The organism is Oscillatoria salina IIICB1 (assembly GCF_020144665.1).
GTDB lineage: Bacteria > Cyanobacteriota > Cyanobacteriia > Cyanobacteriales > SIO1D9 > IIICB1.
In genome coordinates this window covers 57,672-107,466 of the sequence record NZ_JAAHBQ010000012.1, presented here as the reverse complement: position 1 = coordinate 107,466, position 49,795 = coordinate 57,672, and the positions used below count along the sequence as shown (strand labels likewise).

At 40.8% G+C, this 49,795-nt stretch carries 41 protein-coding genes and 1 tRNA gene (1 of these 42 running past the window's edge); 16 read left to right on the top strand and 26 right to left on the bottom strand.

Annotation, left to right across the window (positions count from 1 at the left end; genetic code table 11):
* Positions 1 to 116: 116 nt before the first annotated feature.
* Positions 117 to 188: transfer RNA gene (locus tag G3T18_RS04855), tRNA-Cys, on the top strand.
* Positions 189 to 240: 52 nt separating this feature from the next.
* Here G3T18_RS04855 and purM read toward each other — a convergent pair.
* Complete coding sequence (gene purM, locus G3T18_RS04850; RefSeq protein WP_224409406.1) at positions 241 to 1,269, bottom strand: phosphoribosylformylglycinamidine cyclo-ligase; 1,029 nt, start codon at positions 1,267 to 1,269, stop codon at positions 241 to 243.
* Between the two features lie 250 nt (positions 1,270 to 1,519).
* Between purM and G3T18_RS04845 the strand changes: the two genes are divergently transcribed.
* The 3 genes from G3T18_RS04845 (at position 1,520) to G3T18_RS04835 (ending at position 5,201) form a co-directional block, all read left to right on the top strand.
* Entirely contained in the window at positions 1,520 to 2,590 is a 1,071-nt protein-coding gene (locus G3T18_RS04845) for a septal ring lytic transglycosylase RlpA family protein (RefSeq protein WP_224409397.1), read from the top strand.
* 176 nt (positions 2,591 to 2,766) lie between these two features.
* On the top strand, positions 2,767 to 3,186 hold the full coding sequence (locus G3T18_RS04840) for a secondary thiamine-phosphate synthase enzyme YjbQ (RefSeq protein ID WP_224409396.1): 420 nt from the start codon (positions 2,767 to 2,769) through the stop codon (positions 3,184 to 3,186).
* Between the two features lie 548 nt (positions 3,187 to 3,734).
* Positions 3,735 to 5,201, top strand: coding sequence for a sugar transferase (locus G3T18_RS04835; RefSeq protein WP_224409395.1), 1,467 nt, complete (start codon positions 3,735 to 3,737; stop codon positions 5,199 to 5,201).
* 203 nt (positions 5,202 to 5,404) lie between these two features.
* Here the strand turns inward: G3T18_RS04835 and G3T18_RS04830 are convergent, their stop codons facing one another.
* The 4 genes from G3T18_RS04830 to G3T18_RS04815 are packed head-to-tail and all read right to left on the bottom strand — an operon-like array spanning position 5,405 to position 9,454.
* The gene (locus G3T18_RS04830) at positions 5,405 to 6,211 is read right to left on the bottom strand and encodes a WecB/TagA/CpsF family glycosyltransferase (protein ID WP_224409394.1); all 807 of its coding nucleotides are present in this window, start codon (positions 6,209 to 6,211) and stop codon (positions 5,405 to 5,407) included.
* The gene (locus tag G3T18_RS04825) at positions 6,211 to 7,287 is read right to left on the bottom strand and encodes an NAD-dependent epimerase/dehydratase family protein (protein ID WP_224409393.1); all 1,077 of its coding nucleotides are present in this window, start codon (positions 7,285 to 7,287) and stop codon (positions 6,211 to 6,213) included. Before G3T18_RS04825 ends, G3T18_RS04830 begins: the two co-directional genes overlap by 1 nt.
* A gap of 45 nt (positions 7,288 to 7,332) precedes the next feature.
* Positions 7,333 to 8,478, bottom strand: coding sequence for a glycosyltransferase family 4 protein (locus G3T18_RS04820; protein WP_224409392.1), 1,146 nt, complete (start codon positions 8,476 to 8,478; stop codon positions 7,333 to 7,335).
* A 40-nt stretch (positions 8,479 to 8,518) separates the two neighbouring features.
* Entirely contained in the window at positions 8,519 to 9,454 is a 936-nt protein-coding gene (locus tag G3T18_RS04815) for a glycosyltransferase family 2 protein (protein ID WP_318013929.1), read from the bottom strand.
* Between the two features lie 164 nt (positions 9,455 to 9,618).
* On the opposite strand from G3T18_RS04815, the gene G3T18_RS04810 reads away from it, so the two are divergent.
* The 3 genes from G3T18_RS04810 to G3T18_RS04800 all read left to right on the top strand — a co-directional run bounded on the left by G3T18_RS04810 (position 9,619) and on the right by G3T18_RS04800 (position 12,953).
* Positions 9,619 to 10,569, top strand: a complete 951-nt coding sequence (locus G3T18_RS04810; RefSeq protein ID WP_224409391.1) for a hypothetical protein — start codon at positions 9,619 to 9,621, stop codon at positions 10,567 to 10,569.
* Positions 10,570 to 10,622: 53 nt separating this feature from the next.
* Complete coding sequence (gene galE / locus G3T18_RS04805; protein ID WP_224409390.1) at positions 10,623 to 11,621, top strand: UDP-glucose 4-epimerase GalE; 999 nt, start codon at positions 10,623 to 10,625, stop codon at positions 11,619 to 11,621.
* Positions 11,622 to 11,720: 99 nt separating this feature from the next.
* Positions 11,721 to 12,953 carry an FGGY-family carbohydrate kinase gene (locus G3T18_RS04800; RefSeq protein ID WP_224409389.1) on the top strand — a complete coding sequence of 411 codons (1,233 nt, stop codon included), beginning with the start codon at positions 11,721 to 11,723 and terminating at the stop codon, positions 12,951 to 12,953.
* Here the strand turns inward: G3T18_RS04800 and G3T18_RS04795 are convergent.
* Positions 12,950 to 13,546 carry a response regulator transcription factor gene (locus G3T18_RS04795; RefSeq protein ID WP_318013928.1) on the bottom strand — a complete coding sequence of 199 codons (597 nt, stop codon included), beginning with the start codon at positions 13,544 to 13,546 and terminating at the stop codon, positions 12,950 to 12,952. The genes G3T18_RS04800 and G3T18_RS04795 overlap by 4 nt on opposite strands.
* 118 nt (positions 13,547 to 13,664) lie before the next feature.
* Between G3T18_RS04795 and G3T18_RS04790 the strand changes: the two genes are divergently transcribed.
* Together G3T18_RS04790 and G3T18_RS04785 are read left to right on the top strand one after the other, a co-directional pair.
* Positions 13,665 to 13,967, top strand: a complete 303-nt coding sequence (locus G3T18_RS04790; protein ID WP_224409388.1) for a bL12 family ribosomal protein — start codon at positions 13,665 to 13,667, stop codon at positions 13,965 to 13,967.
* A 152-nt stretch (positions 13,968 to 14,119) separates the two neighbouring features.
* Positions 14,120 to 15,067 (top strand): polyphosphate kinase 2 family protein, encoded by a 948-nt coding sequence (locus G3T18_RS04785; RefSeq protein WP_224409387.1) that lies wholly within the window; start codon positions 14,120 to 14,122, stop codon positions 15,065 to 15,067.
* 386 nt (positions 15,068 to 15,453) lie between these two features.
* Here G3T18_RS04785 and pcrA read toward each other — a convergent pair whose 3' ends face one another.
* A complete protein-coding gene (gene pcrA / locus G3T18_RS04780; RefSeq protein ID WP_224409386.1) occupies positions 15,454 to 17,784 on the bottom strand; it encodes a DNA helicase PcrA in 2,331 nt (776 codons plus the stop codon).
* 128 nt (positions 17,785 to 17,912) lie between these two features.
* Between pcrA and G3T18_RS04775 the strand changes: the two genes are divergently transcribed.
* The gene (locus G3T18_RS04775) at positions 17,913 to 18,761 is read left to right on the top strand and encodes a Uma2 family endonuclease (RefSeq protein WP_224409385.1); all 849 of its coding nucleotides are present in this window, start codon (positions 17,913 to 17,915) and stop codon (positions 18,759 to 18,761) included.
* Positions 18,762 to 19,176: 415 nt separating this feature from the next.
* Here the strand turns inward: G3T18_RS04775 and G3T18_RS04770 are convergent, their stop codons facing one another.
* On the bottom strand, positions 19,177 to 20,433 hold the full coding sequence (locus tag G3T18_RS04770; RefSeq protein WP_224409384.1) for an SDR family NAD(P)-dependent oxidoreductase: 1,257 nt from the start codon (positions 20,431 to 20,433) through the stop codon (positions 19,177 to 19,179).
* A gap of 272 nt (positions 20,434 to 20,705) precedes the next feature.
* On the opposite strand from G3T18_RS04770, the gene G3T18_RS04765 reads away from it, so the two are divergent.
* The gene (locus G3T18_RS04765) at positions 20,706 to 21,458 is read left to right on the top strand and encodes a response regulator transcription factor (protein WP_224409383.1); all 753 of its coding nucleotides are present in this window, start codon (positions 20,706 to 20,708) and stop codon (positions 21,456 to 21,458) included.
* Between the two features lie 214 nt (positions 21,459 to 21,672).
* Here G3T18_RS04765 and G3T18_RS04760 read toward each other — a convergent pair whose 3' ends face one another.
* Positions 21,673 to 22,347, bottom strand: coding sequence for a hypothetical protein (locus G3T18_RS04760; RefSeq protein ID WP_224409382.1), 675 nt, complete (start codon positions 22,345 to 22,347; stop codon positions 21,673 to 21,675).
* A gap of 220 nt (positions 22,348 to 22,567) precedes the next feature.
* Between G3T18_RS04760 and G3T18_RS04755 the strand changes: the two genes are divergently transcribed.
* Positions 22,568 to 23,317 (top strand): SIMPL domain-containing protein, encoded by a 750-nt coding sequence (locus G3T18_RS04755; protein ID WP_224409381.1) that lies wholly within the window; start codon positions 22,568 to 22,570, stop codon positions 23,315 to 23,317.
* Positions 23,318 to 23,346: 29 nt separating this feature from the next.
* On the opposite strand, the gene metK is transcribed toward G3T18_RS04755, so the two are convergent.
* The 10 genes from metK to G3T18_RS04705 form a co-directional block, all read right to left on the bottom strand.
* The gene (metK, locus tag G3T18_RS04750; RefSeq protein WP_224409380.1) at positions 23,347 to 24,609 is read right to left on the bottom strand and encodes a methionine adenosyltransferase; all 1,263 of its coding nucleotides are present in this window, start codon (positions 24,607 to 24,609) and stop codon (positions 23,347 to 23,349) included.
* A gap of 159 nt (positions 24,610 to 24,768) precedes the next feature.
* Positions 24,769 to 25,515, bottom strand: coding sequence for an HAD family hydrolase (locus tag G3T18_RS04745; protein WP_224409379.1), 747 nt, complete (start codon positions 25,513 to 25,515; stop codon positions 24,769 to 24,771).
* 186 nt (positions 25,516 to 25,701) lie between these two features.
* Positions 25,702 to 26,676 carry a 30S ribosomal protein S1 gene (locus G3T18_RS04740; RefSeq protein WP_224409378.1) on the bottom strand — a complete coding sequence of 325 codons (975 nt, stop codon included), beginning with the start codon at positions 26,674 to 26,676 and terminating at the stop codon, positions 25,702 to 25,704.
* Between the two features lie 650 nt (positions 26,677 to 27,326).
* Positions 27,327 to 27,872, bottom strand: coding sequence for a transcriptional regulator NrdR (nrdR, locus tag G3T18_RS04735; RefSeq protein WP_224409377.1), 546 nt, complete (start codon positions 27,870 to 27,872; stop codon positions 27,327 to 27,329).
* Between the two features lie 290 nt (positions 27,873 to 28,162).
* Positions 28,163 to 28,258, bottom strand: coding sequence for a photosystem II reaction center protein T (locus G3T18_RS04730; RefSeq protein ID WP_224409376.1), 96 nt, complete (start codon positions 28,256 to 28,258; stop codon positions 28,163 to 28,165).
* A 135-nt stretch (positions 28,259 to 28,393) separates the two neighbouring features.
* Entirely contained in the window at positions 28,394 to 29,920 is a 1,527-nt protein-coding gene (gene psbB, locus G3T18_RS04725; RefSeq protein WP_224409375.1) for a photosystem II chlorophyll-binding protein CP47, read from the bottom strand.
* Between the two features lie 275 nt (positions 29,921 to 30,195).
* Complete coding sequence (locus G3T18_RS04720; RefSeq protein ID WP_224409403.1) at positions 30,196 to 30,495, bottom strand: hypothetical protein; 300 nt, start codon at positions 30,493 to 30,495, stop codon at positions 30,196 to 30,198.
* A gap of 245 nt (positions 30,496 to 30,740) precedes the next feature.
* Positions 30,741 to 30,944 carry a hypothetical protein gene (locus G3T18_RS04715; protein WP_224409374.1) on the bottom strand — a complete coding sequence of 68 codons (204 nt, stop codon included), beginning with the start codon at positions 30,942 to 30,944 and terminating at the stop codon, positions 30,741 to 30,743.
* 83 nt (positions 30,945 to 31,027) lie between these two features.
* Entirely contained in the window at positions 31,028 to 32,122 is a 1,095-nt protein-coding gene (locus G3T18_RS04710) for an AI-2E family transporter (protein ID WP_224409373.1), read from the bottom strand.
* A 151-nt stretch (positions 32,123 to 32,273) separates the two neighbouring features.
* Positions 32,274 to 32,858, bottom strand: coding sequence for an SH3 domain-containing protein (locus G3T18_RS04705; RefSeq protein WP_224409372.1), 585 nt, complete (start codon positions 32,856 to 32,858; stop codon positions 32,274 to 32,276).
* Between the two features lie 456 nt (positions 32,859 to 33,314).
* Here G3T18_RS04705 and mnmG point away from each other — a divergent pair, with 456 nt between their 5' ends.
* Positions 33,315 to 35,225 carry a tRNA uridine-5-carboxymethylaminomethyl(34) synthesis enzyme MnmG gene (gene mnmG / locus G3T18_RS04700; protein ID WP_224409371.1) on the top strand — a complete coding sequence of 637 codons (1,911 nt, stop codon included), beginning with the start codon at positions 33,315 to 33,317 and terminating at the stop codon, positions 35,223 to 35,225.
* An 82-nt stretch (positions 35,226 to 35,307) separates the two neighbouring features.
* Here mnmG and G3T18_RS04695 read toward each other — a convergent pair whose 3' ends face one another.
* Complete coding sequence (locus G3T18_RS04695; RefSeq protein WP_224409370.1) at positions 35,308 to 36,225, bottom strand: sulfotransferase family protein; 918 nt, start codon at positions 36,223 to 36,225, stop codon at positions 35,308 to 35,310.
* Between the two features lie 168 nt (positions 36,226 to 36,393).
* On the opposite strand from G3T18_RS04695, the gene G3T18_RS04690 reads away from it, so the two are divergent.
* Positions 36,394 to 37,950 carry a metallophosphoesterase family protein gene (locus tag G3T18_RS04690; RefSeq protein WP_224409369.1) on the top strand — a complete coding sequence of 519 codons (1,557 nt, stop codon included), beginning with the start codon at positions 36,394 to 36,396 and terminating at the stop codon, positions 37,948 to 37,950.
* Between the two features lie 70 nt (positions 37,951 to 38,020).
* Here G3T18_RS04690 and mltA read toward each other — a convergent pair whose 3' ends face one another.
* Both mltA and G3T18_RS04680 read right to left on the bottom strand, forming a co-directional pair.
* Positions 38,021 to 39,271, bottom strand: a complete 1,251-nt coding sequence (gene mltA / locus G3T18_RS04685; RefSeq protein WP_224409368.1) for a murein transglycosylase A — start codon at positions 39,269 to 39,271, stop codon at positions 38,021 to 38,023.
* 37 nt (positions 39,272 to 39,308) lie between these two features.
* Positions 39,309 to 41,306 carry an adenylate/guanylate cyclase domain-containing protein gene (locus G3T18_RS04680; protein WP_224409367.1) on the bottom strand — a complete coding sequence of 666 codons (1,998 nt, stop codon included), beginning with the start codon at positions 41,304 to 41,306 and terminating at the stop codon, positions 39,309 to 39,311.
* Between the two features lie 272 nt (positions 41,307 to 41,578).
* On the opposite strand from G3T18_RS04680, the gene G3T18_RS04675 reads away from it, so the two are divergent.
* Positions 41,579 to 43,558, top strand: a complete 1,980-nt coding sequence (locus G3T18_RS04675) for a response regulator (protein WP_224409366.1) — start codon at positions 41,579 to 41,581, stop codon at positions 43,556 to 43,558.
* Between the two features lie 63 nt (positions 43,559 to 43,621).
* Here G3T18_RS04675 and G3T18_RS04670 read toward each other — a convergent pair whose 3' ends face one another.
* Positions 43,622 to 43,933 carry a hypothetical protein gene (locus G3T18_RS04670; protein WP_224409365.1) on the bottom strand — a complete coding sequence of 104 codons (312 nt, stop codon included), beginning with the start codon at positions 43,931 to 43,933 and terminating at the stop codon, positions 43,622 to 43,624.
* A gap of 322 nt (positions 43,934 to 44,255) precedes the next feature.
* A complete protein-coding gene (locus G3T18_RS04665; RefSeq protein WP_224409364.1) occupies positions 44,256 to 44,444 on the bottom strand; it encodes a hypothetical protein in 189 nt (62 codons plus the stop codon).
* A gap of 115 nt (positions 44,445 to 44,559) precedes the next feature.
* Between G3T18_RS04665 and glyS the strand changes: the two genes are divergently transcribed.
* Positions 44,560 to 46,704 carry a glycine--tRNA ligase subunit beta gene (glyS, locus tag G3T18_RS04660; RefSeq protein WP_224409363.1) on the top strand — a complete coding sequence of 715 codons (2,145 nt, stop codon included), beginning with the start codon at positions 44,560 to 44,562 and terminating at the stop codon, positions 46,702 to 46,704.
* Between the two features lie 160 nt (positions 46,705 to 46,864).
* Here the strand turns inward: glyS and ftsH2 are convergent, their stop codons facing one another.
* Both ftsH2 and petH read right to left on the bottom strand, forming a co-directional pair.
* Positions 46,865 to 48,751, bottom strand: coding sequence for an ATP-dependent zinc metalloprotease FtsH2 (gene ftsH2 / locus G3T18_RS04655; protein WP_224409362.1), 1,887 nt, complete (start codon positions 48,749 to 48,751; stop codon positions 46,865 to 46,867).
* Positions 48,752 to 49,220: 469 nt separating this feature from the next.
* Positions 49,221 to 49,795, bottom strand: partial view of a ferredoxin--NADP reductase gene (petH, locus tag G3T18_RS04650; RefSeq protein ID WP_224409361.1) — the final stretch only. Its footprint extends 625 nt past the window's final position; the window shows 575 of its 1,200 coding nt (coding positions 626-1,200); its start codon lies beyond the right edge, outside the window; the stop codon is at positions 49,221 to 49,223.

Below are 49,795 nucleotides of genomic sequence, written 5' to 3'. Positions count from 1 at the left end.
AGGCTATGGTGTCTAGTTAGGAGATTGAAGCGCTAGGAGTGGCGATCGCCGATTTCTACCCAGCGAGCAACTACAAATGTTCTTTCTTTTGGTATACTAAAAAACTGAAGCAACTAGGCGGCATAGCCAAGTGGTAAGGCCGAGGACTGCAAATCCTTTATCCCCCAGTTCGAATCTGGGTGCCGCCTTGAGAAAGAAAATCAAGTCCCTTCAGCTTTTAGGGTTGGCGGGATTTTTGTTTTATTCAGGAAGTCCTAACACAGTGCCATTTCCTGCTACTACCTTGCCAATTTGATAAGCTAAAACATTCTGAGAAAGCATCCAACTTAAGGTAGATTTTGCTTGCTCTGGTGGCACGATCGCCACAAAACCGATTCCCATGTTAAATGTTTCAAACATCGCCGCTTCCCTGACTTTCCCAACTTCCGCTAACCACTGAAAAATACCTGGAATCTCCCAACTACCTAAATCAATCTCGACAGATTGATTTTCATTCAAACAGCGAGGGAGATTTTCTGGTAAACCACCACCAGTAATATGTGCCATCCCGCGAATGTCAATTCCTGAACGAATTGCTGCTAAAATTTCCTTGACATAAATGCGAGTTGGTGTTAGGAGAGTTTCGCCTAAAGTTTGACCTTGGAGAAATTCCGGGCGATCGCCCCAATCAACACCAGCGTCAGCAATAATTTTTCTGACCAAGGAAAAACCGTTACTATGAACGCCCGAACTAGCTAAAGCGATCGCTACATCTCCTACTTGTACCTGAGAACCAGCGAGTAACCTACTTCTTTCGACAATTCCCACACAAAAACCCGCAATGTCGTATTCGCCCAAACCGTAAAAACCAGGCATTTCTGCCGTTTCTCCACCCAAAAGAGCGCAACCGCTAATTTGACAACCTCGAGCGATTCCCGTCACCACCTCAGTCAACTGCTGAGAATTCAGCTTACCTGTAGCTAAATAATCCAAAAAAAAGAGCGGTTCTGCCCCTGAAGTCAGAATATCATTCACGCACATTGCTACCAGGTCAATCCCCACTGTATCGTGACGACCGAGAGCTTGAGCAACTTTTAACTTCGTCCCGACACCATCACAACCTGAAACTAAAACTGGTTCTGTGTAACCTAGAGGAAGTTGAAAAAAACCGCTAAAGCCTCCTAATTTGCCTAAAACCTCACTTCTGTGGGTACTTTCAACCAAACTGCGGATTTTGCCGACAAAAGATCGTCCCGCCTCAATGTCTACTCCGGCTTCGCGATAATCCATAACCATTAAACTCAATCTCTAATTGTTTGTAAATTTTTGTAAATTTTTTTATTAATTTTTTTTAAGAGAGAAAAAGCCATAAATACCATTATAGCGTTATTTGAGAGCAGACTGCATCTGTAAATTGATAGATGAGAATGTAATTACCCCGATCCCAAATCTCAAACTTCATGATAATCTGTTGCAGTTAAATAATTTCTCAACCAACCAAATAACTAAACTATTCCCAAAGATTTTGAATAAGGGACGTATGAATCAAAAAATTTGGAGTAGCCTGACGGCTGCCTTGCTAACAACCGCCTTTGGTATAACTTTACCCGGTCATACTGCACCAGTGCAGCCAGGAGCAGATCCAGATTTAGAGGAGCAGTCTTTACTAGCAACAAAGTTACCATTGGAAGTTGTTAACTCAACTCCTCAATCGAGCTCAGATGTGCTAGTTACCGAGTATCAATCCAGAAGAATAGCTGACGAAAACGAAAATTCACCAACCAAAGTTTATACCCATCAATGGCAGGGATACCTAGCAGCGACAGTTTACGTTAACCAAATTCCCGTCATCACGTTTATTGGTTCGACACCTCTACGAAGTGAAGATCGCAAACTGGTCGAAGAAGTTGAAATTCCCCAGACACTATATAGCAACGAAGGAAACCAGGAAATCGCGTCTAACTCTTCTGCTTATAAAAATGTTTCCCAAGACGATCCCGTCTGGCGAGCAACAAGTTTAGCCGCCCGTATTAATCAACTAAGCAAAGACAATATCGATGCTCGAACCATTGTGGTTAGTTGGGAAGAACAGCGCAACTCATTCATCATCAAAGTAGGAGAGGAAGAACTAGTTGCATTTGACCAAAAAACGATGTTACCAGATACCACTAGCGATCGCGCCGAAGATGCTCGACAAGCAACTAACCGACTGCGTCGTTTACTGGGAAATGCGGCACCATTACGAGAAGTAATTGGTTTACCCCAACAGCAACCCCAGCGCAAAACTCCAACACGGCAAGTAGCAATTAATCGAGCCGGATCTCAACGAGGAATGGCATCTTGGTACGGTCCAGGTTTCCACGGGCGTCGCAGCGCTAGCGGTGAAAGATTTAACCAAAATGCCATGACAGCAGCCCACCGTAGCTTACCTTTTGGGACGATGGTCCGAGTAACCAACCTGAATAACGGTCGGACGGCAGTTGTCCGAATCAACGATCGCGGTCCGTTCATCCGAGGTCGCGTGATTGATTTATCGGCTGGTGCGGCTAGAGCGATCGGAATGTTAAATTCTGGGGTAGCGCCCGTGCAATTAGAGATTATCGAACGCTAGTTAAGCAGCTACCACCTACCTGTATTTACCAGTAGAGACGTTGCTTGCAACGTCTCTACTTTTTTCTTCATTTGATTATGCTGCACGTAGTTGCAGCTTATTTTGTTCCAGCGATGGCAATTAAGGGAAAAAGTTGAATTTGATAAAGTTGAGTAAATAAACTGTTTACAGTAAATATGAACCATTATCAAGAAATCATTAAAGTTAAAACTCAGGGTAAGTCTTTGCAGAAGATAACTCGTCAGGTAGAGGCAGTAGTCGCTCACTCAGGGGTAAATAGTGGTTTGTGTACAATTTTTATTCGCCATACTTCTGCTAGTTTATTAATTCAAGAAAATGCTGACCCTGACGTTCTTAAAGATTTAGCAACTTTTTTTGCTAAGTTGGTACCTGAAGATCCCAGCCGCTATATTCACAATGCTGAAGGACCGGACGATATGCCTGCTCATATTCGTTCTGCTCTCACTCACACTAGCGAACAAATACCTATTTCTCACGGTAGATTAACCCTAGGAACTTGGCAAGGAATTTACCTTTGGGAACACCGACAGTACTCTCATCAGCGCGAAATTGTGGTTCATGTGAGCGGTAATTAACGAATTGTTTCAATTAGCTTGACAATTAAGCATTTAGTAATATTATTTACTAGTTCGCTCGCGAAGAAAAAAGACGCGAAATGGCTACAGCCTCAACGAAAAATTCGAGGGAAAAACAAAAATAAGTTGCTTCTTAATTTTTTCAGCAAGAAATAAAGCCCTTTTCGCGATCGAGATCGACTCTCACGATAGAGAAAAAGCGTTTCTGCTCAAAAGCTTGGTTAGTTGAAAGCGAAACCAACGACTCGAAGAAAAAAGGCGATATTTCTGGCTAATTTAACCTTATTTTCGCAAAACTGGTGACTAAGTCATGATTAGCAATAGCAACCAATGTCTGAGTACCAGGAAAAATCTTGCTACCTGAAAATGAGACGTTAGTCAAGTAAAGTTTAGCTAAATGCTTGCTTTCGGTTTTTTTTAGTAAACTAGAAATAACATACTAGAAGTAACATAATTGAGCGGTGTATCTTGTAGTTGCAAATAGCTGATCCTCAAAAAAAAATGGGTTGATACCAACTAAGATGTCTAATTACCCACCTAAAGCAAAAATGCCGAAGCAACAGATACCCGAATATGGTAATTTAGACCTGCGAGCTTCCAAAACTGTTAGTCTTCGTCGGGGTGTAGCGGTTGCCTGGTTCCGCATCGCAGTCTTTGCGATTTTGGATGCGATTTTAATCTCCTTAAGTTGGAAAGCGGCTAAGGTAGTAGTAGCAATTGTTCCTTGGTTTGAAAGCGTTGATTTTAACCTAATTAGAAAAACAGCCGAAGGACCGCCATTCCTGCCGCCAATTTTAGTAGTAACTTTAATTACTTTAGCTTCATCAGGACTGTATGGCGAAAGGGAAAGCCGTCGCCATTTTTTCAAGATAGTTAAGAGTTTAACTTTAGCACAAGTGATTCTTGTCCTGATCGCTTATTTGTATCGACCAGAGTTATTTATTTCTCGTTCGACTTTCTTACTAGCATGGTTATTTAGTATTATTTGGGTTTTGACAGGTCGCTTGGTAGTGGAAGGAGTTATTACCAGTCTTCGTCAAGAAGGAAAAGTAAGGCGTAAGATTGCTTTAATGGGTCGTCCTGAAGATACTGAACGAGCCGAGTTGATTTTAAAGTTAGTTAGTAAGAAAGAATTTCAGGTCATGGGTCGCTACGATGTTTTAAATTCAGAAGATAGCGATCGCTGGACGCAGACTTTAGAAGAAATATATCACACAGGTGTAGGGGAAGTGTTTGTCTGCTCTTGGCAGTCCCTAGGCGACCCGATGCAGCTTTATTGGAGTCTAAAATCAATAGGTGTATTACTCCGAATTTTGCCGATTGGTTTGGAAATTCCCCATCAAAGTCCGAAAATTGAGATGATTGGGGGATTGCCGACGATTCAATTCCGCCCTCCGGCTTTGCTTGGTAGCGATTTTTGGACAAAGCGGATTTTTGATTTAGTCGTTGCGGCGGGAATTTTAATTGTCTTGAGTCCAGTTTACTTGTTAATTGCGATCGCGATTAAAGTTGACTCTACAGGTCCGATATTTTACAAGCAAACCCGCGTTGGTTTACACGGACGACATTTTAAAGTCTGGAAATTCCGGACAATGGTTGTCAATGCTGACCAATTGCTCAAGCAGTTAGAGGCGCAAAATGAAATTAAAGGTGGTGTCCTGTTTAAAATGAAGGATGACCCACGCATTACTAAGGTAGGTAAGTTTCTCCGTCGCTATAGTTTAGACGAACTACCTCAAGTAATTAACGTGATTTTAGGTCAAATGAGTCTAGTCGGTCCGCGTCCTCTACCTTTACGAGATGTGGAAGGCTTCGCCGAGCATCATTTCATGCGTCATAATGTTTTACCAGGAATTACGGGGCTTTGGCAAGTTTCTGGGCGTTCGGATATTAAAGACTTTGAGGATGCTTTTAAGTTAGATGTTGCTTATATTAATAACTGGTCTTTAGCTCTTGATTTCCAAATTCTAGTCAAGACGGTTAAGGTGGTTTTAGGTAAGGAAGGTGCTTATTAACTGGGGAGGTGGTGACTGGGGACTGGGGACTGGGTAACAAGAATGATTCACTCATAACTGTTATCTAAGTGAGCGTAATTATTCGTAAGATGGTGGTGAGATTTTAAGCTTATTTATCGCCACCTATTTAACTATTCACTGATAACCGATTTTCCCAGTCCCCAATCACCAATCCCTAATCACCAATCCCCAATCCCCAATCCCTAACCGTAACGCATTTCCTGGGTAGGGGGAATGGCTGTAGCAGGGTCGAATTTACGCAATTTGAGCATTTGTAAACTCAAAAGCCAAACGTAGTGGGGATTGAGTAAAACGTAGCGTTTCCAGAGGCGTTTCGGTTCTTGTATCAGCCGATAAAACCACTCTAACCCTAAATCTTGGAGGATTTTCGGGGCTTGGGAAACAGTTCCCGCATGGAAGTCAAAAGCTGCACCAACGGCGAGTAAAGGCATTGAGAGTAATTCTCGGTATTCGTAAGCCCAGACTTCTTGGCGAGGACAGCCTAGCCCAACTAAAGTAATAGCTGCACCACTGTCTTTAATTTGTTGAGCAATTTCCAGCTTTTCTTCAGCCGAAACTTGGCGAAAGCGAGAAGGTTGAAAGCCAGTAATTATTAGTTTAGGGTAACGCGATCGCAAATTGTCGGCGAATTGTTGCAAGACTTGTTCGCGAGAACCGTATAAATAAATTGGTAGTCCTTCGGCGGCGGCTCGTTCGCAGGTAAGTAAAGTTAAATTAGGACCGTAAACGCGATCGCCTAATTTTGCCTGATAAAGTAAATTTAATGCCCAACGTACAGGTTGACCGTCGGGACAAATTAAATCAAAATTATTCAAACGGTAGCGATGGGTATCGTCTAAAGCCCCTGTCATTACCCCATGTACTGCGAGGGCGGAAACTGCTAAACCTTGTTTCTCTTTCGCCGCAGTAATAATTCTTTCGACGGCACCCTCGTAGTCAATTACGTTAACTTTGATCCCAATAACATTGCGTTTTCCTGCATCAATCATCAGACTGCCTCTTTTGACCAACGTTCTTGGTTAAATTCGTAAATTTCCTGCAAAATTTGCGGGACATTGTACTTCATTTGCCAATTTGGATAATGATTTGCGAAGCGTGTATTATCGCTAATCCACCAAATATGATCGCCAATCCGATTTTGTTCGGAATAAGTCCAATTTAACTCTCGTCCGGCAATTTCCTGACAGAAATTAATTGCTTCCAACATGGAACAATTACTGTAACGTCCGCCTCCAGTGTTGTAAACTTCTGCGCTTCTGGGTGCTTTAAAGAACTCGTTAAAAGCATTAATCAAGTCAGCACTGTGAATATTATCGCGAACCTGCTTACCTTTATAACCGAAAACTGTATAAGGTTTCCCAGTTACAGCGCATTTCATTAAATAAGCTAGAAAACCATGCAGTTGCGTACCGGAATGATTGGGACCTGTCAGACAGCCGCCGCGAAAACAAGCGGTTTTCATGTCAAAATAGCGTCCATATTCTTGCACTAACACATCCGCAGCAACTTTACTCGCACCGAATAAACTGTGAGTAGTATGGTCGATAGACATATCTTCCCGAATACCTGGGGAATAGGTATGATTGGGGTCAATTTCCCAGCGAGTTTCTTGTTCAATTAAAGGTAAGCGGTTGGGAGTATCGCCATAAACTTTATTCGTAGAAGTAAAAATAAAAGCCGCTTCTGGGGCGTATTCCCGCGTTGCTTGGAGTAAATTAAGCGTACCGTTAGCATTAACTGTAAAATCCATGTGAGGGTCGCGTGCAGCCCAATCGTGAGAAGGTTGAGCCGCCGTGTGAACGATTAAAACTAGATCGGAACCGTACTTTTGGAATAAATTAGAAATTGCTTCGCGATCGCGAATATCTGCCTCGAAATGAGTATATTGTTTTCCTAACTCTTGTTCTAATCTTTTGCGGTTCCAGGTAGTTGAGGCTTCTTCACCAAAAAATACCTTCCGCATATCGTTATCAATTCCGACTATTTCTAATCCTTCTTTCGCAAAGAATTTAGAAGCTTCGGAACCAATTAAACCCGCCGAACCAGTAATAATCGCAACGCTCACTTGTTACTCCTTAACTACAATAATTTCTGCTTGTTAAAACTACTTTTACTCTGTCACCAGAGAGATTACCTCAACAAAATCATCTGCTGCGGTTTTGGGAGTAGTTTTCGCTATTAACTCTGAGGATTTCTTCCCCATTTGTGCGCTTAATTCCGGATTCTCCAAAAACTGACCCATAAATTTAGCTAATTCTTCTGGTTGATAAGGGTCAAAAATATAACCATTTTCTCCTTCCACAACCATTTCTGCTGCACCCGCCCATTTAGAACATAAAACTGGTTTACCAAACACCATTGCTTCCAGGGGAACCATACCCCAAATGTCTTCTAAAGTGGGGAAAACAAACACATCTGCTTGTTCAAAATATGCACCTAATTTCCCATATTCCACAAAGCCTAACCAAGTGACTATCTCACTCAGACCTCTTTCTTCAATTGTGGCTTCTAATTCTGCTCTTTGCTCTCCTTTCCCAATTACAACCAAGCTATAATTTTCATAACCTTGTTGCTTGAGAATCGAGCAAGCTTCAATCAAAGACTTAATTCCTTTTCTGGGTGTAATTCGCCCTACATAAAGAAAAATTGGGCGTTTTTGCTCTAACTTTTGCACCTCTGCTTCAGCAGAATTTTGCTGTAAAGTTTGGACATCGGGAACTAAATAAGTTTTCTTATAAACCTTATCCGCAGGCGCCCCTAGCCCCTCTACTAAATATTTTTTTCCGCCTTCGCTGTTGGAAATAAAAGCATCTGCACTCTTAGAAATCCACTTACGAAAAAAAGAACGAATCCCTGAATCCTCAAAATCCGTATTTGGCGAACTACCGTCCCAAATAATAATAAACTTCCACTTCCCAAGCGGCTTAAACAAGAACGCTAGTAACGTCCATAAAGAATAAGCCTGTGCTAAAACAACATCAGGTTTAAACTTCAGTAAATAGTTAACAATTCCCGGCGAAAGAATCATCAACCGACGACTATAACCCTCAGTTTTTTTAATCTCTAAAGACTTCATTTCGCCGACAATTTTAATTAGATCCGCTCCCGGAACTTTCGAGTCAAATCCGGGCCAAACTAAACCAGTATAAAATCTTGTCTGCGGGTAAGCTTTTTTAAATTCTGCTAAAACTGGTTGCCAATAAGCTCCCAATTCTACCGAAGGCACTAACCAAGCAACCCGTAAATTTTGATTCATAGGGTGTCCCTAATTGCTGCCAAAATTATTATGCCCAATTTTAGGTTTGGGTTTTACTTTGTCGAAATAATCCGGTAACTGAGAGCCAAACTAATCTTCTATATGGTATCAACCAATAGACAATCCACAAGGGAAATGGACCTGCATATCTTTGAGCAAAAACTTTCCATTCATTTAAGGGATGGAGAGTTTCGTCTTCAAAAGGTAAGCCTTTTGGTTGAGCAATTTTTTTCAATCCTTCGCTAGCCTTGACTCTGGGCGGTCTTTTCACTCCAGGAACGTAATTGCGCGAACAGGTTCCCACGTAACCTGGACAAATCCAAACTGTACAGCCTTGTTTTCTCGCCCGTAAACCATAGTCCCAATCTCCGGCATAATGGGTGAAAGCTGGGTCTAAGTTGCCGACTACTTCCACCACCGATCGCGGAATGAGAACGCAGTTACCGTTGATTGTATCGCAGGGTTTGGCTTCGTCTCCTGGTTCGAGGAGGTCAAATTTAATTGGTCGCAGCAAACTCCGCCGTATCACTCCACCATAAGTTAATTCTCCCGTATCAGCATCTTGAGTCGAACCGGAAATGAGCGGACGCGGATGTCCTTGGGCGGTTAAACTCTGATGAGTATCGAGGAGATTGGTCAAAGCGTGGGGGTAGAGTAGCGTATCATCATTCAACCAGAGGTAAAAGTCATAGTCTTGCTTAATTGCTTCTGTAAAAGCTTGACGCATTCCGCCATTCCAAAATAAGTTACCCGTTCCTCGGCGAATATGAACTTGGGGGAAAGCTTGACTGACAGCTTCCGTCGTACCATCGTTACTACCATCGTCTACGAGATAAACCTCTATACTCGCCTTGTTGGCGAGTAGTTTTTGGTTGTAGAGTGCTTCTAGACAAGCTAGAGTTTTCGCCTTGCGGTTGAAACAGGTCAGTAATGCTGCTACGCGATCGCGCTCCATCGTTTTTGGGACAATTTCCAAATTTATATCTTATTTACTTGTTACTATATAACAAGATTCAATTAGTTGTTATAACTTACTTCGGAATCTTAATTTATCTTTCCGGAAGAATATTTTTCCTCTCTCGCCCCATGAGTTAATCTCAGCTATTCGATCGCCTACTTTTAAACTCAGAGTCAGCAATTATGGAAGATTTTGGTGTTATTATTGCCTGTTGTTATCAAGATTACTTATTTGCTAAGGGCTGTTGTGCTAGTGTTAGACATTTTTTAGGTGATGTACCTTTGTGTCTGTTGGTTGATGGTTCTTTTCCAGTTGATTCTTTAGTAAATGTTTATGGTGTGAAGGTAATTAATCACCAAAATGTTAGTAATCAAATTTTGCGTCAAAGAAGTTTTGGTTGGGGAAAAACCAAGATGGTTGCTTTCTGGGAGAGTCCTTGGCAGCATTTTTTGATGTTGGATGCGGATACTAATGTTTGGGGAGATGTTCTCAAGTATGCTAATTTCCAAGATTACGATGTCGTCATCGATCGACCTAATTATGGTTATCCAGATTCGGAGATAATTGAGTTTTTTTTCGATATTGAAGGTGTTGAAAAACATTTCCCCGATTTTAATTGGCAGGTGCATCGAGATAAGTATTTTTGTACGGGAACCTTTTTTGCCACGCGAGATATTTTTAGTCTAGATGAATATATAGAAATTCTCGATTTTACGGAAAAATATCCTCATATTTTTAAATATGGAGAGATGGGATTTTTGAATTTTATGCTGTTTCGGGCGGCTGATGCGGGTAAAATTAGACTCGGACAGGCGGATATGCAAATTATTGTCCCGGATTACGATCGAAACGATCTGAAAAAGCGTTTTCCGGTTACTGAAACTGGTCCAGTTGTGGAAAATAATGAAGCAAAAGTTATTCATTGGTGCGGTCCAAAACCTTTACTGGCGACGAAAAAAGCTTATGCCGATCCGATGAGTTTTTGTCGGCGACAGTTTCTTGATTTAGAAAAAGGTTTGAGCGGAAATCAGGCAGATTTGGCACTGCGTTGGGAGGACAGTTATAGTACATTTATTAAATATAAAAATAAAGCTCGGAAAAAAATAAAAAAGTTTTTTGGGGCTAAAGGATAATTATAATTTTGCCGCTCAAGTTTGTCTGAAAAAAAAATAGGGGAAAATGTAAAGTGTCAGAAGATAAATCAACTGTATTGGTGACAGGAGGAGCGGGTTATATTGGCTCTCACGCGGTGTTAGCATTACAAAAAGCGGGTTATAAGGTGGTGGTTCTTGATAACTTGGTCTATGGACATCGAGAGCTAGTAGAAGAGGTTTTAAAGGTAGAATTGGTTGTCGGAGATACTAGCGATCGCGCTTTTCTGGATAATCTTTTTGCTACTCACAATATTGCGGCGGTCATGCACTTTGCTGCTTATACTTATGTGGGTGAGTCGGTAACAGATCCTGGTAAATATTATCACAATAATGTGGTCGGAACGCTGACTTTATTGTCAGCAATGGTAGCAGCAAATGTCAAAAAGTTTGTCTTTTCTTCTACTTGCGCTACTTATGGAATACCCGAAGAAATTCCCCTCCCGGAAACTCATTCCCAAAAGCCGATTAATCCTTATGGGATGAGTAAGTTAATGGTAGAACAAATCTTAACTGATTTCGATCGCGCTTACGAGCTAAAATCAGTACGTTTCCGTTATTTTAATGCTGCGGGAGCAGATCCAAGTGGTTTATTAGGAGAAGATCACGATCCGGAAACCCATTTAATTCCGTTAGTGTTATTAACTGCTTTAGGTAAACGCGAATCAATTGCAATTTTTGGAACCGATTATCCGACTCCCGATGGAACTTGTTTGCGGGATTATATTCACGTTACTGACTTAGCTGATGCTCATGTTTTGGGCTTAGAATATTTGTTAAAAGGTGGCGAAACTAATGTCTTTAATTTAGGTAATGGTAACGGTTTTTCGGTGCGAGAAGTAATCGATACAGTTAAGAAAGTTACTGGTAAAAATTTCTCTGTGGTAGAATGCGATCGCCGTCCTGGAGATCCACCTAGTTTGGTGGGTACGAGTGCAAAAGCTCGTCAAATTTTGGGCTGGTATCCTCAATATACGGACTTAAATGAAATTATCCGTCATGCTTGGCAATGGCATCAACAGCGTCATGGTTAATTGGGGACTGGGGACTGGGGACTGGGGACTGGGGAGAGACAAACTGATAACTGATAACTGGTCACTGATAATTGATAACTGGTCACTGCTAACTGTTAAATGTATTACCTAGGAATTGATTTTGGAACTTCGGGTGCGAGGGCTATAGTTGTTGATGAGCAAAAAACGATTCAAGTTGAAGCCAAGGAGCATATAAAAGAACATTTGTCAAGGAATTGGGCGGAAGCTTTATTTAATTTAATCGAGCAAATTCCAGGGAAAATTAGGGCTGAGATAAAAGCGATCGCCATCAATGGTACATCATCGACGGTGTTATTGTGCGATCGCCAAGGAAATCCTCTGGATAAACCTATTTTATACAACGATAAACGCGGTGTAGCGGTAAGAGAAAAATTAACTGAAATTGCTCCCGAAAATCACGTTACTTTAAGTCCTACTTCGAGTTTAGCAAAATTACTTTGGTGGGAAGCACAACCTATTTTTGCTCAAGCTAGTTTCTTTCTTCATCAAGCAGATTGGTTAGCTTTTTTATTACATGGAAAATTGGGAATAAGTGACTATCATAATGCACTGAAACTCGGTTACGATATCGAAAATTTATGTTATCCTGACTGGTTAAATAATTTACCAATAAAATCATTATTACCTCAAGTTTTACCTCCAGGAACACCAGTTAGCGAAGTAAAAGATGATTTAATTAAACAATTCAATTTGCAAAAAAATTGTCTAGTATGTACTGGTACAACTGATAGTATCGCTGCATTTATTGCTAGTAGCGCAAATCAACCAGGTGAAGCAGTAACCTCTCTCGGTTCAACTTTAGTTCTCAAGTTATTAAGTGACAAGCGAGTTGAGGATGCAAAATACGGAATTTACAGCCACAGACTGGGAAATTTATGGTTAACAGGTGGTGCGTCAAATACAGGTGGGGCTGTGTTGCGAGAATTTTTTAGCGATGAAGAATTAGCTCGTTTGAGTAGTCAAATTGATGGGAATGTAGAGAGTCCTTTAACATATTATCCCTTATTAGCAGTTGGCGATCGCTTCCCCATTAACGACCCCAATTTACCACCGCAGTTAGAACCACGTCCAGACAATCCCGTAGAATTTTTACATGGTTTACTCGAAAGTATCGCCCGAATTGAAGCGCGAGGTTATCAATTGTTACAAGACTTAGGCGCAACTCAACTCAGTCGGGTATATACTGCTGGTGGTGGCGCGAAAAATGCGACTTGGAGAAAAATTCGTCAGCGTCATTTGCAAGTACCTGTAACTTCTTCAGAGAATACCGCAGCCGCTTTTGGGACAGCATTATTAGCGAAAAACTGCTAATAACTTCCTTTTGCTACACTCATCAGAGAGTCGCGAGTCGAATGTGCAAAAATTGCTGCTTGAGTGCGATCGCGTAAGTTCAATCTCTGTAAAATACTGGTAACATGATTTTTCACTGTCTTTTCAGCAATATGCAATGTTTTTGCAATTTCTTTATTACTCGCACCAGTAGCAATTAACTCTAAAATTTCCTGTTCTCTCGGAGTAAGTTCCTCCCAATCAGGAGTAGGATTAGAACTAAGAATTTTAATCCGAGCAAATACTTTTTTCCCTAACCCCGGTCCAATATGAGTATAACCCTTATACACAGCTTGAATTGCCAAAGCTAACTCATCCGGAGGCGTATTTTTCAACAAATAACCTGCTGCACCATATTTTAGCGCTTGAGTTAAATACTCATCTTCATCATCAACAGTCAATACCAGCACTTTTGTCTTCTCGAAACGCTGACAAATTTTTTGCGTCGCTTCCACACCATTCATCACAGGCATTTGTATATCCATTAATACCACATCCGGCTGTAAAGCCTCCACCTGTCGAATAGCAGCTTCTCCGTTATCCGCTTCTCCTATTACTTCTAAGGAATTATCCACATCCAGACTAAGATAACATTTTTATGCCTGCTTATTTACCAAGAGTAACAGACAGCCTAAGCAGCAAAAACGTCTTGAAGAAAGCAGCTTTCAACCAATAGACATTTCTCAGATACAGTTGAGACAAGATGAGCAAATTGCTCGCTTAGAAAAAAAATTTGATTTACTGCTGAAAGAATTAGGTGTAGAAAAAGAAATTAGAGCAAAAACCGAATATGAAGTTATTTTAGAATTAGTTCCCGCAGATAAAAAAATTGCTGTCCTCAAAGCAGTAAGACTATTAACAGATATGGGACTAAAAGAAGCTAAAGATTTAGTTGAGTCCACACCAGCAGTAATTAAAAGAAAAGTAAGCGGGTACGAAGCGGAAAAGATTGCCACCAAACTTAGAAATGCAGGTGCAACTGTAAGTATTCATTAACAAATTGTCTAGCCTTTTAGTGCATAATCTGCTGTTCTATAATCACTTCTTTTCTTATTTTTTTCATTGACGCGAAAAGATTTACTTAATGGATCTTGGCGTGACGGGCAATAAAATATTATCATTGAGAAAGAACACAGCGAAACATATTTATGAGCAAATCCAATAAAAAAAAGCACAAAATCTCTGCAACTGAAGCTAGCGCAACTCAACAAGCAGCCGCAAACGCGAAAACAGAAATCACCCAACAAGTAGCACCAGAAACACTGTTATCAAATCATCAGCCACCTCAGCCAAATTATCCCAGCTATCGAGTTAAACCGGGAGAAAGAATTTCCCTGGCTGAAATCGATCCTAACCAGTCAGAAGACTATCAGACGAAGAAAGACATAAAAAAGAAACTTAAGCGAGAAAAAAAGCGTCTCGCAACTCTTCAAGAACGATTTTATGCTGAAAATAAACGCAGTTTATTAATTGTGCTTCAATCAATGGATACAGGTGGAAAAGATGGCACAATTAAGCACGTTTTTCAAGGTATAAACCCTCAAGGTTGTCGAGTTTGGTCATTTAAAATGCCAAGTCAAGAAGAAGCAAGTCACGATTTTTTATGGCGCTATCATCAACGCGCACCCAAACAGGGAATGATTACTATTTTTAACCGTTCCCATTATGAAGATGTACTAATTGTAAGGGTAAAAAATTTAGTTCCGGAAGAAGATTGGCGCAAGCGGTATGATACGATTAACCAGTTTGAACAGATGCTTACTCTTGATAATATTACGGTAATTAAATTTTTTCTCCACATTTCCAAAGACGAACAAAAATGGCGTTTAGAAAGGAGGCTAAAAAATATGGATAAGCGCTGGAAATTTTCTAAAAATGATATCCAAGAGCGAAAATATTGGGATGAATATCAAGCTGCTTTTGAAGAAGCAATTAATAATTGTTCCACAGAATATGCTCCTTGGTATGTAATTCCAGCTAATAAAAAGTGGTATCGTAATTTGGCGATCGCGCGAATACTTGCTGACACTTTAGCTGCGATGAATCCCCAATTTCCTGAACCGGAACTGGATTTGGATAATATTATTATTCAGTAGGTTTGTAGTAAGGATTTTAGGGCTGAAAAATCGGACTAAAGTCCTCACTACCAACTAGGAAGCTTAATAATTGTCCTTTTTTACGGGTTTATCTCTATTCTCCGCCCACTTTTCTGCTTGGGCTGTAGCGATAAGCCTGCGGCATAGCTTCGCTTACCGCTACAGCCCTCCCTTCCCTACCAGGGAAGGGGGAGTATTTTTCTCTCTAAATTTAGTGGAAAGAAAGTTCCCCTCTCCGCGTCGGGGAGGGGTAATAATACCTTGAAAAACCTAACCCCCCAACCCCTTTTCCTACCAGGGAAGGGGGAGTATTTTTCTCTCTAGATTTAGTGGAAAGAAAGTTCCCCTTTCCGCGTCGGGGAGGGGCTAGGGGAGGGGTTACTAATTTACTTAACTTTTTGCATGGGCGCAACTTTCGGATCGATGATTTTTTGTCCTAAACTGGGGAATTTTATCGCGACAGAAACTTTATTTCCTGTGCCGAAAACGTGAGTAATTTCGCCTAGTCCAAAGCTTTTGTGAACTACGCGATCGCCCACTTGCCATGTCTGTTGTTTGTTGTTACCAGAAGTGGCAGTTACGCTTTTTTGACGCCGAGGTTTATAGGCTACCGCAGGTTGGACATTGGTAGTAATTAAATCTTCAGGTAATTCTTGCAAAAATTGCGAAGGAATAGCTATTTCTCGCGCACCCCAAAGACGACGTTCTCTGGTATAAGTTAAGAATAATTGTTCTTGGGCGCGAGTAATTCCTACATAACACAATCTGCGTTCTTCTTCTAAGGCGATTGGATCGTCAATTGTGCGATGATTGGGGAATAATCCTTGTTCTAAACCTACTAAAAATACTACTGGAAATTCTAGTCCTTTCGCGGAATGCAATGTCATTAAAGAAACTGCTTTTTCGCCTTCTTTCAGGTTATCTAAATCTGAGGCTAAGGAAGCGCTTGCTAAGAAACCAGTTAAGGTTGTGTCTTGGTTTTCTTCTTGGAATTGGTAAACAGCATTATACAGTTCTTCGACGTTTTCTAGTCTGTTTTCGGCTTCGTCTGTGCCTTGTTTTTTCAAGTCGTCGATGTAACCAGATTCTGACATGATTCCGCGCACAATTTCTGTGGCTTCGAGGTTATTTATTTCTGTTTGAAAATGCTGAATCATTTGCGCGAATTTATTCACAGATTTCGCTGCACGTCCAGCGAGAGTATTAACGGAAGTTTCGTCGCTAATTATTTCCCAAAGGGGAACTCCTAATTCGACTGAAGCACTAACTAAACGATCGACTGTGGTTTTACCAATACTGCGTTTGGGTGTGTTAATTATTCTAATCAAACTAACAGTGTCGGCTGGGTTGGCGATGATTCGTAAATAGGCGATCGCGTCTTTTATTTCTTTGCGATCGTAGAATTTTAAGCCACCGACAATTGTATAAGGAACTCTACCTAGTAATGCTTCTTCAAAGGCGCGGGATTGAGCGTTGGTACGATACAAAATAGCAAAGCTACCCCAATTTATTTCGGGATTATTGCGTGCTAAATTCATTATTTGACTAACGACAAATTCTGCTTCTTCTACTTCGTTGTCAGCTTTATAAACATAAATTTGCTCGCCAAATCCTCTGGTTGGACGCAGAATTTTATCGATCCGTTCGGTATTTTTTTCGATTAGTTTATTCGCAGCTTGAAGAATATTTTCTCTGGAACGATAATTTTCTTCTAACTTAACCATTGTGCGAGTATCATCATCAGGCAAATTATCACCAAAGTCTTGCTGAAAATCCAAAAGTATGGTATAATCTGCCATACGGAAGCTATAAATTGATTGGTCGGCATCACCAACTACAAAAACTGAGCGATCGCGCCAATCCCATTTTCTTTTATCAGTTTCGTTATTAGTTGCTAAAAGCCTTATCAATTCGTATTGAATTCGGTTGGTATCTTGATATTCGTCTACGAGAATATGACGGAATTTTTCATACCAATAACCTAAAACAGTTTCATTCTGTTGAAACAATCTTACTGGAATTAAAATTAAGTCGTCAAAGTCGAGAGCATTGTTATTAGCAAGTTGGTTTTGATACTCTTCATAAACTTCAGCAACAACTCGACCCCAATAATCACCTTTTTCTCTGGCAAATTCTGCGGGCGATAAACCTAAGTTTTTGGCATTACTAATTGCGTAACGAACAGAACGAGGATTAAATTTTTTATCATCTAGGTTAAGTTGTTTGGTGACAATATTTTTCACTAATGTTTGCGCGTCAGATTCATCGAAAATAGAAAAATTTCGGTTCCAAATACGTCCTTTTTCGTCTTGGTATTTATTAATATCGTAGCGAAGAATCCGCGCAAATAAACTATGAAAAGTTCCAATCCAAAGCGGTTTAATTGTCGTTTTATAAGCGCGAGAAGCTAGTCGAGTTTGCTCGTCAGCAGATAATAACTCTAGACGTTGACCGTGTTTTTGTTGCGCTAACTGTTGAGCGAATATTTTTTCAATTCGTTCCTTCATTTCCCGCGCTGCTTTATTAGTAAATGTCACCGCGAGAATATTTTCGGGATTAACTTTATGCTTAAGAATTAAATTAGCAATCCGATAAGTTAAAGCGCGGGTTTTACCTGAACCAGCACCAGCAACAACTAGCAATGGACCGCAATAATGTTCCACTGCTTGACGTTGGGAAGGATTGAGATGAGCGAGAAAGTTAGTAGTTACAGTCATAATTTTATAATATTAGCGATCGCGCGATCGCGTCATTCTTCAAGTAAGCTATCTTATCCTATCGAAGATTAGAACAAAATCTAGCAAGTAAGTCATAATAATTGAAAGAAGACAACAAACTTGATATTATGACTATTGCTCCTAGTACCAAAGATAGCACTCAACCAGATTGGGAGCCGGAGTATTATAATCCGCCACCGAGTGATTTACCTTACGACGATGGTGAACCTTTGGAATCTAGCCGTCATCTCTATGCTATGACTACCTTAATTCGTTCAGTGGAACAAGCCTTTGCTGAACGTACCGACTATTTTGTCGGTGGAAATATGTTCGTTTATTTTAGTTCAACGCAGGCGAGAAACCGAGATTTTCGCGGTCCAGATTTCTTTTTTGTGGCTAATGTTGATGGTAGCTACGAACGTCGTACTTGGACGGTTTGGGAAGAAAATGGTCGCTACCCTGATGTAATTATCGAATTAATGTCGGAAAGTACCGCTTCGGTAGATTTGAATGAGAAAAAAGAGATTTACGAACGAACTTTCCGCACTAGAGAATACTATGTTTTTGACCCTTTTAATCCGGATTCTTTGCAAGGTTGGCGTTTAAATGGGGAATTGCGTTATCAACCAATAACGCCCGATGAAAGAGGTTGGTTACGCTGCGAAACTTTAGGTTTTTGGCTGGGTACTTGGGCTGGTACTATCGGGCGCGATAATATTATCTGGCTGAGATTTTACGACGATGATGGTAATGTCGTTCCTTTACCGGAAGAAGTAGCGGAAAATAAAGGAAAAGAACAAGGTTTACAAGAGGGGATGCAGCGATCGCTACTGCGTTTACTTCAACGTCGTTTTGGTACAATACCCGAAACAATATCAACTGATTTATCACAAAAGAGCCTAGAACAACTGGAAAATCTTTTAGAAGTAGCGATGGAAGTAAAATCTCTCGAAGAGTTTCTGGAAAATCTCACTTAAAATTTGCCAAACAAAACCCGCCGTAGTGGGTTAATTCAAAAGGCGAATGGCGGGATTTTCACCCACATTTCCTGGTCTACTCCAAGGTGTTTTCTAATTTAAACTACATCGCCAGTGGCGGCGGACTGACTTTAACAGTCATCTCTTTCGTGCAGCAAAAGTGCTTTATATTTAAGCTACGCCGCCGTTAGCGGCGAACCGGATCGAACGGTCATCTCCACGCTCTGAAGATGGGCGTTTTCTCCTTTTAAACTTCACCGCTTTGTCAGGTTATTTTCTAGTATACAACTAAGTTTAACTCCTTAAATTAGTTAGAAACAAAATTTAAATTAACCATCTAAGTTTGTAGAGACGTTGCGGGCAAAGTATCGATCTAATTATCAAATATAGTCAACATTTTTCTATTTGACATCAGTTACCATTCTGTTTCAGCGTAGTCTTTAAACAATTTCCCAAACTGATGTTTTTCTTCATTCAATCCTAAATAAATTGGATCGCAAATTCTGGCGGCTGCGTCAGACAAATCAAAAGGTGGTTTAACTCCCCGCGCTTGCATAGCTTGAGTTTGCGGATAGGGATGAAGAAAACTAATCCATCCGGGGTCAACACAATTCATAAAAATTCGCTGTTTGGCGTATTCTTTAGCGCAGGTACAAGTCATTTGATTTAGGGCTGCTTTTGCCATATTAGTATGAGGATGTCGCCAAGGTTTATCGAAACCGTTAAATTTCCCTTCTTGGGAAGAAACGTTAATAATATATTTGTTCGTTTCGGGATGTTTCCTCATTAATGGTTTGAGTCGGCTGTTAATTACAAAAGGCGCGATCGCGTTAACTAAATGTACTTCTAGCAACTCAACTATACTGACTTCCTCATCTTTCATTATCCAGCTATTTTCAGAACGCAAATCAAGTTGTTGTCCGTCAGCATCGTACTTTCCAGGTGGAAATAGTTCCGGATTATCTTTCTCATCACCAGGAAGCAAAGGAAGTTGTGAAAATGCGGCAGAAGTTAACTCAAAAGGGAAAGTTTGCCTTAATTGTCCGTAAATTAACGCCTTTTCTGACTCAGATGTTAGTAATTGCGCTAAATTCATCCCTGATGAATGATATTGTTTTAATAAAGGTTGAATTTCCTGGGGTAAGGAACTAAAATCTTGTGCTTCAAATGCGAGTAAATGGCGATAAAATGGAGGTGGGCGGCGAATTGTTTGGGCGGCGTTATTAATAATAATGTCGAGTCGATTTGAGAAACTTTGCACATAAGCGATAAAAGACTCGATACTGGGAATGTGGCGCAAATCTAAACCAAAAATTTGTAGACGCGAGATCCACTCAAGAAAATCTATTTCCTGTGCGTAGCGAATCGCGGCGTCATGGGGAAATCTAGTTGTTACAATTACAGAAGCACCTGCTCTCAGTAATTTTACTGCCACCGCGTAACCAATTTTAATTCTTGCTCCGGTAACAAGTGCGGTTAAACCGCTTAAATCAGCCGTTTGCTGGCGCTTTTGATAGTTCAACTCGCCACAATCGTTACAAAGTCCAGAATAGAAAAAGTGTTCTTTTTCGAGAAAAGCCTTACATACAAAGCAACGCTGTTTTTTCTCCATTAGAATTAATTTTTGCGATCGCTTCCCACTTTTACAGTTACTTTTCGCCAATTGATTCACATTTATGGTATTTTGTCAATATCAACTTCTAAACGCGAGATCCGTATTTTCCCTTAAACTTAATTTAACTTCATCAAGTTTGCTGCAACCAGGAGAAAATACAACTAGGCAAAATCCTAGTTTTAGCTCAACTTTGAGAAAAACAAACTTACTGATTTGGAGGTGTTCGCGCAAATGTTAAACCAGAAAAATATAGTTTAGTTTCTAGCTAAATTTCTCAGTTGAATCCACTACAAGTATTAAACTTGAATCAATACCATAGGTGAGTAATAATGACGCATAACTTAACTGAATTTCCAGTCACTAAAGACAAAAAAAAGACAAATAAGATTCTCGTTGTTGACGATGATTCTGGAATTCGTAATTTAATTTACCGTTTTTTAGGTAATCTAGACTATGAAATGGAGTCAGCTAGAGATGGCGAAACGGCACTGAAAATTTTTGCAGAATTCCAACCGGATTTGGTAATTTTGGATGTAGTTTTACCCGACATTATTGGTTATAAAATCTGCAAACAAATTAAACAGAAGAGTTCGCGTACTCGCGTGATGTTATTGACTAGTCTCAAAGACGTCGAAGATCAAGTAACTGGCTTAGAATGTGCTGATGCTTTTGTTACCAAACCTTTTCATTTGCGAGTTTTGGAAAAACAAGTTCAGGCACTTTTGCGACTGCTTCCTGCTCCTAGTAATCACGATCGAGAACAACTTGTCTTTGGTAGTTTAAAGATTAATCCTGTAAGTCGCGAAGTTACTAAAGAACAAGAAACTATTTCTTTAACCGTTTTAGAATTCGATCTGTTGTATTGTTTAGCAAAGCAACCAAATAAAGCTTGGAGTCGCAAAGAACTAATCAAAGAAGTATGGGGTCACAATTATGTTGCTGACGAGAGATTAGTTGACGTTCATATCGGTCAAATTCGGAGAAAGATTGAAGTAATTCCCAATCAACCAGAATTTGTCCATACTGTTCGTGGTTATGGCTATAAATTCGAGTTTTATCCGAAAGATCGAGCCGCTTGTTGAACTTCAAAAAATAGCCAGAGTATCATCTAAAACTCTGTTGCAGTTTTGACTAAAACAATCATTAAAATCTTCTTCGCTTTCTCGGTGAATAAAGTAATTTTTAGCGCTCTTTTAAAACCCAAAAAGGCGTAAACTTTTAACCATAGTTTGCGCCTTCAATTCTATTTGACCTAAAATTTGAATCAGATTTCCTTGGCTTTGTCAATAAATTCAGTTAATACAAATTCAGATCCGATCGCAGAGTAATATCGAGATCGCTATTCGGGTTAATAGAAATCACCTCAGCACTTTCGCTGCGTCCCAAAATTAAACCGCCAAGAGTACCCAAAATCGCACCACCAAGAACTTCTTCTGTAGCGATCGCTTTATCTCCCGTTACCGCCGCAATTACCGCCGCCGCCGAAGCTCCAATACTCGCACCGCGCAAAATCTCGCTGGTTCTCGAACCACGACGAATTTCTTCTCTTCTGGTTACGATCCTAGAATCAGCATTAAGATACTGTCGTCGATTATTAATAATTATTTCTTCTGCCACAAACCGAGAACCGCCACTGGTAGGCTCTAATTTACCAACTACCTCACTACCAAAAGGAACTAATAAACGACCGTCGCGGTTTCTAATATTTGCCGCCACAGTTAAAGTCAAATCCATTGTTTCATCAAGAGCGACTAAAATTTTCTCAGCTTCTTTATATTCCACTGGGATTTCCGTACCTCTAGGAATAACTAATCGATTAAAACTAGGACTTGGATTACGGCGATTAGAAGGTGGTGGAAATAATTGAGCCGAAGCAGGTGTCGGTATCAACATAGGTACAGCAGCAGTTGTACCGAGCAAAAGTGCCATAAAAGCAGATGTTCCAGATTGACAGCGATTGAAGCCAAACATCGATGATACCGTCCTTTGTACTTCCTAAACTTAACAATTGATAAATGATTTATCCTTTCAACCAAGGCGAACCAAACTTATCAATCTAAAATCAATTGACGCGCTACTTGTTGGGTTTGTTCCCCAAAAATTTTAAGTTACCAAAAGCGTAACCAAGCACCTTATTCAAGGGTTTCGATGCCAGATTAGTAACATCAAGTTATTTATTAGTTGAAAAATTATGTCTGGTTTCTCTTCAAAAGTAAAAAATCGTCTTACTGCTGCAACTCTCGCTTTAAGCGTCTTTGGTTTAGCTGCTTGTCAATCTAGTTTTGCTTCCTCTCCGAGATCAACTCTAGAAACTATCCCGAGAACTTTGACCGTCTCTGGTACGGGGAAAGTTTCCGTCGCGACAACTAAAACTCAAGTACGTTTAGGAGTAGAAGTTCAAGGAAAAACAGCTCAGGAAGTTCAAGCAGAAGTCGCCCAGCGATCGCAAGCGGTTGTGGAATTACTCAAATCCCGCGAGGTAGAAAAACTCGAAACTACGGGAATTCAGCTTAACCCAAGCTATGATTACTCGAACGGCAAGCAAGAAATTATTGGCTATACTGCTAGTAATATCGTTTCTTTTCGCATCGAAACTGCCAATGCTGGTAACTTAATGGATGAAGCCGTGCAAGCAGGTGCTAGCCGCATTGATGGGATTAGTTTTGTGGCTGACGAGGAAACCCTCGAACAAGCTCGTCAACAAGCAATTCAACAAGCTTCCGCGATCGCCAAAAAACAAGCAGCCGCCGCTTTAGATTCCCTAAGTCTCAAAGAAAAAGAGGTGCTCGGCATCCAAGTAAACGGAGCCAATACACCTCCCCAACCATTTAATTACAAATATGCTGTTCCTACGGCAGAATCAGCACAAAATGCTGTCACCCCCGTCGAAGGAGGCGAACAACAAGTAGAAGCAACAGTAACGCTACAAATTCGTTACTAACTTTTTCTTGACAAAAATAGTTTTTTGTGTTAAGCCACAGCACCAGAGAGAGGTTGTTTCAAAGCCTCTTTTAAAACATCTACCTTATCAAGACGCTCCCAAGGCAAATCGAGGTCGGTACGTCCGAAGTGACCGTAAGCTGCGACATTTTGGTAAAAATAACCGCCATTTTCTGCTGGTAAACGGCGCAAGTTAAACTCTTGAATAATTCCGGCGGGACGTAATTCAAAATTGTTTTTCACCAACTCCAGCAACTCTTCCTCGTCAATTTTATTCGTACCGAAAGTTTCGATCATAATACTGACAGGTCGAGCAACACCGATCGCGTAACTCAGTTGTACTTCACACTTTTCTGCTAATCCAGCAGCAACAATATTTTTCGCTACGTGACGACAAGCATAAGCGGCGGAACGGTCTACTTTGGTGGGATCTTTACCAGAAAAAGCACCACCACCATGACGCGAGTAACCACCATAGGTATCGATAATAATTTTACGCCCAGTTAGCCCCGAATCTCCTTGAGGACCGCCGATGACAAATTTACCTGTGGGGTTGACCAAAAAGCGAGTTTGTGCATCTGGTTTAATTTCCAAATCCGCAAAAACAGGCTGTACTACTGCTTCCCAGAGGTCAGATTTAATTTTGTTTTGTACCGCAGCCCCGTCAGCGATCGCGCCAATGGTAGCTGTGTGTTGAGTAGAAATTAAAATTGTATCGATACCGACAGGTCGTCCATTTTCGTAAACCACAGTGACTTGGGTTTTGCCATCAGGACGAAGATAAGACAACTGTCCAGTTTTGCGTACTGCTGCCAAGCGGCGAGAAATTCTATGCGCCAGAGAAATTGGCATCGGCATCAATTCAGGCGTTTCATTGCAAGCGAAACCGAACATTAACCCTTGATCCCCAGCGCCAATCGAGTCTAGTTCATCTTCGCTCATTTTTTCTCGCTGTTCTTGAGCAGTAGTCACACCTTGAGCAATGTCAGCAGATTGTTCGTCGAGAGCAACTAAAACCGAGCAGCTATCGGCTGAGAAGCCATTATCGGCATCGTTATAGCCAATTTCAGCAATTTTTTTCCTGGCTAAATTGACGTAATTTACTTGTGCTTGGGAAGAAATTTCGCCAGTAATTAAGACCAAACCAGTATTAACAACCACTTCTGCGGCGACGCGGCTGTTTTCATCTTGAGCAAGCAAGGCATCTAAAATTGCGTCGGAAATTTGATCGCAGATTTTATCAGGATGTCCTTCAGTGACAGATTCGGAAGTAAAAAGATAGCGTCGAGACAAAGGTAAATTCTCCTTGATGATAGCTAGGCACTAAAAATGTAATCAGTAACCAGTAATCATAACAAGATTTTTTCTGAGAGACAGGAGCGATCGCCATTTATGTAAAATAATTTTATTTCTGCCTCGAAGCTAAGATTTTCCTGAGTTTCCTGGCGATCGCTATTCCGGAACGATTTCGAGTTCGTCTAAAGAGGCGATCGCCACGTCTGCTTTTTCTAAATGAGCGGCTTGAGGCGTTCCCCAACAAATACCCACAGTTCCCGCCGCACCTGCTTCAGTTGCCATTTGGATATCCCCAGCCGAATCTCCAATCATTAAAGTTTGTCCTGGTTCAACCCCTAAAGCTTGACAAGCTTGGAGAAATAACTGGGGATCGGGCTTAGTTAATCCTGAATCATCAACACCCATCCCTAACTGAATATAATCAGATAGCTGATGGCGGGTAATAAAAGCTTCTACACCGGGCGTAGAATCTGCGGAAAGTATCCCCAACTTTAAACCAGTTTCCGCAAGAAACTTCAGCACTTCCAAACTACCAGTAAATAAAGGCGAAGTTTGGGCCGCTTGAGTCAAATAGCGATCGGCATCAGCAAAAGCCGAACGAGCGATCGACAACGACTCCAACCAACTTCTACCCGTCTCAGCAATATAAGCCGCCGCCGCAATTTCATTTTCCCGACGACTACCAACCGCCATTAACCCCGTCGGATCGAGAGTAGCATCTTGAACCCCAAAAGCCATCAACAACGGCTCGCCAATACCGGGAATTTGAGCATCAATCAGCCTAGATCTTTTTTGTGCCAACTCTCGTAGAAAACTTTGGGAATCTTCTAGAGTCCCATCCTTATCAAAGAGAACCGCCACTAAATTAGAGAATTTTACCTCTCGACAGCGAATTGCGACCAACTCTTCCTCCTCTTTTCACCTCAAAAACATAAAAAAAGAGGGAAACTCCCTCATTCCAGTTGCGAGTCGGCGATCGCGTCCCAGCGACTTCAATTTTAATTCAGCGTAGTCAAGACTGGATTACTACTCTCCTTGACTACTCAATCAAAGTCACCCTCACCAGACTCGACTAGAAACCGATTATTTTTAGTCCTCAGTCGCGCTAACTGACTCCTCTGAAGAATTATAGTCCGAATCACTCGATCCCGATTCTGCTTGAGCTTGTTGTTTCATTTTCTCGCGATATTTCTGAGCCATTTCTTCAGCCTTATCAAAAACTAAATCGCGATTTTTCAGCATATCACCTGGTTCTGGTTCGAGTTGTTTGGTAGAAAGAGAAATCCGCCCTCTTTCTGCATCCAAATCGATAATCATCACTTTCAACTCGTCATTAACATTAAATACACTGTGAGGCGTATCAATGTGATCGTGAGAAATCTCCGAGATGTGCAACAGCCCACTGACACCACCAATGTCAATGAATGCACCGTAAGGCTTTATACCGCGAACCGAACCGATAACAACTTCGCCTACCTCCAAACCATTCATCTTGCGCTCAACCAAAGCACGACGATGAGAGAGAACCAAGCGGTTGCGATCTTCATCTACCTCTAAAAATTTCAGAGGCAAATCTTGACCGACCAAATCTTCTTTTGGTTGACGGGCGCTAATGTGAGAACCAGGAATAAAGCCGCGCAAACCCTCAATTCTCACCAAAGCCCCGCCTCGGTTAGTAGCAAAAACAGAAGAGCGTACTGTAGCATCTTCTGCTTGTAGCTGGCGTACGCGCTCCCAAGCTCGCATATACTCGATCCGGCGAATTGAGAGAGTTAGCTGTCCATCTTCATTCTCATCAGTCAGAATGAAAAACTCCCGCGTTTCATTTTGCTGTAACACCTCGCCCGGATCGTCAACCCGGTTGATTGACATTTCTTGAATCGGAATATAAGCGGCTGTTTTTGCCCCAATGTCAATCAGCGCCCCCCGTGGTTCCATACTAAAAACAGTTCCAGCAACAATGTCACCAGGACTAAAATGATAATCGTATTTATCAAGAAGGGCTGCGAAATCTTCGTGAGTAAAACCTATATCTTTGATAGCGGTTGTTTTCTGACTGAGCATATGTATTGTGTTTCCTTGTTATCTCCGTAGTTACTTTGCCTCCTGCCGATGTCTAGTTCACGAATAAGTTGACAATTGCGATCAACTACTCCGTTTTGTAAGTTTTTACCCTTACTGCCTGAACTACAACAACCGAAGTGCGTATGAGGGATCAATCCCTAACCTCTTGTTGTTTTACTGTCAACATCTCAACAGTAGTTTAGAGAGGCATCGAGCTACTCACTTTTCAGTGTGCAGTCTAGTATATTGTTTTTTTTACTCTGCTTTCTCTGCGGTTTTTCCTGGATGGAATTACCATCGGAGCAACCGAGTTTTTTTGTTAACCTTGCTCGATATCACTTTGCTTACCTAAGTTTTGGTCGTGCTTAGTGACTAGCTCGAATGAGCCTTGAGACTAAGGATGTTTCTCCTACTGTGTTGAGTTTAACACTTCTTATTATCCCGAAGCATCTCACTGATGATAGGCTAGATTATTTTGCCTAAATTATAGATCGCTAGAAAAGCTTTCTCTGTTAATGAACTGAGGGTTCAGTTAACTTCGAGGAAAATAAGTAAGTGATATTGACAGACTTTTTATTATAACTCATTAAACAATAAATTTTGCAGCTTGAAGCGAGGCTAAAATTAGCTTAACTTCGAGAAAGCTGTAGCTAATTAGAAGATGTTATTACTGAGGTCGAGTTATCTCGATGAAGAAGATTAACTGTAGATGAATTAGATTCACTGGCGCTAGAACTTTGACTGGTATCGTTTTGGAGATGCTTTAAGGTTTCGATAAAATCTTTAATGCCTTGGAATTGGCGATAAACCGAAGCAAAGCGAATGTAAGCAACTTCACTTTCCTGACGTAGATAAGCAAGAACTAACTCACCAATTTCGCTAGAGGTTACTTCTCGTCCCGATCGCTGTTGCAGTTGAGCTTCTATTTCGTCAACTAATTCTTCGATCCGTTGGTAAGAGATACCTGTTTTTTCCATTGCCCGGACAATTCCCCGGAGTAGTTTGGAGCGATCGAAAGATTCTCGCCTTTTATCTCGTTTAATTACAGTTATAGGTACAAATTCTATTCTTTCATAAGTTGTAAAACGATGTTTACAGCACAAACATTCTCGGCGCCGTCGCACGCTTTGTCCTCCTTCGGTCGAACGAGATTCGAGAACGCGGCTTTCGGTATGCTGACAATAGGGACACTGCACGAGCGAAATCCTCTCAAGCTAAAAAAATTCTTACGCTGACGATAAGGCGCGATCGCCAATCGTTATTCTTTTCTTTATTTAGATAACAAAATCTGAGCCGTAGGTTTTGCCTGCTCTTTTTTCAGGAGAAGCAGACAAAAAGAAAGCGGCTCAGACAGAGAAATTAAGCAATTTTTTGGTCAAATTTCCGGGAAATTTGGCTGGAAGTCAAGATTTTGATTAACTTTACCCGAACGCCAAGCTTGGTTAAAATCTTTTTCCAGCAAACTTTTCTGATAATTGCCAAAAAACTATTTGCCTATGCGAGGTGGTTCGCGAAATGCGATCGCAAAGAAGAGTGTGCCGATCGCCAATGTCAAAATCAAAATGTAAGCTACGCTTTCCATGTTAAATATTCCTGATGGCTCCTAGAACATTTTATCAACAAAAGCTGACAAAGGGGAGAGAGGAGTGATTTATCCACTCCACTACTCCCATTATTTGTAGAACAACGAAAAAACTTGTTTGCTCGTGGGATGATTTTACACAGTTTCCTGCGTCCGAGTAGTTACGTCTCCCACTTTTTGGAAGACACCCCATTCGACTTGTTCTTCTTCTATTTCCACACCAGCAAAAACATCGCGGAACAGTGTCCGAGAACCATGCCAGATGTGACCGAAGAAGAACAGTAAAGCAAAGACTGCGTGTCCAAAAGTGAACCAACCGCGAGGACTGGTTCGGAACACACCATCAGAGTCTAAGGTTTCGCGATCGAAGGCAAAGGGTTCGCCTAATTGAGATTGACGAGCAAATTGCTTCACTGAGGGCGCATCGGTAAAGGTTTTACCGTTGAGTTCGCCACCATATAAGCTAACTGTGACTCCAGTTTGCTCGATACTGAATTTTGATTCTGCCCGACGGAAAGGAATGTCAGCACGAACTACGCCGTCTGCATCAGTCAATACTACGGGGAAGTTTTCAAAGAAGTTCGGCATCCGGCGTACGAACAATTCGCGACCTTGAGCATCTTTGAATACTGGATGTCCTAACCAAGCTAGAGCAATACCATCGCCTTGATTCATCGGACCTGTACGGAACAAACCACCTTTAGCAGGGTTGTTACCGATGTAATCGTAGAATGCCAGTTTTTCCGGAATTTTCGACCAAGCTTGTTCCAAGGTGTCGCCAGCAGCTAAATTAGCTTGGACGCGGCGATCGATTTCTTGCTTGAAGTAACCTTGATCCCACTGATAGCGGGTTGGACCAAACAGTTCGATTGGAGTGGTCGCGTTACCGTACCACATCGTACCAGCGACGACGAAGGCGGCAAAAAAGACAGCAGCAATACTGCTCGAAAGTACGGTTTCGATGTTACCCATCCGCAGTGCTTTGTACAACCGCTCTGGAGGACGAACACTGAGATGGAAAAGACCAGCAATAATGCCTACAATTCCTGCGGCAATATGGTGCGCGACTACGCCTCCAGGATTAAACGGGTTAAAGCCTGCCGGTCCCCATTCTGGCGCTACTGGTTGCACGTGACCAGTTAAACCATAGCCATCGGAAACCCACATTCCCGGACCAAAAAGACCTGTGAGGTGGAAAGCACCAAAGCTAAAGCAAAGAAGACCTGACAAGAACAGGTGAATGCCAAACATTTTCGGCAGGTCTAAGGCTGGTTCGCCCGTACGGGGATCGAAAAATAGTTCTAAATCCCAGTAAACCCAGTGCCAGCAAGCTGCTAGGAATAGCAAACCAGAAAGCACGATGTGAGCCGCAGCAACGCCTTCAAATGACCAAAAGCCTACATTGCTCACAGTTTCGCCAGTAATACTCCAACCGCCCCAAGACTCGGTAATTCCCAAGCGTGCCATAAAGGGCATGACAAACATACCCTGCCTCCACATGGGGTTTAAGACTGGATCGCTGGGATCGAAAACTGCTAATTCATACAAAGCCATTGAGCCTGCCCACCCTGCAACCAAGGCGGTGTGCATCAGGTGTACTGCGATCAGACGACCTGGATCATTCAGGACGACTGTGTGTACTCGATACCAAGGTAGTCCCATCGACTACGCTCCTCCTCTTGAAATTTGATGTTTACAAGACTTTTTTTTAGCTTTCACTTTTACTCTTCGTCTCTCTTGTCAGTAATTGAACTGACTAAATTTTGGGTAGGAGAGAAGATAAAAAGTGTTTCTTGAAACTGATAATGGGGAATTGTTACCCTTTTTCAAAGTTTATTTAAAGAATTGTAACTATTGTGAGAACGGATTGCAAGACTACTCAACAGTTTGTCAGATTAATCATCAAATCTTTAACTCTACTGGAGAGTTGCGATTTCTCAGTTACTGAGCGATTCGGCTGTGGTTAAGCGTTCAAGCGCTCGATCTGCATCAATCAAGCGTTTGAGTACCACTTGACCGATCGCTGCTGTTGATTCGGCAGTCTTGCTCGGTCTTACTTCTACCATCAAAACTGCTTCTTCTACCCGATACAGCCACAATTTTTCTCCCTGTTCTACAATACCAAGGTTGAGTCGCTCAATATTGGGTTTGCGTCGCCAGACGTTCTCGTTCCACAGACCTCCGAATTCCCATACTCTACCAATTATCCATCCGTCTGATAAGAAAAAGTATTTCACTGCCGCTATCGTCATGCAACTGTTCTTTTCGGCATTATCCCTTGTCTGAGAGCTACTTAGCTAGTGCGATCGCCCGAGCGATCGTCAATTCAGATTTTTTGAGTAAAAATACTCTTGCCAACTAAACCCTATTTACTCTCTTGATTTACAATTACGATCGTTTGACTGAGGATAATTTTGGTAATATTTCTTAACTTAATTTGGTAGGCAAATTAGCCAAGCTTATTTTTCTCTACTCGTCAAATTTAGCCCCACTGTTGATAATTATCGTCCGCTTTTGGCTCAAGTTGGAGTAAACTCGATACATCAAAGCGATTAGCTTCGGATTCGTCTCGAATATCTCGACGCGCTCTAATAAATAAATTGCCCAAACCATAACAGACAAATAACAATGCGATCCCGATCAGTAGATAAAATAACATTTTACTGGGGTCTTTTTTTTCAGACATAACCTAATTTATTTGTTAATGTGAAAATATTTTAGTTAAATTTCAGTAAGCATATCTAAAAAAACTCAAAACTTATATTTAACTTAAGAATATTTATTTGCTTGATTTTCCCGTCCATCTGAAAAATTGCTGTTGGAATTTTGGCGCGGATTTTCCCAGTGATTGAGAATATCCTTGACCAATAATTCCTTGAGCCAAACTTGAGCGACAATAATAATGGGCAAAGCGAGAAATAAACCTAATGCACCAAAGAAAATTGCGAATGTTACTTGAGAAAGTAAAGTAATTGCCGGAAGTAAAGATACTTGATTTTTCATCACTAACGGAGTTAAAACATCACTTTCTATCTGTTGAATAACGATATATAAAACTATAACGGCAATCGCTTTCCAAGGTGCTTCTAAAAGACCAAGGGCTGCTGGTGGGATAACGCTCAAAGTGGGTCCGAGATTAGGAATAAAGGTCAAGATACCAGCGATGAGAGCATTGACTAGAGCTAGGGGTATTCCTAACAAAAGCAAACCAATACCGCTAAAAATAGTAATTACGGTCATGTTAAATAAAATGCCTTTGAACCAACCAGTTAAAGCTTCTTCGCATTGTGAGAGTATGTCATCAGCCCTTTGGCGATAAAAAGCAGGAAATAAAAGTAAAAATACGTGACGATAAGCAGAAGGATTTGCTAACAACATAATCGTCACGACAATAACCAGTAATGTTTTCAAAATAAAATTAATTGAGTTAGAAAATATCCTAAAGAAACCACTAAACCATCCGGTATCATTAGCAGAAATATTTTCGAGCAAAGTTCTGAGATCGCCTAAATCTTCAATATCTTGAAGTAATTGACCAGGAATTAAATTTTGCAGCCAACTATACCACTCTCTTAACTGTTCCAATGATTCGGGAACTAAATTAACTAATTGTTGCCATTGGTCAATTATTGAAGGCACAATTATAGCGATAAAACCTACAAATAGTGCTAATACGAGAATAACCGAGATAGTAACAGCAATACCCCGTTTTATTTTAAATTTTTGTAGTAATTGAACCAGTCGGTTGATGACAGTGGCTAAAGCGATCGCCAAAAAAGCCAGCAATAACACTTGCCTTATTTGCCAAAGTATGTATAAAGAAATAGCAATAGCCACAAAGCCGAGAAACTTCCCGGTACTCATCGAGATCAACTCCAAATTACACCGATCGCTAACAGTTATGCTGAGATTAGGCGATCGCCAAAAACGGTGTCATCCCCCAGAGGTTAAAATACAAATCTACCATCTTGAAAGCAGGAATAGGAAGCGCGATCGCCACTCGTTATTTACCTAACTAACGACAATAACCGAGATAATCCGCAGAAATATAACCTTCAACAGGAGTTGAAATCTCTACCCAACCATTTCTACCTAAATTGTCAATTCCTACGTTACGATTGTAGGCTAATCTACCAAGAATAGGGCTATTAATTGATGGTTCTTGGCGAATATTAAGTCCAGGTTGTGCTAACACTCGCCGACAACTATTAAAGTTAGGGGTATTAATGTTAGTAGCAACAGGCGATGACTGACAAGATTCGAGAAAACCACCAAACACATAACCGGGAACCGGGGCAGAAATTTGCACCCAATCATTGTTGCTAACATTCCCAATAACTGTTACATTTCTACCATCATTTAAAACCCCAAGAGATTGACTGTAAACTGACGGTTCTTGGCGGACATAAAGCCCACTTCCTCGTGCTGAAACTTCGTAGCAACTTCCTGCTTGGGCTACTTGTATTTGCTCTTGTTTTTCTAAATAATTACTGCTCGTAGTAATTTCTTTAGCCTTAGCTGGAAATGAAAAAGACAAAGCTGCAAACGAAAGCGAACTTAAAGCAGTTAAGGCAGAAATTTTATTCTTGATATGTTTCATTGTTAAGAGAACTAAACTCAATTCAAAATATTTTTTCAACAACTTTGACAGTTAGCTAATATTTTGGCGCTCGATTATTTAAGCGAACGCAATAATCTTAGTAAACTATTTAAATTAATAAGCGATTGAAGCTATCAAAACTTTATCTACTAAAACTTATCAATTACTTTTTCATTAAAATTCAATATAAATTATCCTAAAAAAACATCCAAAAATTATTCCTCCTTCATTAGATAGAGATATATCCAACTCGCTCTCTATCCCCAAGAAGATATAATTGAAATAAAAACAATTTCTTAAGAACTTAGATGGCGAGCGAGTTCCCATACTTGTAATCTAAAAATAATCTCTTTGAGAGAGCTAAAAATACTCACTTTCTTGTAAAGAACGAAATTAACCCATCTAATAAGCCGCTACAATTAAAGATGAGTCATCTTAACTCAAAATTAATCAACCATGATCGAATACCCAGTACAATTTCAAGACGAATTTGACATTATTATTATTGGCGCAGGACACTCAGGTTGTGAAGCGGCACTCGCCTCTGCACGCCTAGGTTGTCGGACGCTAATGCTAACACTTAATCTCGATAAAATTGCCTGGCAACCGTGTAATCCTGCTGTCGGCGCACCTGCAAAATCTCAGTTAACTCATGAAGTAGATGCACTAGGCGGCGAAATTGGCAAAATGGCAGACCGCACCTATCTCCAAAAGCGCGTCCTCAACTCTTCGCGCGGACCTGCTGTGTGGGCTTTACGCGCCCAAACAGATAAACGAGAATATTCCAGAGTAATGCGGGGTATTGTCGAAAATCAAGAAAATCTGACTATTCGTGAAGGAATGGCGACAGATTTGGTACTTGGTAAAAATGAGGAAATTATTGGCGTTCAAACTTACTTTGGTACAGCTTTTAAATGCCAAGCTGTGATTTTAACAACCGGAACTTTTCTCGGCGGAATTATCTGGGTTGGTAACAAATCAATGCCTGCGGGACGTGCCGGAGAATTTGCCGCAATTGGCTTAACAGAAACATTAAATCAACTAGGATTTGAAACCGGACGACTGAAAACTGGAACACCTGCGCGAGTTGATAAACGGTCTGTTGATTTTAGTAAAATGGAACCGCAACCGGGCGATGAAGATGTGCGTTGGTTTAGTTTTGACCCCGAAGTTTGGGTTGAAAGAAAGCAGATGTCTTGCTATCTCACTCGTACCACAGCAAAGACTCATCAATTAATTCGCGATAACTTACATTTGTCTCCAGTTTATGGGGGTTGGGTAGACGCAAAAGGACCTCGTTATTGTCCGAGTATTGAAGATAAAATTGTTCGCTTTGCTGATAAAGAAAGTCACCAAATTTTTATCGAACCCGAAGGAAGAGATATTCCTGAATTGTATATTCAAGGCTTTTCTACCGGTTTACCAGAGAATTTACAACTCGAAATGTTGCATTCTCTTCCTGGCTTGGAAAACTGCGTGATGCTGCGTCCAGCCTATGCCGTAGAATACGATTATTTACCCGCAACTCAGTGTTATCCAACCATGATGACCAAGAAAATTGCTGGGCTATTTTGTGCGGGACAAATTAATGGGACAACTGGTTACGAAGAAGCGGCTGCCCAAGGAATTGTTGCCGGAATTAATGCAGTGCGATTTGTCAAGAATCAAGAAATGATTATCTTACCTCGCGAAGGTAGTTATATCGGGACACTTCTTGATGATTTGTGTACCAAAGATTTACGCGAACCTTATCGAATGCTTACCAGTCGTTCCGAATATCGCTTAATTTTACGTTCCGATAATGCTGACCAACGATTAACACCTTTAGGGCGAGAAGTTGGCTTAATTGATGACCGTCGCTGGGAGTTATTTCAAAGCAAACAAGAAAAGATTGCTGCGGAAAAAGAACGCTTGCACGAAACTCGAATTAAGGAAAATGATGAGATTGGACAGCAAATTGTTGCTGATACAGGACAAAAGATTAAAGGTTCAATTACCTTAGCTGATTTGCTGCGTCGTCCTGGTTTTCATTATGTCGATCTAGAGCGATATGATTTAAGCAATCCTAACTTAAATCGTGCGGAAAAAGAAGGTGCAGAAATCGATATTAAATACTCTGGTTATATTCAGCGTCAGCAAAATCAAATCGACCAAATCAGCCGCCATGCTAATCGCCCATTACCTGCGGAAATTGATTATATGAAAATTGATACTTTGTCAATGGAATCACGGGAAAAATTGACAAAAGTTAAGCCATTAACCATTGGTCAAGCTTCAAGAATTGGTGGGGTTAATCCTGCGGATATTAATGCGTTGTTGATTTATTTAGAGATGAGAAATCGTCAGAAAGTCAGGTTAGTAGAGTAGAATGAGTAGGGGGTAGTTATTTCGCGCAAAGTCGCGAAATAAAAAATTAAAATTTCCCCAGAGAATCACAGTGATGATTCAATTAATTGTTTTTTCTCCAATGAGTTAAATCGCGTCCCAGTAATTGGCTTAAACGTTCTACTTCTGGGGCAAATTCTTGTTGTAAACTGTGCTGAAATTCTGGATTTAAAGGTTTACGAGTAGTTTTTTCAGTATTGGCTTTCTTCAAAATTCCTTTTAATTTTTCTAAGATTGCTCGACGTTGTTGACGAGGTAAAGGGAGAAAATATTTGCCAATTTCTAAGATTTTGCTGGGAGGATATTTGACTAATTGCTGTAAGATTGTACTCCGAACTTTTTTGTTGCTGTTCATGGCTGTAAATTCTGTAGAAAAGTTAGGATTGACTTCTAAAAATTCCAGGATTTCTCGAAAAGTTTTGGCTGTGTCTTGTTTATAGTCGTCAAAAAGGATAATCTTAACTCGTTCGCGTCCAAAAGTGTCAAAATATCTTTGTATTTGTTCGGTGAAGTTAACAATATTTCGATAAAATAGTATTTCTGGATTAGTACATTTTGAGGGTATTTTTTTGCCTTGGCGACGCTCAAATTCAGTTTCCATAGCTAATTGAAAATCTTGAATATCTTCGCTGTTGCCGTTATATAAGTTTTGGCTGTGAAAAGAATATAAGAGGGAAACTGGTTCTCTCAGCATGATGATTATTTTTGCTTGGGGATTAAAAGCTTTAATTTCTTGAGCCGCATTTTTACTTCTCAGATAGCTAGTAGAACCTTCACCACATACTTTTCCTTCACCTGGGGTAAAAAGAGCTAAATATTCGGTGAGGTTTTTGGCTTTGCGGTTAGGATTTAAGTCGGTGTTAAAATAATTAAGTTCTTTGGCTGGAGGAATAAATATTTCGGGATGTTGGGCGAGATATTTGCATAATGCTGTAGTTCCACTTTTGGGAGCACCGACAATAAAGAAAGAGGGTTGTTTCATGGTGGTTTGCTCGCTTGATTTTTGATTTTTTAGGGTGCTTAATTGGCTAATTTATTTGATAATTTAAGTATAAGCGTTAGCTCGTGAGAACGTCACGATCGCATCTCACTCATCGGTTGCTCTATACGAGGTAATCTGGTAGATGTGCCAGTATGCGACTGAATAAAGATGAAAATCGTTTCCGATCCGCCCATCGCTACGAAACTCTGTAAAATGAAACAACGGGTACGTTGGGAAGATCCGTTAATTAGCGATCGCCAAATCGATCAAACTTCTTTTGTCCTTGACGATGGTTTTAGCGATCGCCAGGAGTTCTCTTTTTTGGTAATTGGTGATAGCGGTACGGGCTATCATCGAAGTCATAACCCACAGCGTAAGGTGGCGGAAATGTTACTCGAACACCAATCACGCTGTCGGTTTCTCTTACATACTGGCGATGTTGTCTATCTGGTTGGTTCCAGCGAGTATTACCCTGCTAACTTCATTCACCCTTACCGCGAGTTTATCGTTGGTGGCGAAAAACCAGATAAAATTCACTACGATCGCATGGTTTTTAAGTTACCTATTCTCCCAGTACCGGGCAATCACGATTATTACGATCTACCTTTGATTTCTGGGGTTTTGGCGCAAGCAACTTGGCCCCTACGTCGCTTACTACGCACGAAAATGTCTTTCGATATTGGTTGGCATGGTTCTCATCAAGGTCAAACTTATGCCAAGGCTTTTCTCGATTATCTCCAAAAAATCGATAATCCCAATGAGTTAGGACGACATCTCGATACTTATTACACTGCTAAAACTAATACTGGTCGTTGTTTGCGCTATCAACCAGGACTTTTTACTCGCTTACCCAACCGTTATTACACTTTTCGCTACGGTGGCGTTGATTTTTTTGCTTTAGACTCGAATACTTTTAATGCTCCCATACCAATCCCGGCGACGAAAGAAGGAGAAAGCTTGCGTCGTCAGTTAATTCGGCGTTTGGCTGAACTTGAGCGGAAAAAAGAGCAAATTATGGAAATTTCTGCTCAACTAAATTCTTCTAACCCTGATGAGGCGGAACAACTCGACGACTACGAGGGAAAATTAGAGCAAATTGAAGAAATGAAGTTAGATATTGAAAAGCAACTCGCGGCTGATGAAAAAAGCGTTATCGACTGGGAACAATTGAATTGGCTCAAACAAAGATTAATTGCTTCTTGGCAAGATGAACAAGTGCGAGGACGAGTTATTTACTTGCACCATCCTCCTTACGTTACCGAAGCGACAAAGTGGAATCAAGCCCAAACTAAATCTATTCGCTTTCACTTGCGTTGGGTTTTGGATGGAGTAGCGTCAGCCGTAGGCGAATTGGCAGCAGGTCGTCCTTTGGTAGACTTAGTTATTAGCGGTCACGCTCATTGTTTAGAACATTTGCGGACTGAAAATACAGGACATGGCGACTCAAATATAAACTGGCTTGTTTGTGGTGGTAGCGGTTACAGTTTGCGTCGCCAACGCAAGCAAGGAACAGATATCTTGGAAACGGAAGAAAATCTTTTAGTCGCGCGATCGCTATTATTTTACGGTCGTCATGACCAAGGTAAACATAAGCGACGTTTTTATTCTGCTTTACGAATCGATGTTCAACCGGGACAACCTGTTAAATTCTCAGTTCAACCATTAATTTTAGAACGCTTTCGTCACGAATGGCATCAACCACAAGCCGAACCCTTTCTCCTTTAAACCAGCAAATCAAACTAACTTTACATTCATCCTCTGCGTCTTTCTTTGCGTCTTTGCGTGAGACTCAAAACTATAAACTTTCGGAACGCAAAAGCAAATAATACAATTGTCCGTAACTTCGAGTCACACCCGCACGTTCTCCAGCTTGCTCGCCACTGCCTAAAAAATAGTCTACTCGACCTGCTCCTTTAATTGCACCTCCGGCATCTTGGTCTAAAACAAAACGAGTAATTTGCCGTTCTTCCAGGGTTCCAGAAGAGTTATAATCGGGAATTGAAGCTTGAATCAGAGCTAATGCTCCAGGTGGCATTAAAGATTTATCTGTAGCGATCGCTCGTTCGGCTGATAAAGGTACTTCTATGCTCCCCAAGGCTGAGACGCCATATTTCTCCTCAAAGAAAACGAAACTGCGATCGCGACTAATATACTCATCCATTGCACCAGGATTAATTTGAAAATACTCTAAAATCCGGGGCATCGTCAATTCTTCTAAGGGAATTTTCCCTTCTTGCACTAATTCCCAACCAATACTATTGTAATCCCGAGCAGTATTTCCCGCATAACCAATAGTGGTTTGTTTGCCGTCAGGAAGTATTAAACGCGCGGAACCTTGAATGTGAATGAGATATGCTTCCCAGCGAGACTTTAACCAAAATATTTCTAATCCAGCCAAACGACTTTTGGCACCTAGTAAACCATTTTTTCCTTCTAATTCTTCTCTAGTAGGATGAGGTTTTGACCAAGATTTTAAATCTGGTGGTAGTCGATACAAAGGATAGCGATATTCTGCGGTTGGAGTGCGACTGGCTGGATAAATTGGTTCAAAATAAGCACTAAATAAAACTGTACCTAAGTTATCGCTACCCACTGATTGATAAAATACAAATTCTCGTTTGACTGCGGACATTAATTCCTCACCAGAATTGGCGATTAATAATAATTCTTGGAATCTTTTTAAGCTACGAATAACTCGAGCTTGAGTAATTTCTGGGATAGGATAATTGCGATAAGCTGCTTTTGCTTGAGGAGAATTTAGATATTCTAAACTACGAGCGATTGCTTGGAGAAGTATTTCTTTGTCTCCGAAAATTTCATCTCGATTGCCAATTTTTTCATCCCAACCTAACTCATCTGGTGGCGAAGCTAAAGGTTGTAAAACTGCTCGTGCATCGGCTTTCCACCCTACAGTTAAAAGTTGTTCGATTTCAGGAGTTACGCTAACAATTGATAAAGATTGCTGTGTTTTTTGACAACCAGAAAACAGGATTAAACTTGAGGCGATCGCCACGCCGACTTGGCAGTAAGCTAGTTTCTTTTTCATTGTAACTCACTATCCTTCATTTTTTGAAAAAAATTAACTAAATTTTTCTCTCAATCAGCCAATAAGTTTGCATTTCTCCTTTACCCTTCACGGGAATTAAACCTCTGTCTTCAAAGACGTATAATTCCTTCAAAAGTTCGTAAACCTCAGCCGTGACTTGAATTTTTCCGGGGACACCAGAAGACTCCATTCGGGAAGCAACATTAACCGTATCTCCCCACATATCGTAAATAAACTTTTTAATTCCAATTACACCAGCAACGACAACACCAGTATGAATTCCAATTCGGATTTGAAACTTTTCTCCCTGTTCAAATTGTATCTGATCGACAACCGCTTGCATCGCTAGCGCCATATCCGCGATCGCTTCAGCATGATCCGCTCTAGGATTAGGTAATCCTGCTGCTACCATATAAGCATCGCCAATTGTCTTAATTTTCTCTAATTCTAGTAATTCTGCTAATTCGTCAAACCCGGAAAAAATTACGTTTAACAAATTAACTAACTCAATGGCTTTTAAACGTGCTGATAAAGGCGTAAATCCCACAATATCAGCAAACAAAATAGTTACTTCTTCATAATGTTCGGCAATAGTATCATTATTTTTTTTTAGACGTTCAGCAATTACTTTTGGCAAAATATTCAAAAGTAATTTTTCCGATTTTTCTTTTTCTAAACGCAACTCGGCAGTGCGTTGTTCTACTTTATTCTCTAGCTCTTGATTGGCTCGTTCTAAAGCGGTAAAATAGTAGTGAATTTGTTCCGCCATCTGATTAAAAGAATCAGCTAAAATAGCTAACTCAGTAATCTTCACCGGAGTTACCTTTTGAGTTAATTTTCCATTAGTTATTGCTGAAGAAGCTTGACTTAAATTCAGAATTGGTTTCGTAATCCAACCCGAAGTAAGCAAACCTGATAAAGTAGCTAAACTCAAAGCTGCTAAACACAACAAAATCGTCATCCGCGTGTTTTGATTAATTTTCTCCATAAAATCAGCTTGAGGTACAACAACCACTGTCAACCAATCCAAACCATATCGATCTCGTAAAGGAGTCACTTGTACCCAATAGCGATTTCCTTCTGATTTATAATGAAAATTATTTTTAGCTTGAAGTTGATTTAGATCGTCAAATTCTTGCAATAAATTTGCCATTGTTGAGCGAATTAACTCGCTTTGACTGTCAGTAGCTAAAAGTCGTTTTTCGCCTTCTGGTGTATCAATTGCATACTGTTCCTCAGTAGAACTAGCAACTAACTCTCCAGTTCTTTCGATAATAAAAGCTTCGCCAGAATCCCCAATTTTTAAATTATTTAAAAAAATGCTAATTTGAGATAAAATTAAATTAGCAGCTAAAACTCCGCGAAATTCATTATCTGGTGTATAAACGGGGACAACGGGAGTAATTTGTAGCACTCCTAAATAGTGAGAATGATAAATTGGACTCCAGGTAGGTTTACCTACTGATTTTGCAGCTTGATACCAAGGTCTTTCGCGAGGGTCGTATTCAATTTCTTCCACAAATTCGATCGCATTTCCCCGTTCATCAAGGTTATAAATAAAGCGATTTATCCCGGTATAATTACTTTTAATTTTCAGGACTGTTTTGCCGCTAGGTAATCGCTGAACACTAACAAAATTACCATTTTCAGTACCGATATAAACGTTATCTACAGACTCATCAAGATGGATTTGGGAATAAAAAATTCTTTGTAAGCTTTGGAAGTCATTAATATTCAAATCTCCATTGCGGATCGCCTGAGCATTGATTTGCAAAACTAGATGAGGTATCTTAAAATAATTTTGCACGTGTTGGTCAATTTTCACAGCAGTATCGTTACTGAGTTGAGTTAAAACCTCTTGAATTGCTTTCTGACCATTACGCAAGGAAAACCAACCAGTTAAGCCAACTGCGGCAAAAATTTGTAAGATAAAGGGAACGACAAGGACAAGTCGTAGAGGGACTTGGCGATTGTAAACTTTGAGGGGAGGATTTTGCGTAAATCCACTTTTGGGATTAGTCTTTTTCAACTGCATGATTCTACTGTGGATCTCAAATCCCGATGATTATGTCTTCTGTTATAGCTGCTACCCCCTGTGTTTGACAGAGAAAAATCATTTTTGTCAGTAATTTCACTGGTGTGAAAGAATTTTCGGCGATCGCTCCCAAGGATACTAGGATCTAGCTTAATCGCTGCTCGCTCTCTAACAGGTAAGCTATTATTGTCAAACGCTAAAATCGCGGTTGGCAATCTTATTCTTACTGATTTTGGGCATAAAATCGTTATTAGTAGCACTACTATAAGGTCATGGCACATAAAATCCTGATCGTGGAAAACAACAGTGATGTGCGGATGCGAGTGATTAAAATGTTACCTAGTGGTAACTACGAAATCCTCGAAGCTGAGGATGGAGAAGAAGCACTAACTAAAATCCGCTCCCAACAGCCTAAGTTTATCTTTCTTAATTGGAAGCTACCAAAAATAAACGGTTGGGAACTTTATCAAAAAATGCAAACTGATGAACAACTCCAGAAAACGGCTGTGGTAATGATGTGTCGCCGTCAAGAAGAAATCGCAGCCAAAATTCCCCAAGCTTTCCAGTATTTTGAGTATATAGAAAGACCTTTTAATAAAAAACAGTTAATTGAGGCAATTAAATCTGCTACCAAAAAAGCGAAACAGCCTCGGAGTCAAACTCCACCACCACCACCTCCTCCTGTTTCTGAGTCGGAGGATGACGCACTTAAAGCCGGTATTTCGAGCATCGAGAAATCTTTACCAGAGGATCTCCCGTCAGAAAATCCAGATTTAAACTTAAATTCAGTCCCAATTGAGCCAGTAGAGGAAGTTACAGTTAATCCTTTTGCTGAGTCAGAGGAGGAAACTGCTGAGTCAGATTTTCCCAGTGAGGTGGCTACAGTTAATCCTTTTGCTTCTACGACAGAGGAGTTAGAAGAGAATGATGTCGAAAGTGAAATAGCAACTCCCGATCTTTTAACAGCTTCGTCGGTAGCTTTTGATGAAGATGAAGATGAATCTTCTGAGCAAGAAGCTGAAGGGGAAAATATAATTGCTCTCGGTAGTATTTCTGAGCAAGCAGAAGTAGAGTCAGAAGCCTCAGATGAGACAGAATTTGACTTTGGCGAGACTGAAGCGTTTCTCGAAGAAAATTCTCCCAATCAAGAATTTGACTTTAATAACCCTCAAGAAAACGATCTGACTTTAGGAGATATTTCTGAGGTAGTAGAAAACTTTGAACCTACACCAACAGAGTCAACAGTTGCTAGCGAAAATCCAGTTTCAAAACCCGTTGGTAATTTTGAGGAAAGCTTAGATAGTTCCTCAAGCGAAGAGAAAATTTTAGTTTTGCAAGAGGCTGCAGGGGATCTCGAAAAAGCAACAAATGTTTTGCTTGAAGGTTTAAACGATTCCAGTCAGGAAGTACAAATAGCTGCTTATAAACAGTTGCGAGATTATAATAACCGTCAAACCATTTCTCTCGCTTTAGTAGAATTTACTCCTTATTTGATTTTCGAGTGTATTCATACTTTAGATGTGCATAGTTCTGGGGGAGTTACTTCCTTAGCTATTAGTCCGGATAGACAAACTTTAGTTAGCAGTTCGATTCAAGGTAATATTCAACTATGGAATCTTGATAGTGGGGAATTGTTGGGTGCGCTGAATAAATCTTCTCATCAAGTTACATCGGTAGCGATCGCTCTGGACGGAGAAACTCTCTATACTAGTTCACAAGAGAGTAATCTGAAAATTTGGAATCTCTATACTGGGGAATTACTCGGTCCTTTGAATCAATCTTCTGCGGGAGTAAGCGCGATCGCGATCGCTTTAGATGGACAAAGGCTTTATACTGGTGCTTACGAGACTAATATTAAGATTTGGAATCTCTATACTGGAGAGTTACTCGGTGCTTTGAATCAAAATTCTTCTCAAGTAACATCTCTCGCTGTTAGTCCCGATGGTTTAACTCTTGTTAGTGGTAGTAACAACAATAATATTCAAGTTTGGGATGTCCGTACCGGAGAATTGTATTATCAACTTACAGGTCATTCTCAACCAGTTAATGGTGTTGCTGTTAGTCCCGATGGACGGATAATTATTAGCGGTAGCGACGATCGTACTGTCAAAATTTGGGATTTGCAAACCGGAGAATTATTACGCACTATTGATGCTCATCCTGGAGGTGTAAAAGCGGTTGCTGTTAGCCCTGATGGACAATTTATCGTTAGTGGTGGTAACCTGGATCTGAAAATTTGGGGGGTGGCTTAACAGTTATTAGTTGTAGAGACGTAGGAGAAAGCGTCTCTACTTTTCTCCGAATCGCTCCTCGGTTTAATTGAAGTATTTATTTGGATTATTCTCGAAAATAATTAATTCTATACCTTGTTTAATTATTTCTTCTATATGTAATCTTTTTTCTAACGAAGCGGATTGAAAATTTGGATAAATTGGTCTTCCTTGGTTGTCTTCTAAAACTGCATAGCGATTCCGAACTTTGCTAAGTACAAATGCTGCTAACCGTCGCCGCAATCCCGGATTAGCAAAAGTGGTATTATAGATATGTCCGTCCGGGTAAGCTCCTAGTAGTCTGTCTATTTCTTCTACTACTAATGAGCCTGTCAAATTAACAATAGCTCTAGCCATAGGACGAGCGCCTCAAAAATAGTTTTTGGAAAATCTTTTTTTTAGCAAACGTGATTTTTAATACGCTGTTTTCCCGCTTTTTCTACTCCAATGGTGATTATAATGTTTTACACAAATTATAAAAAAAGATTAAATAAAAGAAAAGGTTTTCTTACTCAAAAGAAACAAAACTTAAATTATTTTAATAAAAACGGGAAAGGCGACAAGTTAGGGAAAACTGGGTAAAAGAGATTTTACTTCTACAGACAAACAGACATCACCGTAAATCTAAGTTTGTCGAAGAATTCAATCTCACTGAGTTACCCAATCTCAAAGACTTAGCTTAAGAAGCATCTTCGATCCCCAGTGTCAAGTTTTCAGTTGCACGTTCGACTTTACCTAATTCCTTTTCCGTTTTCGGATCGAGAGTCTTAGTTTCAGTGTAGCGATCGCTGATTTCTTCTACAGCATCTTTTTCCACTGTGGGATCGCTAACTTGGTTTTGAGTAGTAATTTTATTCCTCGCTGTCAATTTAGCACCTGCTTGACTTCCTTCCCAAGCGAGAAACTTTTCTCAGGTGACAAACGCGATAAAATGTACAGACGTTAGCTCTAACGTCTCTAACCCTTAAATTAATTTCTCGATTATGCCTGCATTTTTATTAGAAGTTGGTACAGAAGAATTACCCGCAGATTTTGTTGCTAGCGCGATCGCGCAATGGAAACATCTCATTCCCCAAAGCTTAGAGTCAGAATTTTTGACTCCAGAGGGGATTAATGTTTATGGTACTCCTCGTCGTCTCGCTGTGATGATTCAGGGACTTCCTTCTCAACAACCTGACAGAGAAGAGGAAATAAAAGGACCTCCCGCGCAAGTAGCGTTTAAAAATGGTCAACCCACCAAAGCGGCTGAAGGATTCGCTCGCAAACAAGAGGTAGAATTAAATGATTTAGAAGTTCGGGAAACGGAAAAGGGAGAATTTGTCTTTGTACAAAAGAAGATTCCCGGACGTGCTGCTAAGGAGATTTTAAACGAATTAATTCCCGAATGGATCGCTAAGTTGGAAGGAAGGCGATTTATGCGTTGGGGAGATGGTGACTTACGCTTTTCTCGACCGATTCGTTGGTTGGTAGCATTAGTAGATGAGGAAATTTTACCAGTAGAATTGGTCAATGGTTCGAGTAAGATTGTCAGCGATCGCCTATCTTGGGGACATCGGGTTTTGCATCCGGAAGCTGTGACTATTCCTCACGCTTCTAAATATGTGGAAACCTTACAAACAGCTTATATTGAAGTTGACCCGGAAGTCCGCAGCCAGAAAATTCAGCAGCAAACCAAAACTGAAGCAGAAAAAATTAATGGAGTGGCTGATATTTCCCCGGATTTACTAGCAGAAGTTATTAACTTGGTGGAATATCCCACCGCAGTTGTGGGTAAATTCGATGAAGAATTTCTCAGTCTTCCCACGGAAGTAATTACTACTGTGATGGTAAGTCACCAGCGCTATTTTCCTGTCAAAGAAAGTGACGACGTAAAAAGCAAACTTTTGCCTAACTTTATCACTATTTCTAATGGAGATCCCCAAAAAGGAGAGATTATTGCTGCGGGTAACGCAAGAGTAATTCGCGCCCGTTTGTCTGATGCACAATTTTTCTATAAAGCCGATCTTTGTAAGCCGTTAGAAATGTATGTTCCGCAACTAGAAAAAATTACTTTCCAGGAAGATTTAGGTTCAATTTTTGCCAAAGTGGAACGCATCGGCAAAATTGCTTTAAGCTTGGCAGAAGAATTAAATTTAAGTCAAGAAAAATGCGAACAAGTATCTCGTACTGCCCTACTTTGTAAAGCCGATTTAGTTACGCAAATGGTCTACGAATTCCCAGAATTACAAGGAATTATGGGACAAAAATACGCTCTTGCTAGCCAAGAAGCGGAAGTTGTCGCTAACGGGATTTTTGACCATTATTTACCTCGCGGGGCAGATGATATTTTACCAGAAACATTCACAGGTCAAATCGTCGGAATTAGCGATCGCCTCGATACCTTAGTCAGTATTTTTGGCTTGGGAACGATCCCCACAGGTTCCTCCGATCCCTTCGCTTTGCGCCGCGCCGCTAATGCGATTATTAATATTACCTGGAACTCGGAATTAAAATTTAATTTGTATCAAAATATACAGCAAATTGCCGCAGATTTTGTTAAGGAACATCCAGACAAAGAAAATCCCGTAGCCAACTTAGAAGAATTCTTTTTGCAGCGCATTCGCACGTTACTACAAGACGACCTGAAAATCGACTACGATTTAGTCAATGCGGTGTTAGGAGAAGACGATCCCGAATACACCGAAAAAGCTTTAGAAGATTTGTTAGATGTGCGATCGCGCGCCTTATTCCTCCAAAAAATCCGCAATAACGGTAAAATGGATGCAATCTATGAAACCGTGAATCGTTCGGCTCGTTTAGCAGTCAAAGGCAATTTAGACACCAAACAACTCGAACCCAAACAAGTTGTTAAACCAGAATTATTCGAGCAATCTTCCGAACAAGCATTCTACGACGCATTAGGAGAATTACTCCCCAAAACTAAAGCTTCCCAAGCCGAACGTAACTATCAATTATTAGTAGATGAATTAGCCAAAATTGCGCCCACAGTCAGCAGATTTTTTGACGGCGAAGACAGCGTTTTAGTCATGACTGAAGATGCAAAAGTTCAGGAAAATCGCTTAAATTTATTAGGTTTGTTGCGCAATCACGCTCGAATTTTAGCAGATTTTGGTTCGATTGTTAAATAAAATTTGTAACTAAAAATCGAGGCAGATTTAGTTACCTAAACTGCCTTATCTTTGCTTGTCAACAAAGAAAAAATGGAGGCGATCTCAACTACCTCCAAACCAATGATAATTACAAACCAGCCGATGACTAACTAACCGAATTTGAGCTTATTTCTCGAACTTATAACTGAGGTACAAACTGGTCTTTTTCAGGAACTTCAGTGTACTCAGCAACAATCTGACGGAACTCTTCACCGTCGATAGTTTCCTTCTCAATTAAAAGGTCTACTAAACGGTCAATTACTTCGCGATTCTCCCGAATAATCTTGCGGGCTAACTGATGACCGCGTTCGGCAATTTCGCGTATTTGAGCATCAATCCGAGTAGCAATTTCTTCAGAATACTCAGCACGATTCATCAAACCGCCACCAAGAAACACTTCTCCACCTTGTCCTTCTAAAGATAGCGGACCTAAATCGCTCATCCCGTAACGAGTGACCATTTGTCGCGCCATTTCTGCTACTTGTTGTAAGTCACCACCTGCACCTGTGGTAACTTCATCGTGACCGAAGATTTCTTCTTCCGCCGCACGACCGCCTAAAGCGCCAGCAATACGCGCAATTAGCTGGGATCTGGTAACTAAACCTTGTTCTTCATCAGGGACAAACCAAGTCAAACCACGGGCTTGTCCGCGTGGAATCAAGGTCACTTTTTGCACGGGATCGTGGTCTTTAACTAGCGTACCGACGATCGCGTGACCGACTTCGTGATAAGCAATCAAACGTTTGGTTTTGCTATCAACCAGAGGAGTACCTTCCATTCCCGCGATTACCCGGTCAACTGCATCGTCAATTTCGTGCATCGTAATCGCTTCTTTGCGCCGACGTGCGGTTAAAATCGCCGCTTCGTTGAGCAAATTAGCCAAATCTGCCCCAGTAAAACCAGGAGTGCGACGGGCGATCGCTTCAATGGAAACTTCGGGCGCTAATTTCTTATTGCGGGCGTGTACTTCTAAGACACCAATTCGTCCTTTTAAGTCTGGTGCATCGACAATTACTTGTCTGTCAAAGCGTCCTGGACGCAATAAAGCAGCATCTAAAACATCAGGACGGTTGGTAGCCGCGATAATAATAATCCCGGTATTGCCTTCAAAACCATCCATTTCGGTGAGTAACTGGTTCAGGGTTTGTTCCCGTTCGTCATTACCACCACCAATTCCCGCCCCACGCTGACGACCAACTGCGTCAATCTCATCGATAAAAATTAAGCAAGGAGCATTTTCTTTCGCTTTTTTGAACAAATCGCGCACGCGAGAAGCACCGACACCGACAAACATCTCGACAAACTCAGAACCAGAGATGCTAAAGAAAGGTACACCTGCTTCCCCAGCGATCGCTTTTGCTAACAAAGTTTTACCAGTTCCCGGAGGTCCTACCAACAACACACCTTTAGGAATCCGAGCGCCAACGGCAGTAAAACGTTCCGGTTGCTTCAAGAAAGTTACAACTTCTTGCAATTCTTCCTTCGCTTCCTCAATTCCCGCTACATCATCAAACTTCACGCCAGTCTTAGCTTCCATTTGAAAACGAGCGCGGGACTTGCCAAAATTCATTGCTTGACCAGGACCGCCCGGTATATTACTAGAGCGACGGAAAAGTAAAAATAACGCTCCAATCAACAAAACTGGAAAGATTAAGTTACCTAAAAGTCCCCACAACGCACCATCATTGCGGATGGGATGAGATTCGAGTCTTACGTTTGCTTTTCTGAGCTTTTCAATTAACTCAGGAGCTTTAGTCGGTAAATCTACACGCAAGTTTTGTACGCGATTATCTAATTGTGGGTCAACCGCTTGCACGATCGCCGTTCGACCACCTTCATAAAGGTCTACACTAGTAACTCTACCTGCATCTAAATATTCTAAAAAGCGACCGTAAGTCATACGAGTGCTAGCTGTGTTACCACCCATTTCTGCTGGATTGGAAGCAAACGCACCTTGCCAGAGGAAAAACCCGATTACCAGGGCGGGTAACGTCCACAGTAGCACTATTCTCCAAGAAATTTTCATTGCCTATTCTTCTCTGAATAATGGTTATTGTTCTCTCAAAATGTTTTGTAAAGTTTTACCTTTACTGGACGTGCGATTACGCCCTGTATTGCCGCTAGTTTTCAATTTGGGGAATAGTTTTCCACGAGGGAAAATCCTTATCTCAACGGTTTTTTGATTTTTGGATATTATTATGGTTTTTTTGTCAAGCTTTTTGTTTCATACCGTCGAAATGCCTTAATTGCCCAGCTATCTTAATCAAATTTAACTTAATTTTCATCTTACTCGCAACTTTAGCTTGGTGTGACATCCGAACTAAAATGTCATCAACAAAAACTGAGCGCGTCCACTTTTCCTCCTAGAGCGGAGAATGGGAACGCGCTCGTGTTAAATTTTGAGGTTTCGCCAGAGCCTTGAGAAACTGGTTGCGATGGGGCAAAGCGATCGCAATTTTAGTTTTTTTTGTCAAGACAATGTGAATTACGAATGTCTAGTAAGTTTCCACGTGCCAGCGATGGGCTTTTTTCATTGCTTTTTGGTAATCAGACCAATCGACACCGTTTTTGCTGGCTTCTTTACTCAAAGCTTCATCAATACCATCTTCCATTCCCTTCAGTCCGCAGATGTAGGTGTGGGTCTTTTCCTTTTGAATCAAGTTCCAAAGTTCCTCGGACTGTTCAGCAACTCGGTGCTGAATATACATTCTACCACCTTCAGAATTTTGTTGTTCGCGGCTGATCGCGTAAGTAATACGGAAATTATCTGGGAACTCTTGCTGTAAAGCTTCTAGTTCTTCCTTATAGAGGATATTAGCAGTTTTCGGAATACCAAAGATTAACCAAGCAAAACCTTTAAACTTGTAGTCTTCGTGCTGTTCTTTAAACATCCGCCACAGATAAGCGCGGAAAGGAGCAATACCCGTACCAGTTGCCATCATAATGATATTGGCATCCTCATCATCGGGTAAAAGCATTTCCTTACCTACCGGACCCGTGATGGTGACATCTGCACCTTCTTCTAAATTACACAAGAAAGTAGAGCAAACACCGTAGACAGTTTCACCAG

Excerpts from the sequence above, each read along its gene's own strand:
- G3T18_RS04730 (WP_224409376.1), bottom strand. The coding sequence starts at position 28,258 with ATGGAAAGCGTAGCTTACATTTTGATTTTGACATTGGCGATCGGCACA.
- G3T18_RS04775 (WP_224409385.1), top strand. The coding sequence starts at position 17,913 with ATGACTATTGCTCCTAGTACCAAAGATAGCACTCAACCAGATTGGGAG.
- G3T18_RS04765 (WP_224409383.1), top strand. The coding sequence starts at position 20,706 with ATGACGCATAACTTAACTGAATTTCCAGTCACTAAAGACAAAAAAAAG.
- G3T18_RS04715 (WP_224409374.1), bottom strand. The coding sequence starts at position 30,944 with ATGTCTGAAAAAAAAGACCCCAGTAAAATGTTATTTTATCTACTGATC.
- G3T18_RS04830 (WP_224409394.1), bottom strand. The coding sequence starts at position 6,211 with ATGATTGATGCAGGAAAACGCAATGTTATTGGGATCAAAGTTAACGTA.
- purM (WP_224409406.1), bottom strand. The coding sequence starts at position 1,269 with ATGGATTATCGCGAAGCCGGAGTAGACATTGAGGCGGGACGATCTTTT.
- G3T18_RS04675 (WP_224409366.1), top strand. The coding sequence starts at position 41,579 with ATGGCACATAAAATCCTGATCGTGGAAAACAACAGTGATGTGCGGATG.
- pcrA (WP_224409386.1), bottom strand. The coding sequence starts at position 17,784 with ATGACTGTAACTACTAACTTTCTCGCTCATCTCAATCCTTCCCAACGT.
- psbB (WP_224409375.1), bottom strand. The coding sequence starts at position 29,920 with ATGGGACTACCTTGGTATCGAGTACACACAGTCGTCCTGAATGATCCA.
- G3T18_RS04785 (WP_224409387.1), top strand. The coding sequence starts at position 14,120 with ATGAGCAAATCCAATAAAAAAAAGCACAAAATCTCTGCAACTGAAGCT.
- G3T18_RS04690 (WP_224409369.1), top strand. The coding sequence starts at position 36,394 with ATGAAAATCGTTTCCGATCCGCCCATCGCTACGAAACTCTGTAAAATG.
- G3T18_RS04670 (WP_224409365.1), bottom strand. The coding sequence starts at position 43,933 with ATGGCTAGAGCTATTGTTAATTTGACAGGCTCATTAGTAGTAGAAGAA.
- ftsH2 (WP_224409362.1), bottom strand. The coding sequence starts at position 48,751 with ATGAAAATTTCTTGGAGAATAGTGCTACTGTGGACGTTACCCGCCCTG.
- G3T18_RS04680 (WP_224409367.1), bottom strand. The coding sequence starts at position 41,306 with ATGCAGTTGAAAAAGACTAATCCCAAAAGTGGATTTACGCAAAATCCT.
- G3T18_RS04710 (WP_224409373.1), bottom strand. The coding sequence starts at position 32,122 with ATGAGTACCGGGAAGTTTCTCGGCTTTGTGGCTATTGCTATTTCTTTA.
- G3T18_RS04695 (WP_224409370.1), bottom strand. The coding sequence starts at position 36,225 with ATGAAACAACCCTCTTTCTTTATTGTCGGTGCTCCCAAAAGTGGAACT.
- G3T18_RS04840 (WP_224409396.1), top strand. The coding sequence starts at position 2,767 with ATGAACCATTATCAAGAAATCATTAAAGTTAAAACTCAGGGTAAGTCT.
- G3T18_RS04760 (WP_224409382.1), bottom strand. The coding sequence starts at position 22,347 with ATGTTTGGCTTCAATCGCTGTCAATCTGGAACATCTGCTTTTATGGCA.
- G3T18_RS04755 (WP_224409381.1), top strand. The coding sequence starts at position 22,568 with ATGTCTGGTTTCTCTTCAAAAGTAAAAAATCGTCTTACTGCTGCAACT.
- G3T18_RS04820 (WP_224409392.1), bottom strand. The coding sequence starts at position 8,478 with ATGAATCAAAATTTACGGGTTGCTTGGTTAGTGCCTTCGGTAGAATTG.
- G3T18_RS04845 (WP_224409397.1), top strand. The coding sequence starts at position 1,520 with ATGAATCAAAAAATTTGGAGTAGCCTGACGGCTGCCTTGCTAACAACC.
- glyS (WP_224409363.1), top strand. The coding sequence starts at position 44,560 with ATGCCTGCATTTTTATTAGAAGTTGGTACAGAAGAATTACCCGCAGAT.
- G3T18_RS04705 (WP_224409372.1), bottom strand. The coding sequence starts at position 32,858 with ATGAAACATATCAAGAATAAAATTTCTGCCTTAACTGCTTTAAGTTCG.
- G3T18_RS04810 (WP_224409391.1), top strand. The coding sequence starts at position 9,619 with ATGGAAGATTTTGGTGTTATTATTGCCTGTTGTTATCAAGATTACTTA.
- G3T18_RS04740 (WP_224409378.1), bottom strand. The coding sequence starts at position 26,676 with ATGCTCAGTCAGAAAACAACCGCTATCAAAGATATAGGTTTTACTCAC.
- G3T18_RS04835 (WP_224409395.1), top strand. The coding sequence starts at position 3,735 with ATGCCGAAGCAACAGATACCCGAATATGGTAATTTAGACCTGCGAGCT.
- G3T18_RS04800 (WP_224409389.1), top strand. The coding sequence starts at position 11,721 with ATGTATTACCTAGGAATTGATTTTGGAACTTCGGGTGCGAGGGCTATA.
- mnmG (WP_224409371.1), top strand. The coding sequence starts at position 33,315 with ATGATCGAATACCCAGTACAATTTCAAGACGAATTTGACATTATTATT.
- mltA (WP_224409368.1), bottom strand. The coding sequence starts at position 39,271 with ATGAAAAAGAAACTAGCTTACTGCCAAGTCGGCGTGGCGATCGCCTCA.